At 45.9% G+C, this 57,671-nt stretch carries 52 protein-coding genes and 1 riboswitch (1 of these 53 cut by a window edge); of the genes, 6 read left to right on the top strand and 46 right to left on the bottom strand.

What is annotated here, in order from left to right; genetic code table 11:
* Positions 1-802 precede the first annotated feature (802 nt).
* The 11 genes from ACESTK_RS05685 to ACESTK_RS05635 form a co-directional block, all read right to left on the bottom strand.
* On the bottom strand, positions 803-1,498 hold the full coding sequence (locus tag ACESTK_RS05685; protein WP_226854472.1) for a TetR/AcrR family transcriptional regulator: 696 nt from the start codon (positions 1,496-1,498) through the stop codon (positions 803-805).
* A 258-nt stretch (positions 1,499-1,756) separates the two neighbouring features.
* The gene (locus ACESTK_RS05680) at positions 1,757-2,551 is read right to left on the bottom strand and encodes a S8 family serine peptidase (protein ID WP_373119082.1); all 795 of its coding nucleotides are present in this window, start codon (positions 2,549-2,551) and stop codon (positions 1,757-1,759) included.
* 51 nt (positions 2,552-2,602) lie between these two features.
* Positions 2,603-10,126 (bottom strand): InlB B-repeat-containing protein, encoded by a 7,524-nt coding sequence (locus ACESTK_RS05675; protein WP_373119079.1) that lies wholly within the window; start codon positions 10,124-10,126, stop codon positions 2,603-2,605.
* Between the two features lie 288 nt (positions 10,127-10,414).
* Complete coding sequence (locus ACESTK_RS05670; RefSeq protein ID WP_227202132.1) at positions 10,415-10,633, bottom strand: phosphatase PAP2 family protein; 219 nt, start codon at positions 10,631-10,633, stop codon at positions 10,415-10,417.
* 116 nt (positions 10,634-10,749) lie between these two features.
* A complete protein-coding gene (locus tag ACESTK_RS05665) occupies positions 10,750-10,923 on the bottom strand; it encodes a hypothetical protein (RefSeq protein ID WP_173717811.1) in 174 nt (57 codons plus the stop codon).
* Positions 10,924-11,212: 289 nt separating this feature from the next.
* Positions 11,213-11,398 (bottom strand): hypothetical protein, encoded by a 186-nt coding sequence (locus tag ACESTK_RS05660; protein WP_173717810.1) that lies wholly within the window; start codon positions 11,396-11,398, stop codon positions 11,213-11,215.
* A 68-nt stretch (positions 11,399-11,466) separates the two neighbouring features.
* Positions 11,467-11,922 carry a hypothetical protein gene (locus ACESTK_RS05655; protein WP_118584190.1) on the bottom strand — a complete coding sequence of 152 codons (456 nt, stop codon included), beginning with the start codon at positions 11,920-11,922 and terminating at the stop codon, positions 11,467-11,469.
* Positions 11,923-12,029: 107 nt separating this feature from the next.
* On the bottom strand, positions 12,030-12,980 hold the full coding sequence (locus tag ACESTK_RS05650) for a PD-(D/E)XK nuclease family transposase (protein ID WP_202017067.1): 951 nt from the start codon (positions 12,978-12,980) through the stop codon (positions 12,030-12,032).
* A gap of 462 nt (positions 12,981-13,442) precedes the next feature.
* Entirely contained in the window at positions 13,443-13,856 is a 414-nt protein-coding gene (locus tag ACESTK_RS05645) for a tyrosine-type recombinase/integrase (protein WP_195991006.1), read from the bottom strand.
* A gap of 17 nt (positions 13,857-13,873) precedes the next feature.
* Complete coding sequence (locus ACESTK_RS05640; protein ID WP_195991007.1) at positions 13,874-14,035, bottom strand: hypothetical protein; 162 nt, start codon at positions 14,033-14,035, stop codon at positions 13,874-13,876.
* 232 nt (positions 14,036-14,267) lie between these two features.
* Positions 14,268-16,532: a leucine-rich repeat protein gene (locus ACESTK_RS05635; RefSeq protein WP_373119075.1), complete on the bottom strand. Its 2,265-nt coding sequence runs from the start codon at positions 16,530-16,532 to the stop codon at positions 14,268-14,270.
* A 439-nt stretch (positions 16,533-16,971) separates the two neighbouring features.
* Here ACESTK_RS05635 and eutJ point away from each other — a divergent pair, with 439 nt between their 5' ends.
* The 4 genes from eutJ to ACESTK_RS05615 all read left to right on the top strand — a co-directional run bounded on the left by eutJ (position 16,972) and on the right by ACESTK_RS05615 (position 20,284).
* A complete protein-coding gene (gene eutJ, locus ACESTK_RS05630; RefSeq protein ID WP_118584025.1) occupies positions 16,972-17,802 on the top strand; it encodes an ethanolamine utilization protein EutJ in 831 nt (276 codons plus the stop codon).
* Between the two features lie 357 nt (positions 17,803-18,159).
* Positions 18,160-18,453: an autorepressor SdpR family transcription factor gene (locus ACESTK_RS05625; protein ID WP_187564839.1), complete on the top strand. Its 294-nt coding sequence runs from the start codon at positions 18,160-18,162 to the stop codon at positions 18,451-18,453.
* Positions 18,428-19,462, top strand: coding sequence for an SdpI family protein (locus tag ACESTK_RS05620; protein ID WP_373119071.1), 1,035 nt, complete (start codon positions 18,428-18,430; stop codon positions 19,460-19,462). The genes ACESTK_RS05625 and ACESTK_RS05620 overlap by 26 nt, the downstream gene beginning before the upstream one ends.
* A 228-nt stretch (positions 19,463-19,690) precedes the next feature.
* Positions 19,691-20,284 carry a DUF3786 domain-containing protein gene (locus ACESTK_RS05615; RefSeq protein WP_373119068.1) on the top strand — a complete coding sequence of 198 codons (594 nt, stop codon included), beginning with the start codon at positions 19,691-19,693 and terminating at the stop codon, positions 20,282-20,284.
* A 34-nt stretch (positions 20,285-20,318) separates the two neighbouring features.
* Here ACESTK_RS05615 and ACESTK_RS05610 read toward each other — a convergent pair whose 3' ends face one another.
* The 10 genes from ACESTK_RS05610 to ACESTK_RS05565 form a co-directional block, all read right to left on the bottom strand.
* Positions 20,319-22,001, bottom strand: a complete 1,683-nt coding sequence (locus ACESTK_RS05610; RefSeq protein WP_117804795.1) for a recombinase family protein — start codon at positions 21,999-22,001, stop codon at positions 20,319-20,321.
* 118 nt (positions 22,002-22,119) lie between these two features.
* Complete coding sequence (locus tag ACESTK_RS05605; protein WP_007884026.1) at positions 22,120-22,386, bottom strand: DUF6870 family protein; 267 nt, start codon at positions 22,384-22,386, stop codon at positions 22,120-22,122.
* Positions 22,387-22,855: 469 nt separating this feature from the next.
* Positions 22,856-23,266, bottom strand: coding sequence for a sigma-70 family RNA polymerase sigma factor (locus ACESTK_RS05600; RefSeq protein WP_014080198.1), 411 nt, complete (start codon positions 23,264-23,266; stop codon positions 22,856-22,858).
* Positions 23,267-23,701: 435 nt separating this feature from the next.
* Positions 23,702-24,163 carry a hypothetical protein gene (locus ACESTK_RS05595; protein WP_029732360.1) on the bottom strand — a complete coding sequence of 154 codons (462 nt, stop codon included), beginning with the start codon at positions 24,161-24,163 and terminating at the stop codon, positions 23,702-23,704.
* A 7-nt stretch (positions 24,164-24,170) separates the two neighbouring features.
* A complete protein-coding gene (locus tag ACESTK_RS05590; protein ID WP_002594767.1) occupies positions 24,171-24,950 on the bottom strand; it encodes an ABC transporter permease in 780 nt (259 codons plus the stop codon).
* A 2-nt stretch (positions 24,951-24,952) separates the two neighbouring features.
* Positions 24,953-25,738: an ABC transporter permease gene (locus ACESTK_RS05585; protein ID WP_110441872.1), complete on the bottom strand. Its 786-nt coding sequence runs from the start codon at positions 25,736-25,738 to the stop codon at positions 24,953-24,955.
* On the bottom strand, positions 25,731-26,657 hold the full coding sequence (locus ACESTK_RS05580) for an ABC transporter ATP-binding protein (protein WP_270514041.1): 927 nt from the start codon (positions 26,655-26,657) through the stop codon (positions 25,731-25,733). The genes ACESTK_RS05585 and ACESTK_RS05580 overlap by 8 nt, the downstream gene beginning before the upstream one ends.
* Positions 26,658-26,791: 134 nt before the next feature.
* Positions 26,792-27,709, bottom strand: coding sequence for a sensor histidine kinase KdpD (locus ACESTK_RS05575; protein ID WP_270514040.1), 918 nt, complete (start codon positions 27,707-27,709; stop codon positions 26,792-26,794).
* A gap of 5 nt (positions 27,710-27,714) precedes the next feature.
* Positions 27,715-28,407, bottom strand: coding sequence for a response regulator transcription factor (locus ACESTK_RS05570; RefSeq protein WP_119195385.1), 693 nt, complete (start codon positions 28,405-28,407; stop codon positions 27,715-27,717).
* Positions 28,400-28,588, bottom strand: coding sequence for a helix-turn-helix domain-containing protein (locus ACESTK_RS05565; protein ID WP_117485106.1), 189 nt, complete (start codon positions 28,586-28,588; stop codon positions 28,400-28,402). The genes ACESTK_RS05570 and ACESTK_RS05565 overlap by 8 nt, the downstream gene beginning before the upstream one ends.
* A 150-nt stretch (positions 28,589-28,738) precedes the next feature.
* On the opposite strand from ACESTK_RS05565, the gene ACESTK_RS05560 reads away from it, so the two are divergent.
* Entirely contained in the window at positions 28,739-29,098 is a 360-nt protein-coding gene (locus ACESTK_RS05560) for a helix-turn-helix domain-containing protein (protein ID WP_054754179.1), read from the top strand.
* Positions 29,099-29,299: 201 nt separating this feature from the next.
* Here the strand turns inward: ACESTK_RS05560 and ACESTK_RS05555 are convergent, their stop codons facing one another.
* The 21 genes from ACESTK_RS05555 to ACESTK_RS05455 all read right to left on the bottom strand — a co-directional run bounded on the left by ACESTK_RS05555 (position 29,300) and on the right by ACESTK_RS05455 (position 47,426).
* Positions 29,300-30,646, bottom strand: a complete 1,347-nt coding sequence (locus ACESTK_RS05555; protein ID WP_373119097.1) for a relaxase/mobilization nuclease domain-containing protein — start codon at positions 30,644-30,646, stop codon at positions 29,300-29,302.
* Positions 30,647-30,804: 158 nt separating this feature from the next.
* The gene (gene mobC / locus ACESTK_RS05550; protein WP_003020363.1) at positions 30,805-31,152 is read right to left on the bottom strand and encodes a plasmid mobilization relaxosome protein MobC; all 348 of its coding nucleotides are present in this window, start codon (positions 31,150-31,152) and stop codon (positions 30,805-30,807) included.
* On the bottom strand, positions 31,149-31,313 hold the full coding sequence (locus ACESTK_RS05545) for a hypothetical protein (protein WP_014080207.1): 165 nt from the start codon (positions 31,311-31,313) through the stop codon (positions 31,149-31,151). The genes mobC and ACESTK_RS05545 overlap by 4 nt, the downstream gene beginning before the upstream one ends.
* A gap of 12 nt (positions 31,314-31,325) precedes the next feature.
* On the bottom strand, positions 31,326-31,910 hold the full coding sequence (locus ACESTK_RS05540; protein ID WP_003020359.1) for a hypothetical protein: 585 nt from the start codon (positions 31,908-31,910) through the stop codon (positions 31,326-31,328).
* Between the two features lie 13 nt (positions 31,911-31,923).
* On the bottom strand, positions 31,924-32,883 hold the full coding sequence (locus ACESTK_RS05535; protein ID WP_373119062.1) for a hypothetical protein: 960 nt from the start codon (positions 32,881-32,883) through the stop codon (positions 31,924-31,926).
* A gap of 179 nt (positions 32,884-33,062) precedes the next feature.
* A complete protein-coding gene (locus ACESTK_RS05530) occupies positions 33,063-33,416 on the bottom strand; it encodes a cysteine-rich VLP domain-containing protein (protein ID WP_118533131.1) in 354 nt (117 codons plus the stop codon).
* Positions 33,417-33,593: 177 nt separating this feature from the next.
* Positions 33,594-34,343: a DUF4366 domain-containing protein gene (locus ACESTK_RS05525; RefSeq protein ID WP_118557519.1), complete on the bottom strand. Its 750-nt coding sequence runs from the start codon at positions 34,341-34,343 to the stop codon at positions 33,594-33,596.
* 2 nt (positions 34,344-34,345) lie between these two features.
* Positions 34,346-34,597: a DUF4315 family protein gene (locus ACESTK_RS05520; protein WP_015563850.1), complete on the bottom strand. Its 252-nt coding sequence runs from the start codon at positions 34,595-34,597 to the stop codon at positions 34,346-34,348.
* A 14-nt stretch (positions 34,598-34,611) separates the two neighbouring features.
* Complete coding sequence (locus tag ACESTK_RS05515) at positions 34,612-36,330, bottom strand: C40 family peptidase (protein WP_373119058.1); 1,719 nt, start codon at positions 36,328-36,330, stop codon at positions 34,612-34,614.
* Positions 36,311-38,671, bottom strand: coding sequence for a VirB4-like conjugal transfer ATPase, CD1110 family (locus ACESTK_RS05510; RefSeq protein ID WP_373119055.1), 2,361 nt, complete (start codon positions 38,669-38,671; stop codon positions 36,311-36,313). The genes ACESTK_RS05515 and ACESTK_RS05510 overlap by 20 nt, the downstream gene beginning before the upstream one ends.
* Positions 38,628-39,017, bottom strand: a complete 390-nt coding sequence (locus ACESTK_RS05505; RefSeq protein ID WP_015563852.1) for a PrgI family protein — start codon at positions 39,015-39,017, stop codon at positions 38,628-38,630. Before ACESTK_RS05505 ends, ACESTK_RS05510 begins: the two co-directional genes overlap by 44 nt.
* Before the next feature lie 3 nt (positions 39,018-39,020).
* Positions 39,021-39,590 carry an MT-A70 family methyltransferase gene (locus tag ACESTK_RS05500; RefSeq protein ID WP_257319276.1) on the bottom strand — a complete coding sequence of 190 codons (570 nt, stop codon included), beginning with the start codon at positions 39,588-39,590 and terminating at the stop codon, positions 39,021-39,023.
* Positions 39,591-39,592: 2 nt separating this feature from the next.
* Positions 39,593-40,372, bottom strand: coding sequence for a site-specific DNA-methyltransferase (locus ACESTK_RS05495; RefSeq protein ID WP_120041463.1), 780 nt, complete (start codon positions 40,370-40,372; stop codon positions 39,593-39,595).
* Positions 40,362-41,093, bottom strand: coding sequence for a septation protein SpoVG family protein (locus ACESTK_RS05490; protein ID WP_186867751.1), 732 nt, complete (start codon positions 41,091-41,093; stop codon positions 40,362-40,364). Before ACESTK_RS05490 ends, ACESTK_RS05495 begins: the two co-directional genes overlap by 11 nt.
* 15 nt (positions 41,094-41,108) lie before the next feature.
* Positions 41,109-41,975: a VirB6/TrbL-like conjugal transfer protein, CD1112 family gene (locus ACESTK_RS05485; protein WP_373119050.1), complete on the bottom strand. Its 867-nt coding sequence runs from the start codon at positions 41,973-41,975 to the stop codon at positions 41,109-41,111.
* Positions 41,976-41,986: 11 nt separating this feature from the next.
* Positions 41,987-42,199 carry a Maff2 family mobile element protein gene (locus tag ACESTK_RS05480; protein WP_044963257.1) on the bottom strand — a complete coding sequence of 71 codons (213 nt, stop codon included), beginning with the start codon at positions 42,197-42,199 and terminating at the stop codon, positions 41,987-41,989.
* Between the two features lie 95 nt (positions 42,200-42,294).
* The gene (locus ACESTK_RS05475; RefSeq protein WP_110104290.1) at positions 42,295-44,130 is read right to left on the bottom strand and encodes a VirD4-like conjugal transfer protein, CD1115 family; all 1,836 of its coding nucleotides are present in this window, start codon (positions 44,128-44,130) and stop codon (positions 42,295-42,297) included.
* Positions 44,117-44,539 (bottom strand): PcfB family protein, encoded by a 423-nt coding sequence (locus ACESTK_RS05470; RefSeq protein ID WP_333563004.1) that lies wholly within the window; start codon positions 44,537-44,539, stop codon positions 44,117-44,119. Before ACESTK_RS05470 ends, ACESTK_RS05475 begins: the two co-directional genes overlap by 14 nt.
* Before the next feature lie 100 nt (positions 44,540-44,639).
* Positions 44,640-45,353 carry an antirestriction protein ArdA gene (locus ACESTK_RS05465; protein WP_117820152.1) on the bottom strand — a complete coding sequence of 238 codons (714 nt, stop codon included), beginning with the start codon at positions 45,351-45,353 and terminating at the stop codon, positions 44,640-44,642.
* On the bottom strand, positions 45,353-45,694 hold the full coding sequence (locus tag ACESTK_RS05460; RefSeq protein WP_003020223.1) for a hypothetical protein: 342 nt from the start codon (positions 45,692-45,694) through the stop codon (positions 45,353-45,355). The genes ACESTK_RS05465 and ACESTK_RS05460 overlap by 1 nt, the downstream gene beginning before the upstream one ends.
* A gap of 283 nt (positions 45,695-45,977) precedes the next feature.
* On the bottom strand, positions 45,978-47,426 hold the full coding sequence (locus tag ACESTK_RS05455; protein WP_373119047.1) for a ParB/RepB/Spo0J family partition protein: 1,449 nt from the start codon (positions 47,424-47,426) through the stop codon (positions 45,978-45,980).
* A gap of 264 nt (positions 47,427-47,690) precedes the next feature.
* On the opposite strand from ACESTK_RS05455, the gene ACESTK_RS05450 reads away from it, so the two are divergent.
* Positions 47,691-47,864: a hypothetical protein gene (locus ACESTK_RS05450; protein WP_173717288.1), complete on the top strand. Its 174-nt coding sequence runs from the start codon at positions 47,691-47,693 to the stop codon at positions 47,862-47,864.
* A gap of 158 nt (positions 47,865-48,022) precedes the next feature.
* On the opposite strand, the gene ACESTK_RS05445 is transcribed toward ACESTK_RS05450, so the two are convergent.
* The 4 genes from ACESTK_RS05445 to ACESTK_RS05430 form a co-directional block, all read right to left on the bottom strand.
* A complete protein-coding gene (locus ACESTK_RS05445; RefSeq protein WP_373119044.1) occupies positions 48,023-50,890 on the bottom strand; it encodes an ATP-binding protein in 2,868 nt (955 codons plus the stop codon).
* Positions 50,891-51,090: 200 nt separating this feature from the next.
* A riboswitch (cyclic di-GMP riboswitch) is annotated at positions 51,091-51,166 on the bottom strand.
* A gap of 151 nt (positions 51,167-51,317) precedes the next feature.
* Positions 51,318-54,269, bottom strand: a complete 2,952-nt coding sequence (locus ACESTK_RS05440) for a response regulator (RefSeq protein ID WP_173717290.1) — start codon at positions 54,267-54,269, stop codon at positions 51,318-51,320.
* A 5-nt stretch (positions 54,270-54,274) separates the two neighbouring features.
* The gene (locus tag ACESTK_RS05435) at positions 54,275-56,125 is read right to left on the bottom strand and encodes an ABC transporter substrate-binding protein (protein ID WP_173717291.1); all 1,851 of its coding nucleotides are present in this window, start codon (positions 56,123-56,125) and stop codon (positions 54,275-54,277) included.
* Positions 56,103-57,671 carry the 3' portion of an ATP-binding protein gene (locus ACESTK_RS05430; protein WP_187564833.1) on the bottom strand. It continues 636 nt past the right edge of the window, so only the last 1,569 of its 2,205 coding nucleotides appear in the window; its start codon lies beyond the right edge, outside the window; it ends in the stop codon at positions 56,103-56,105. Before ACESTK_RS05430 ends, ACESTK_RS05435 begins: the two co-directional genes overlap by 23 nt.

The following is a 57,671-nucleotide window of genomic DNA, read 5'->3' as shown; positions in this document are numbered from 1 at the left end:
GATTACCAGACAATTCAATTGGAAAGAATCACATTCAGAGCAGTTCCAGTTTTTCTCAGAATTGCTCTTTTTGTTTGCTCTGAATCTGATACTTTCCTAATGAATTGTACCATATGCAAATAGAATTTACAAACATTTGTTCTACTTATTTTCAAAAAATAGTGCGCCTAGCTCATCACTGAAGTAACGAGAATGCGACGCACAGTTTTTCAAAACTTTATCCATATGTTTTCCCTGTAACTTTCCAAAAGTATTTGAAAAGGGACTGTTTCCAGCCCCTTACTTCCTGTAAATTTCCTTACAGATATGAACAACATGACAATTTGTGCCCCGGATATCTTTAATCTGCATACCATGATGGTTCATTTATATACCGAATAGTTCTTCTCCAGGAGCATGCCTCGCACTTAAAGCATCCCATTTCGGTTCTTCCATCGCTATATTCAACACGTCGCTCCTCATGTGGTTCAATTGTTCTATGAGTGAAGCAGAAATGCTCTTTATTATTTATTGATTGTCCGTCACATTGGATAATTATATCTAAAAAGTTTACAGCTTCTGTAATGTCTTTAAAACCATTAATTTCCTCAGGTTCAGGATCCTTAAAGGGTAAAATACGTGGCATTTATTTCTTTGTCTATTACTTCTTTATGGCCTGTTGCCTTCACTGCTTTCTGTGCTGCAAATACTGCACCACAGGTTTCACAGTATCTTCCTTCCGTTAATCCATCTTCTGTGCAGGTCGCTGCTACTTTTGACAGGTTTTGTCAGTCCTTTTATACTTATATAATTTTCAAAATATTTACTTTTCTGCCAAAACTGATTCAAATCCTTCTTCTGCTTTTCTTACTGTGTCTTCTATGATTTTCTCTGCAATTGGTTTCAGATCCATTTTTAAGATCTGACCGATTACTTCCTCTTGTTTGGCTTCCGGTACTTTATATAAGGTAAAGCAGCATTTCAGTAATCTTCTTAATTTGTTTTCCATGGTAAAATAGAGGTCGCATTTTTTTGCCATAAATCCTCTGGTGATTCCGGCAGAGGCAATGTCCATTTCATAAAAATCTTTCAATTCTGCTTCTTTTATATATTGTGAAAAAATATGCTGAATCTTCTGCGCCGTGCGCATATAAATATATTCTGAGGTAGTAGGAAGAGAATATCCTACCACATATAATTCCCTCAACGGTTCTGACAATTCGGCTATGTACATCTGTATCGAAACTTCTACTCCATAGACAAGCAACGGATCCGGGGTTTCCCCTAATAATTTCTCAGCCTTATCAAACTGGCTTCCAAACATTGTTTTGACCAGGGTAAGCAGCAAGGCTTCTTTATTATCAAATGCTGCAAAAAAGGAAGAGGGGGACATCCCGGCAGCCTTTGCAATAGAGGCTGTTGTGGTCTTCTCGTATCCATTTTCCAGAAATAATTTTACTGCTGCATAGATCATTTTGTTTCTTCTGACGATTCCTTTATGTTGTAATCCTTTTGGCATTTTTACATCAATCCATCCTTGTAATTATAATTTTGCATATACTTTTGATTATAATCAATTATATATTGCTTTAAAGTTTTTCGCAACTATTATTTGGATAATTTGTACAAAATTTCCACATTATATTTATGAAAAAAGGCCTATGAAAAATGATTGCTCTTTTTTGCAGGCTTTATAAAACAAAAAGAATGCAACACATGAGCTGCATTCTTTTGTTTTGTATCTACATTCCGCATTATTCTAACTACTTATCAATTTTCATTCGATATACCCCCACCCAAACTGAAGGTCATATCCCTTGTCTCCGGCATCAACAGCTTTATTTTTCAGATAGTCCAGTACTTTTTCCTGCGTTACACCTGGATTCTCCAGCAGGTACCCTGCTACAGCTGCACTTACTCTGGGGACCGCATAGGAGGATCCTTTCTGATCTTCATAACTTCCGTTTGCGCTTACATATACTGCTTCACCGCCAAGATACCACAGCGAACTTATGGGATTCCCGTTTTCATCAAGATCAGCTCCTGCCACGCCGATTACTTCTTCCCAGGCAGCCGGATATACCTGGCTTCCAGAAGGTGTCTGGAAGCTCAGGTTTCCGGCTGTAGCCAGTATCAGGACTCCGTTTTCGCTGGCATACTGAATTGCTTCATGGAGGAGGTTCGAATCTCTATTCAGTGTCCAACTCATATTAAGGATATCTGCATGGTATTTATCTACGCTGTCATAGATGGCCTGGATGATGGTATTATCGTCTGTCTGATTTTCAGATTCCCCATCAAAACACTTTAGCATGACCAGATTTGCATCCGGTGCCTTTTCCAGCAGGATTTCACAGACGCCTGTTCCATGTCCGCTGTTGTCAGAAAGGTTATTGTTGCCTTCCAGATAATTCCACCCTGTAATGTCTTCCATGTTGCAGCCTGAATCCAGAATACACACAGTTACCTGGGATTCACTGTCTGCAAGAACCGGAGTATATACTCCGATTGCAGACATAAGGTACAAAGCAATTAATGGAAGTTTTGAAAAAATTTTTAGTTTGTGTTTCATAGCATCTTTTTTTGTCAAATTCAATTGATCAGTCAGTTTTTTGTAGCTAATTTATTCTGTCGGAGCCAGAGGTTCTGTTGGCGCCGGGGCGTCCGTTGGAGCCAGAGCTTCCGTCGGAGCAGGTGCTTCTGTCGGAGCTGGTGCGTCCGTTGGAGCTGGTGCGTCCGTTGGAGCTGGGGATTCCGTCGGAGCAGGGGCTTCTGTCGGAGCTGGTGCGTCCGTTGGAGCTGGTGCGTCCGTTGGAGCTGGGGATTCCGTCGGAGCTGGTGCGTCCGTTGGAGCTGGTGCGTCTGTCGGAGCTGGTGCGTCTGTTGGAGCTGGAGCTTCTGTTGGAGCTGGAGTTTCTGTTGGAGCCGGAGCTTCTATCGGAGCTGGAGTTTCTGTTGGAGCAGGGGCGTCCGTTGGAACTACAGGCTTATAGTCGACATGAATATAAATCATCAAGTTTTCAACAACAGCTTCTGAATAGTTTACTGTATCTTCCGGAGTAAAGGTAAGCTTATATGCAAATCCTCCACCCTCTTTAGTGATGACTTTGTCCTCAACAGGTGTTGCCTTCCAGGTTCCCACAATAGTTTCGCCAGTAATTGGATTTTTCGCTTCAACCCAGCCATTAATCTCTGCATTTGAAAGATAACTTCCAACCACATTTCCTTCATTATCTATTGAATTAAATAGTTTTCCGCTGAAATCTTTACACGTCAATGCAGGTACCGCCTTCTTTACTTTTACGGTAAATATCTCTTCAATCGGTTCTACATTTTTTGCCACGCTTTCATCAGCAGGTTGAAAAACTGCTTGAAGCTTATAAGCGTTTTCAGTAACTGCCAGCTGCTTTTTCTCGGATTCTTCAAGCTTCCACTGCCATTCTCCGGCTGTTTCCATCTCTGCGACCTTCACCTTGATTCCGGATATCATATCTTTTGCAATCAGAGTTTTCTTTTTCGCTCTGTCCGGTTCTGTTTCTGACGTCAATCCATCTGAAAGCATCTGCCCATAAATTAGGGTCAGTTTTTCCGGGTCCGGAGTTCCTGTAATGTCTGCTTTGGCTTTTTGAATCTTATAGGGCAGGATCGTAATTTTTTCTTCACTTTCCGACCATCTGTACAGTGCAGGATTCTTAAGTTCCATCGTTACATTGTACTCTCCAGCATCTAAATGCTTTTCATTTTGAACTGTTTTATAGAATTCCGTTTCTGGAATAACCGGAGCCTGTTCCTGCCCATTATAGACCATTTCCGGGATCTCAGGAGGCGTCACCACTGCTTTTATTGTGGATACGGTTACTTCTGCCTGGATTGTTTTAAATCCAGCTGTATTTTCTGGAATAAACAGCATTGTGTATCGGATTTCACCCACCTGGTCAAGTACTGTCTCAGGATTTTGCCATTGCCAGGTTCCTGGAATTTCTTTCTGATTGTATGTAGCTTTTCCATCGGTTAAGACCGGATCCTTTTCTGGTGAATTTTGGATATCCTTTAATCTGGTACCGATTTCAAATTCCTGTGCTACGGTTGGCACAGTTTCGATCACTGGCGTGATCCAGTAGATAGAGGCTGTTGTTTCAGCTGTAGTATCCAGAAGCACATACAGGTTATCTGCATTTTGGTCTTCCCGGATCTTATAACCGCTGAAGGTAACTTTTAGGTTTTCACCAGGTGTTTCCTGTTCAAACTTAAAGACACCGTCTGTCAGTTCCAGATTTTCCAGTTTCATACCATCGCCTGCACGTGTCAGTTCATAGGTTCCGGTGGTGGTAACATTACCTTTTTCGTAATCACGGCTGTTGGCTTTACAGCTTACGTGGACACCAATCTGCGTTCTTACTGGAAGGTCAAATTCTACAGGAAGATAAATGTTGGCTTCAGAAGGTGTAAATACAACTGTATAGTTTGCCTTTTCAGTTCCGTTATCTTCTCCGACTGGTTTTGCTTCTGGAGTTTTCCAGCTGAACGTACCTTCTATTATTTCTCCCTTCCAGATTGCCTTTCCGCCTGTAATTGTACAGTCACTTAAAGTCTTGCCATAACCCAGCAGTGCTGTCGTCGGAACTTCCTCGATTTTTGGAGTGACCATTCCAATAGAGGCTGTTGTCTCAGCTGTTTCATCCAGAAGCACATACAGGTTATCCGTGTTCTGGTCGTCCCGGATCTTATAACCGCTGAAGGTAACTTTAAGGTTTTCACCAGGTGTTTCCTGTTCAAACTTAAAGATACCGTCTGTCAGTTCCAGATCCGTTAGTTTCATACCGTCACCGGCACGTGTCAGTTCATAGGTTCCGGTGGTGGTAACATTACCTTTTTCATAATCTCGGCTGTCAGCTTTACAGCTTACGCGGACACCGATCTGTGTTTTCACTGGTAATTCAAATTCTACAGGGGTATAAAGCTTTGCGCTGTCACCATCCGGTATAAATGTCGCTTTGTATTTTGCGGTTCCGTTATCTTCTCCTGCAGGCACAAGCTCCGGTTCATTCCAGCGGAAGCTTCCGGTCACCTTGTTTTCTTTGTAGGTCACTTCGCCTCCCGTAAACGGACTGAGCGCCAGTTTTTCCTGATATTTCAGGTTTCCAGCCAGTGGCAGTACCGAAACCTCAGGTTTCATTTTTCCCAGTACAAAACTGCCCTTGGCAGTACCTTCCCATTCTTTTCCAGCCAGATCTTTATAAAGGATATCTGCCTGGTAAGTATAGATATACTGGTTTTCTGTCTCTTCTACTTTGTCAGCGAGCACCACATGGAAAGAAATCCGGTTCCCATACAGCTGATACACATTTTCCTTTTCCAGGATTTCTGTCAGTCTTCCAGTAATTTCTGCCTGAAGCTTTTTGGGAGTATTTTCCAGTGGAAGATACTTTTCCAGGGAGTCCGTATAATGATTGGATAAAACTCCTGTTATGGATTCCAGTATCTGCTCCGGTGAAACTAATGGTTCCCACTGTGCATAAAGTGTACTGTCTTCTTTTAACTTACGGTCAAATTCATACGGTTCCCCGCTTCCATCTGCTGTCAGATACCAGCCTTTAAATACGTAACCAGGCACAGACGGATCCTCTGGTACTGTTACATCCTGCTTTTCTGTGGAGTAAATGGTCTTATAAACCCCGTAATCGTCTAAATTATAATCAAATGTGATCTTATGGCGTTTATAGGCCCGAAGGACCAGCGTGATATTTCTCTGTGGCATGGTAAAGGTGATTTTATTCTCACCAGTAACGCTGTATTTAAAGTTATCATATGTACTGACGACTTCCAGGTCACTGTAATCCGGGTCCAGCACAGTCCTTATTTCCACTTTCGTTCCGGAACGGATCTCCTCAGAACGGATCAGCACATTTCTAAAAAATGATTTCCGATATGCCTTAAAAGTCCTGATTCCGTCTCCAGCCTGTATGACAAGCTGTACCTGACGGAGATCAAGTTTCAGGTAGACGTCTTTCTGGCTCTCCCTGCCGGTTATGGACAGGCTGGTCTTCTGATCCGGTTCGTTATTTACGGACATCATCACCGCCTGCTGTTCCCCGTTAAAATCCCGTTTGTTTATGGTGAGGTCATAGCTGCCGTTCTTCTGCTTCTTAAATTCCTTCACGGTACCGTCCGCAGCAGTTACCCACAGCTTATAAGTGGTATCTGCTTCTTTCCCGTTCAGGCTTATGTGATAATTTACCTGGCTGCTTTCACCCGGGAATCTGTGCACATAAAGATAATAAGTTGTTTCATAATTTTGGTCATCCGCAAAAACTTTATATCTTAAGGTTCCATTTTGCGCATCCAGTGAACAGTCCTTCACGGAACCAATTCCGGATTGTAGGGAACCGCTTCCATTTATCCACTTACATTCCATACCTGCCAGTTCCGGATAAGCATCTTTTGCTTTCTGGATGATCTGGTTTAAATTCAGGCTGACGGTTTTCCACTCTGCTGTTTTCTGGCCTGTACTTAGATAACTGGTAAAAGTGTTCTGATAAACCAGGGCATTGTCCCAGCCGGCAGGATCCAGTCCCCATTCGTCTGCGCACCAGTCCCTGAGCACGACTTTTATCGTGTGGTTTGTGGTTGCAACATAAATTTTTTTACTAAGATGGAACCTGCTGACCTGCTTTTTCACGATAGCAGATTTGCTGTTGTTGGTATAAGTTACAACAAGGTCCAGTTCTGCCTTTTTACAGTTATATTTTGCCGCTAGGCCCTGATCCAGATAAATAAATCCGGGGCTGGTGTTGTTCTTTCCGTTTCCTACATAAAAGAGTTTTGCCAGGGGATCTTTGTCCGATACTGCTTTCCCATCAACTTTCAGATTCTGGATCTGAAGGGAAATACCTGCATCCTTCTGGGTCGCCAGAACGAAGCTTTCTTTGCATGTGCCTTTCGCCATATCCCAGTTTTTCATCGGAATGGAAGAAAAACCGAAGGAATCTTTTTGGTCTGCATTTTTGGACACAACCTTCCACATGTCAGCCAACGTGGTCTGGTTCATATAGGAAAAACCGCTGGAATAGCTTTTCGACCACAACGGCCATCTGCCGCTGTATACGGTCCAGCTCTTTTTCTTGGTCTTAAAGATAAGCTTGACTTTCAGCTGAAGCTTGACAACCACATCAATACCGACCTCAAATTTCAATGCGCCCAGCTCTGTGCTTGCACCGCTTACCAGATTCGCGGTGTTATAATAGAAGCCAGACAATTCTGCGTAAGCGTAGACGCTGCCTTCTATGCTGGTGGAGATGAAGCCGCAGAAGGTAATGGAAATCGTAACACGGATTCCCACCCTTGCCCCTACTTTACCAATCAGGTAAACACTGCTGGTCACGCTGCTTTCCAGCTTCTGTGTATAGGAGCTTCCTTCAAACTTCAGGAACTTATACTCAAATCCAATGCGTTCTCCGCTTTTTACCTCAATTTCCACGCCAAAGGTTGCCAGCACACCGACCTGGCCCACAAGGTCAATATCCACACCCAAGGTAATGATTCCGTAAAAAGAGAACCGCAGCTTCAAAAGAACGACGTTGAAAATATCATTGTAGACCAGGGAGGAATTTACAATGGAACCAACTGTCTTCATTAGTTCGGAAACATTTTTGTCATACTGGCTGTAGTCGTTGGAATCCTTTAACCCTTCTGGTTTTACGATCTCGGAAAGTGTTTTCTTCGCATCATTGAACAGCTTTACAGAGCCGCCGGAGGATGCGGTAACCGTAAGGGAAATCTTGGATGTGGAACGCAAAGTTACGGACATATCGATCCAGAATTTTCCACCTTTTACATTAGTCTGTACGGACAGGCTCTGGGTAAAGGACAGCTTAGGTGAAATGGTAAGAATCGTCTTCGAACCGTTCTTAATGGCTGCACTTGCCGAGATGCTGATCGTCGCAGTTACATTGCTGCCGGATGCAGAGATCTTTACGGATGGTTTGCCCGGCTTCAGGGTGGCATTCATTCCTGCCAGGGAATAAACTCCTTCCCCGTATTTTTCATTGATCATCTTCTGGGTTTCCTCAGAAGTCATAACCGCCATCAGCATCTGGGCTTTTAATTCCTCGTTTTCCTCTACCTGGCTGACGATTTTGGATTCCACTACCTGGAGTTCTTCTTCGGACAGCTGGCTCTCCAGATCTACATCATCTGTAGTGTTTACATCAAAATCTGCCAGGTAATCCTGTGGATTGGCATATCCGAACCAGATCCTTGTCTGATCCCCTTCGCTCTGGACATCCACAACCTGAGCAAAAAGCACATATCCGTCAAAAGAGCCTTCGGTATAGGAATCCATGCTCTTTTCATCCCGGCCGATTTCGCCGTCATAAAAGGCTACGATTTCCCCGGGCTCATAGTTAAGCGTCCCATTTACAAGAAGTTCCCCAGGCTCATATGCCGGAGTTTCGGTTTCCGGTACATCCTCTTCTGTTTCAATTTCCGGTTTTTCCTCGGAAGGAAGTTCTTCATTTTCTTCTGTTGTTGCGGAAGGCTCATCCGCTTCCTGCCGGGAAAGAATTTCCTTTTCTTCCTCCTGAAGGAGTTCAGTTGTTTCTTTTTCTGTTTGTCCTGCTGTTTCTTCTGAATTTTCTTTCTCAACAGCAGGGGTGTAGGATATTACCTGGTCCCAGAGAATATAATCGATATCTTCTGAAAAACCAACAATCTCCACCTTCTCTTTATAAACAGAAACTGTAACTGAGCGAACATCTTTGGAATAATCTGCAAAATTAATTTCTTTAGGAAGCCTTACTGTAAATGTGGCTCCCGGCTCAAATCCTTTTTTTCCATCTTTTTCGTAATATTCACCGAAAATGGAGAAACCGTTCGGTGTCTTTTTTACAGACAGGATCGGATCCAGATCACCGGCTCCCGGCTCTAAGGAGACAGCGGACAGAACCTCGTCTTCTGTCATTTTGGTATCTGTAATCAGCGGGATCTCTCCCTGCCAGTCGAAATCATTTAACTCCGCACAGCTTCCATCCTTTTCCTGGCTTATGGCTTCATTGGAAGTAAAAAGCGCATACAGAGTCATATCTTCCTGAATCGGCTCTGTATATGCAAATAATTCGGTACACGCTTCATCACGGCACCATCCGCCGAAGGTATAGCCCTCCTTATTTGTAGAAATTTTGGATACTGGTTTGGAAAGAAGTGTTTCCCCTTTTGCAAAGGTAAGAGGTGCTGCTGGTGTACCATCAAATGTTTCAAAGGTAACGGTCACAGCTTCAGCAGCATCTGTAAAACCTGCATATAAGGTCAGAGGTCCGTTCACACAGTCAAACTGGGAATACGCTTCTGTACAGGCCGCATCCTGATACCAGGTGGTAAATATGTATCCTTCTTTTTCTGGCGTGATCCCGGTAACATCCACCGGAGTTCCGGGAACTGTCTGACGGACAGCCACTTCACTGCCATCAGCTACAAATGTAACGGAGTAAGTTTCCAGTTTCAGAGAGCTTGCTGCACCACTTGGAAGGGTTTCACTGCTTCCGTCTGGTTTTTCCAGTTCCAGTGCTTTTCCGGACTGGTTTGTTACTTTACAGGTGGCGTAAACCGCCAGGGAACTTACCGGTTCTTTTACTTCCACATCTCCGATGGTTCCGCTTCCTTCCAGTGTTACTGCCTGGCCGCCGTTTAATTCCAGTTTGGAAATATTCGTTTCAGAATCAATCTGCAGGGAAGACTCTTCTGTCTTTTCCCCGGCTATCAACAGCTGGTCTGCTTTCACACCAGTGAAGCTGATCGCAGTACCCTGGCTGATGTCCAGTGCTTTCGCAGTAACATTAGATAGCTGGATCTTTGTTGTATTGCGGATTGTGATGGTTCCTGCTGTGATGCCGGAAAGATAAACTGACCCACATGCAACCAAAATGGATTTGGAATCATCCGACACCCTTAGTTCATCGGCCTGTTCCTGGGATGTGATCACATAATCGTAACCAGCTGTATCAATTCCATCCAGAAACCTGCTATCCACGGTCGTTTCTGCTTGATCCGAAAATCCCTGATTTTCAGTTCCTGCAAGCACAGTACTTCCCATTGTGGTTGTCAGCATAACTACCACCAGAAAGAGTGCAATTGTTTTTCTGAAATGCTTCATACATTTCCTCCTCCCTTTTGGCAATGCTTTTGCCTTTTCTTGTAATTACAATGATATTTTAACTATTGATTATAGTCAATTATATATTATTTGGTACCTTTAAGCAACTGTTATTTGACAATTTATGGCAAATTTCCAATAGAAAAAGGAATGTTCACTCTGAACAATCCCTTTTTATAAAACTTTATTCGTTTTTCACACGATACAAAGGATGATTCTTTTTATTATCAGAAACAGCACCCCTACTGCTATTGCATATGTTTCTCTACCCGTTTTTTCTCCAATCTGTCACTGATTCCTACAGCAAAGTAAAGTGGCTCCCCGATATATTCCAAACAATCCGAAGCTCAATAGAACACCTCCGATGATGTCTGTACACCAGTGTACACCATATAATAATCTTCCACATATCATAAACAAGGAAAAAAGAACAGAAAAAATATTAGTTTCTTTTCGTAACCAGTAATTCGAACTCCTATGATTTGCCTGATACATAAGCGAAAGCATGACACTTACCTGATTGATCTTAATCTGCATTTGCCAGTTTACTACTCGGTAAATCTTAAAAAGTTTTATGATGTCATGAAATTCTGTATTCTCTTCCCCTTTGTATTCTTTCGATATTACTCCTGCTCGTCCTCTTGACATTTTTCTGCCTCATCCTTTCGTAATTTCATCTTTTGTTGAAACGCCTTCTCCATTTCGTCGTCCACCACACTAGCTCTGATAAGGCAGCAATACATAAGCGTAATCACCACTGCCATCAGAACGAAGAACACAAGCCAAAATACCCACATTCTTTTATCCCTCCGTTTTCATAATATGGAGTGGTTCTTTACTCTCCTACTTATAAATAATAAAAATTTTCGACGAAAAGTGTAAAAATTTGAAAATAAATTGCGATTTTTTTAAGATTTTCTCGATTTATAAAAGAAATGGAATTGAAATGTGATTACCACTTTAGATTTGCAGGGTTTGATGATATAAAATGATTTCTGTATCGATATAGGGAAATAGTTGAATTTCTATAATAAAATTGCCATCCGATCAGATATTTATCCAACCAGATGGCGACAACTTCTTCATTTATGCTGGCAGCAAGTCCGCATTTTTAATAATTTCTTCAATCTGTTTTTCTTCCATTCCCGCTACATCAGCGATCTGAGCGATTGTATAACCCTTGCTGTGCATTTTTACAATCATTTCTTTTTTACCAATCTCAATTCCTGTCTCAATTCCAGTTTCTTTAATTTTCTGACTTAAATTACACATAACACTCACATCCTCTCTAAAGTCTTATTCCATTGGAATATCATATTCGTTTCCGATGATATTGCATTTTATCTGCCAGCCCTAATATAAAACAATGGAACCCATAATTTTGTTTTTATTTTCTTACCTTCCACACTATAGGCTGTCACATCACAAGTTTCAAATTTTTCTTGATTGCAATGGTGTTGTAGAGCATCTGCCTCTTGTTCCATAAGTGTATATGTGAAACTTTCAGAGGGCATAAGAACCTTGGCATTTTCTACTATGTGACAATCTACAAGCAATTTGTTTTTATAGCACAATTCAAAGCTCTCTAGTATAAATGGATTTTTACCTGTATTATAAATTTCAATTCCATGTTCTGATAAACTTGTTTTAGTACGGTATTCTTTATCTATCAGTTCCGTTTCTGGTGTAGAAACCATTTTAAAAGTAAGCTTTGGTCTTTCACGAAAAAACATCGTAATCTCATTGAAAATCCAGCCAACAATTACGCCTGCCAGAGTCGCTACTAATTCACGCATTTATAATCTCCTTTTGTTCAAGGAAAAGCTGTTCTCCTTTTATCTGGGAATTGATAAAAAGCCATTCAAATGAACATCCATTTGAATGACTTTTCCTTCACACAACATTATGCTGGTAGCAATTCCTCATTTTTAATAATTTCTTCAATCCGTTTTTCTTCCATTCCCGCTACATCGGCGATCTGAGCGATTGTATAACCCTTGCTGTGCATTTTTACAATCATTTCTTTTTTACCAATCTCAATTCCAGTTTCTTTAATTTTCTGACTTAAATTACACATAACACTCACATCCTCTCTGAAGTCTTCTTCCATTGGAATATCATATTCGTTTCCGATGATATTCAATTTTTCATTTACAGACAGATTCTGGGATAACAATGCTCCAAGTAATCTATGTAACTCGTATTTTTCTTCATGTTCAGGAAGCTCTTCTGCCAGTCCGATCATGACAATATTAATCAGATCCAACTTTCCCTTCCAGGCATGCGAATTGACAAGACTATCCTTTACCAGATGAATATGCTCCAAACTATTTTCCGGCATGTTCATACACACCCAGATGGAATAAACACGTTTGATATCATTATAATTTGAATTTGAAAAATCTTTTTCTTTCTGTGAAGAAATCATGCGACTCACATAAAAGATAGCTCGGTTTAAAATCTCATATTTCTCAGGCTCATCCTTTTGTGCTTCCACGTTCACAATAATCTGTGATAATCCATCTCTCATCCGTACATAAAAGATAATATCAAACCTTATAGTTCCTTCATGAATCTCCTGGTTTTCAGAATTAAAACCTACGACTCGCTGACTATCTTTTTCAACAACAGTATTCGTAAGCCCAGGTTCAACCGGAACAGTATTAATAAATGGCTCTCCTTCAATGTAAGATATTACATCTTTTGGATTCATTCCCATGAATTCATCTACTGTTTTTACCAGTATATGTGCCAGAATGCTTTTCTGACCAAGCAGTCTTTTCGCTCTCTCATCATACTGTGCATCTTTATCAGTTATGAGAATTGCATTCTTCGTTTCTGTATTCACTGGCATTACTCCTTTTCGGGTATATTCAAAAATCCTTTTCCGAATATAGTTATATTATACTCTAATTCGGCATTTGTAACAACTGCTAATTTATATACGTGATCTTGTATTATCACAGCCCAAATGAAACAGACCGAACCCTGCATAATCAATTATACTTGGTTCGGTCTTACTTTATAATAAAGCATATTGTACTTGAGATATGATCTATTAAAAAATTTTTTTCTGGTTGTTTTACTGCACGGTTTTTGCAATAATCCCATGCCATGAACCGCCATTTAATGCTACTCATAAAAATCTCCTAGCACCTTCGAAAAGCCTTAAAAGATCGCATTTAACGGACATTTTAATAGCGAAACAAATCACCGTTCCCATATGGGTGACATCTTAATAGTATCTGCGGAAGCCCTTGTTTTATGCGGGTTTGTGGCATCTTCCAAACTGTTTTGACCACTTTTTGACCACCTTTTAGTATTTTTTTATTATCAGTGTTATTTTCCATAATTTTCCTTTGTTATTTTTTTCTGGTATAGCCGGAACTTTTTCCTCTTCATATTTCTCGGAGAATTTATTAAATTCATCTGAAATATACTCCTGTTCCAAGTGTGTATAATATTCCGTCATGTTAACATGTGCGTGACCTACAATCTTGCGAACGGTAAATGGTGACATACCAGATTGATTCATTCTCGTGACAAAAGTATGCCGAAACTTATGTGGATGTACACTAAACAAATGTGGTTCCCGATTCGGCGTAGCAATCTGCTTCTTTGAGTATGTTTCCTCCAGGCGGTTCTTACTATCATCATAAAATACCGTCGTCTCATTTAAAGTTTTACAGACACGAATACGATGCTTTTCAAAATCAATATCAGACCACAAAAGTGCTGAAATTTCTCCTATGACAGCCTTACAGATCCAATAAAGTCGGTTGCTCTTTCAAAGCCGTCTACATATCCTCGGACTGTATTCGTCTTAATGCGTCCAATTTTATAAAGTTTCATCCATTCATCAAACCATTCCGAAACTTTATATTTTTTTGCTTTATCGCTGTAACCCATAATATATTTTCCAGGCCAGATTTTAAGTACATCAGCATATTAACACGTTCAAAAAAAATATTCAAGTCTCCTGTTCCTCCAGCCACTGCTCAATTTTTTTCTATGTGTAAGACTTGATTTGCAAAGTGCTGTTCATAGCGCGTACAATTTTTTTGTGTTTGCTATTATAGTAGGGAGACAGTACAAAACTGTACTGCCTCCCATAAATTTTAAATAATACGTTTCAAAGCTGTTACTTCACGGATTTCTTTCCTGATTTCACTGTAATGGTGGCAGTTCCTTTCTTCTTTGCAGCAATTACCCCCTTTGCGGATACGGTTGCTACTTTTTTGTTGCTGCTCTTGTAGGTGATTTTTTCGGTACTTGTTAACGGAAGAATCACAGGTTTTAAGGTGGCTTTCTTTTTCACCTTCAAAACAAGCTTTTTCGGGATGCCTGTAATTTTCTGCGTCCGAACGGTCGTTTTCTGGACACGGACAGGTATTTTTTTGGTGAGGCCACTGTTTAGTGTAATTGTGAGCGTGGTTTTTCCACTTTTTGTACCTGCTTTTAACTTACAGGTTCCATTTGGATTTCCGGTTACCGTGACGATTTTTGTGTTCCCCGATTTCCAGGATTTTACGAAATCGCCAGGCGCCAAACCAGTTACTTTCAGGGCACTGCTACGTTGTCTGGTTTTTAAAACAAGGCTGGACATATTTACCTTCATAGTTGGCTTTGATGATGGTGCTTGTGGTGATGGAGCCTTGGATGGCGTTGGGATTGTGGTTGGTTTTGGCGCAGTGGTCGGTTTTGGCACAGCAGTTGGCTTTGGTGTATCAGTTGGAGCTGGCGTTGCTGTGGGCGATGGCGTAATGGTCGGCGTCAATTTGTCGCGTGTAATGATAAATGATTGGGGCTGAGACCATTCACCGTAGCTGGTTTCTACATAATGGTTATATGCTCTCATGCGTACATAATACGTACAGTCTGGTTCGGCCTCAAACCAGTAAGTGAAATCTTGAGTATTATCAAGTTTTCGGTATACAGATGTATCTGCCCACTGCGAAAAATATGATGAGCTACTAATCTCCATCTCATACCCAGATACATCAGGGCATTTTTTCCAGAAAATTTTTACAGCATCAGTTTCAGAATATTTTCCTAGTTCTATGGAAAAAGATGGGATAACATCTGGTGTTTTGTCAAGTGCAATAAATTCAGCACCTATTTTTTTTGCGTCATAATCCAGTCCCCAGCCATTGTAACCATAAATAGTTTTTAAGTTTACACATCCTTCAACTGCGGAAGGATCAATAAACGGCCATTCATCCCGTGCTGCATTTTGTTCATCATATAAAAAGGTTATGGATTCCAGATTTGAACAACCGACAAATGCTTCATTTTCCAATGCATAAAAGGTGTGTGGAAGTATAATTTCACGCAAACTCGAACAGTTATAAAACGCTTTTTTTCGTATTTCAAATAAATAACCATCCAGGCTAATATTTTTTAGACTGGTGCAGCCACTGAACACTTCTTCATCAATCCAACCAAGATTCTCAGGTAAAGTTATCTCAGTTAGGTTAATACAATCTTTAAAAGCTCTACCCCAAATATATCCATCGGATATATGAGCAGTTTTTAAATTTGTGCAACTATTAAATGCATCAGCTCCAATATCTCCTACAATATTGATACTTTCCAAGCTGCTACAATACTGGAATGCTGCTTCCCCTATTCTGCAGGGTTGGGTATTAGTAAAGTGAACATTTTTTAAACTTGTGCATTCTTTAAATGCTTCCATTCCGAGCTCAATAAGCTCTTTGGGTAAAGTTATTTCTGACAAACTAACACATCCAGAAAATGCATTGTTTCCAATATCTGAAGTATTATCAGAAAACGTTACTGATGTCAGACTGATACAATTCTCAAATGCATAATTTGGAATTTTGCTTAATTCAGGATCAGCTTCAAAGATAACTGTTTTTAAAGCGGTACAACTGCAAAAAACACCTTTCCCAAGGACTATAGAATGGGGAATTGTTATTTCATCTAAGCTGACACATTCCTCAAATGCTGAATCCCCAATTTCTTTTACATTTCCAGGAATATTGATTGCTTTAAGTACGCTGCATCCTTTAAATGCATTCTCACCAATAGAACTTAATGTATCAGGCAAAAGAATTTCTTTTAAATTCTTACAATTTTCGAAAGTGCTCGTACCAATATGATTTAAATTAGATGGCATTGTTACTTTCTGTAATGAATAACAATTTTTAAAAACGTCATATGCAATTGTTTGCAAATTGGATGGAAGTGTTACTTCCTGCAATGAAGTACATTCTGCAAAACACCCGGATCCGACTTTTGTAACACTTTCGGAAAGGAATACACTCTTCAAATATGGCAGATTATAGCAAAGTAAACCACCAATACCTGTAACTCCTTCATTTACTATAAGTTTCTTAATTTCTGTTCCATGATATTCAATTACAGATCCATCTTTTTTTAACACACCCTGCCCATATGCCACCACAGTTCCATCTTCAAACAATGCTGTAGAAACAGAAGAATTTCCTGACTATCTGTCTATTTCTGTCAGTGCGCAAAACAAAATTAATATTTACCCGACAAACGCTTTTTTATTTGGCACATATTGTTGTAATATTCATATTTCAGACGAATCATTTTGCCGGATCTTTCAGGATTTCGTTCAGTCACTGCCAGGAAGTCCTATGGTATATTCAAAGGAGGACTGTTTAAAGCTACTGGATCAGCTTACTTTGCCATTTTAATTTACGCCGGCAATGAGCCATATTCCGGGCAAAATTATTGTTTTTTCGCCTTTTTTCATATATAATAAATACATTATCGCTGCGAATCACTGCAAAATATGAATGTATCAGTACACTGATTCACAGCTTCCAGATTTATTAGAAATGGAGTGTTCGGATATGGAACTAAAAAACAGAACTTTATCAAATTTTGCAGAACTGGTACGCACTGGTGAATGTAAAAAATTCAGAGGGCGTTTGAAGGTAGGCGTGGATCTTGGTACTGCGAACACGGTTCTTGCAGTTGTAGATAGTACGAATCGTCCTATTGCCGGTGTCTCTGCACCCTCCCATGCAATCCGTGACGGTGTTATTGTGAATTATTACGAATCTGTTCAGCTGGTTACAAAATTAAAAGAAGAACTGGAAGAAAAGCTGGGCACGGAGCTTCTCTATGCCGCTGCTGCCATTCCTCCGGGAGTTTCAGAAGGCAGTGTGAAGAGCATTGGATATGTATTGGAAGGTGCCGGTTTCGAAGTAACCAACATTGTTGACGAACCTACTGCGGCCGCTGCTGTATTAAAGATTACCGACGGTGCAGTTGTAGATGTGGGCGGCGGCACAACCGGCATCAGCATCCTCAAGGATGGCAAGGTAATCTATACGGATGACGAGGCAACTGGGGGCAGCCATATGACAATGACAGTTGCCGGTCATTACCGGATTCCCTACGAAGAGGCAGAGGTTCTGAAGACCACTCCGGAAAAAGAGAAGGAAATTTTTCCGGTTATTAAGGCAACGGTTGAAAAAATGGCATCCATTACCGAGAAATTTCTAAAAGGCTATGAGATACCTGCAGTTTATGTGGTAGGCGGCTCTGCAAGCTTTCAGGAATTTACCAGCGTGTTTGAGAAGAAGCTGAACCTTCCAGTTTACCGGCCGGTTCATCCCCTTTTGGTCACACCGCTTGGAATCGCTTATAACTGCCAGCTTCCACAAAAAGCTCGCTGATTCTAATAACAAAAAGCTCTATCGTATTTTGATCTGTCCAAAAGTTAGATTTTTGGTGCTTCAAAATACGATAGAGCTTTTATGTTGCAAATAAGTGAATTTCAGTTTTCTAGTATGGCTCACGCCCTGCCAGGCATTCACTTTTCAGGAGACGTTTGACAATAATCTTCTCCGGATGGGCAAGGATGGCGGCATCAAACAGATCTGTTTCTGCAGAACAGGGAAAACCATGCTTCTGTCTTTATTTGCTACCCAGGCAGTTTTTTGAAGTAACTGGTTCTTGACACATGATATCCCTTGCATTATAATACGTTTAACAATTAGGTTAAATGTTAAATAAAGGGGTGTGATGAATTTTTGGGTATACAGGATACATTAAAAGCACTGGCAGATCCAATACGACGTGAGATTTTGAACTTATTGAAGAATGGGCGGCTTTCAGCCGGAGAAATATGCGCACATTTTTCAGTAACGGGAGCATCCATATCAAGACATCTGGCAATATTGAAGGAAGCTGATTTGATCCGAAACCAAAGAGAAGGAAAGTTTATTTATTATGAATTAAACACTTCCGTATTGGAAGATGTCATGCTGTGGATCACAAATTTGAAAGGAGCATCAGACGATGAAGGAAATGATAAAAAAATATAGAGGTTCATTAATCAGCTCTATACTGGTAATTTTTGTAGGAGTCCTGGTCGGTTTTACGAGTACACACGGTAAATGGATAAATGTATTTTTTTTAGTAACGCACTGTATATTTGTAGCAATCATATTTTATGATAACAGAAGCCGACAACAGAGCCCTAAAGTTATAGGAATGGCTATATGGATGATACCTGTTATTACATTGCTCTATAATGGCATTGCCAGATTGGTAAATACCGGGGCAGATATGGAGAACCTGTTTATGGCATTCATGTATTATGGAACAGGCTTACTGTTCATGGTTATAGGAAATTATCTGCCAAAGGTAAAACAGAACAATACGATAGGGATCCGGGTTATATGGACATTGCAGGATGAAGAAAATTGGAATGCAACTCATAGATTCAGTGGAAAACTATGGATGGCATCAGGTATTCTGTGTATGCTTTGTGGTCTTTTTGAGGAAAGTATGGCTGCTCTTGTTTTGTATATCGTAAGCATTATGGCAGCTGCAATCATCAGCATTCTCTATTCTTATCTCTTTTATAAGAAAAAGATAGCGACCGGAGAAAAATTAAAAATTCAGTATAACAAAAAAACAATTGGAGTATCAGGTATCATAGCCATTTTAACCATTATATTCGGTATATGGACGTTGTTTTTGGGAAGTATTGAGATTCGTTTCGAGGATAAAGATTTTACTATTGAGGCACAAGGCTGGAGCGATTATACAGTAGACTATACGCAGATTGACAGTATCTCATATGAAGAAAATTCATCTCAGAGCTGGAATGATTATAGAACCAATGGTTTAGGAAATCTTAAATATGCTATGGGAAATTTTAGAAATGATGTCTATGGAGATTATATCCGGTATACCCATTCATCCTGTCATTCATATGTAGTCATGAGTATAAATGGAAAAATATTGGTCGTAAATGGTGCAAATGATTCAGCGACAAAGGAAATCTATCATACTATTAGCGAAAAGATGTCAAATGAATTAGAATAACATCAGTTACAAAAAAGCTTGACCACAACAATTCTGCAAATAAAAAAGAAACTGTCGGATAATTCCAGGCAGTTTCCTTTTTTACGTTACTACTATTATCCCTCTGATCCTCATTACAGCCATTGTTCCTTTGACCTGCTATAACAAAATGGCACAAAAAGCATTGATTTTATAGACCAATTAGTCTATTCTAAAATAACTACAACAAAAATATTCTTGGAGGGGTATATGACGAAAGCTCTGACTAATTATGATAAAATAAAAATTTCTACAGCACATGTTTTCCTGCAATATAATCAGGCTACAATGATACATAAATATTCATTAGATTACAATTCTGACTGGTTATATATTACTTTTATTAACCGTACCTATCGTATTAATCGAAAAACGGGAAGTGTTCAGTGGTCAGATAATGATTTTGAAATAATTCATGAAGCCAATCACAATGAAGCAATGACTATTTATGATGTTTTATGTTATTCAAAGGATAGATGCCATCTGTCACATGAATTTATAAACATAAACAGCCTTTCCTCTGTCCGAACAGGAAATCTCTCAACGAGCAGCGGATTTTTTCAGAATACCGCTGACTTTTTTAACGGAAAAACCGTTGAATTGCGTAATGCCTGTATAGCACTTTCCGGAAAGGAACTGGAAAAAGGAGATGTTGCTTTTAAATTAAATCTTTTTCCTTTTTTGCCGATTATCATTCGTTTCTGGGAAGCTGATGATGAGTTCCCGGCAAGTCTTCAAATTCTTGCAGACAGGAATACTTTAGATTACATGCATTATGAAACGCTTATGATTAGCGCCTATTAGGAAAACACACTGTCAAAGGGGTTTGTAGCGGGGGTTAGCCCGCTACTGCGGTATCTTCCGTAGTGTTAATTTCAATGTACTCTGCAATCTTGCGGAGCTCGTCAGCAAATTTGAATTTCACGCTGATATTGCCGTTTTCATAGACCTTGATATAGTCCACAAGCTCAACCAAGATTTCCCGATTGAGGGCTTCAATGTTTTGATACTTCATAAAGGCTACCAGTGCAGGATGCTCGTTGTCTACACCGTTTGCCAGTTCTGCGCGTTCAGCGTTCAGCCGGGTAAGCACCGCGGAAATATCAGAAGTCTGCCGTTCATAGTCAGCCTTCATATCCCGGTATTCCTGCTGGGTGATTTCACCGTCTTTCCAGTCCTGATAAAGAGATTGCTTGTAGCGTGTTATCTTTGTCAGTTCCCGCTCTTTTGCAGCTATCAGATCGTCCAGTCGGTAAGACTGGCTTTTTTTGATTGGAGCGGAATTGATCTGCGTGACGATTTCCGAGTAGGAAACAGCCAAATGTACCTGATGCTGTACAGCGAACAAAACAGCAGCCTCCAGCCGTTCATGCTTGATTGAGTGCATGGTGCAGGCTGTCCGGGAACGGTTCTTGTAGGTTGAGCAAGAATAATATACATTGTTGTTCTTGCCAACGCATCGGGTAATGGCCCGCCCGCAATCGGCACATTTCAGAAAGCCGCTGAATAAATGTACCTCACGGCCTTTCGGGGAAGTACGGGTATCACGCTGTAAGAGAGCCTGTACCTTATCGAAAGTTTCATAGTCGATAATGGCCTCATGCGTTCCAGCGACTTCTACCCATTCCTCACGGGGAACCGCTTCAATCTGGTGTACCTTGTAGCTTTTCACCCGGCTCCGGCCTTGGGCCAAGTCCCCGGTGTAGGTCGGATTGGTAAGAATGGAGTGGATCATGCGGGCTCCCCACATAGGATCGTCATACCCTCTTGTCGAAACAGGCAAGCCCTTTTGTACCTTGTAAGCCGAGGGGCTCGGTACGCCGTGTTCGTTCAGGTACAACGCGATAGCACGTTTTGATGACCCTTGAATAAGCATTGTGAAAATGAGTTTGACATTTTCAGCAGCATCGGGATCAACAATCAGCCTGTGCTTGTCCTTTGGGTGCTTTACATAGCCGTAAGGAGCAAATGCTCCGATATACTGGCCGTTGCGCCGTTTGTAATCAAATACCTGCCGGATCTTTTTGGAAGTCTGATAGCAGTAATTATCGTTCATCACATTTGTAATGGGAACGATGATATTTGAAACGCTGTCGGGGTTCTTGTAGCTGTCCACATTCTCAGCAAGGCTGATAAAGCGAACACCCATTTGAACAAACAGGTTGTCGATCAAACTTCCGGCATCGCTATAATTTCGTGCGAAGCGGGACAGGTCTTTTACTATAACGCAGTTGATTTTACCACTCATGACATCCGCCAAGAGCCGTTGAAAATCTTCACGGTTGGCGTCCGTTCCAGTATGACCATCATCCACATATTCCGTGATGCTTTCAAACTCGTCAATGTTGCGTCGGTAAAAATCGTTCAGTAGGTCACGCTGGTTCTTTACGCTGTTGCTATCGTCTTTTCCTTTTTTCAAATCTTCCTTTGAAAGCCGGATATAGATGCCCAGCCGCCAGCGGCGGATTGTGTAAGAGGGAGAGAAACTCTGCTGATACCCTCTGTTTTTTGCTCGTGCCATTGTTCCTCCTTCCCTATCACATTACACTTATATTATAACTCTGTCCGGGGAGGACAACAAGGATGCCTCCGCTTCGGGACACTTTGTCTCGAAGAAGCAAAACGAGCTGTAACCGAAGTTACAGCCCGCTTCTTTGCCGCAGCAGGAAATCAGTCAGCTTGTCTTGGAGAGATGGCCCGCTTTCAGCAAATTCAATTTTCACGCCAACACCACCGATGCAAAAGCAGTATGGATTTTTGACAGTCTGCAAAAATCGAGAGATGCGCTCCTTTCGGGAAAGCGCATTGTCAAAGGTCATACCGCTCACATCAGGCAGGGACTCGGCAGCCACCGCGCCAATGTCAACGCTTCTCATTTGTTCAAGTTCCTGTGTAGTTAATTTCACGGTAAACCTCCTTCGCAGATTGATAGAACGCCTCCCGCTGTTTGGTGGGGAAACGCAACAGGCCAGCACCACCGGGATGCTGGCCTGTTGCCTTACTCCACCTTGGGACACTTTGTCTCGAGGTTTATTATAGTTTTTGAATATTAGAGAGCGCCGCACATATTTACTTGGCCTGTCCAAAGACAATCGTTATTTTCTGTGCGGCGCTCTCAACGCAAGTAAAGCGACAAGCCCGGAGGAACAGGCAGCCAACCTGTTCAGCGCCGGATCATGGCCTTGGGATGGCCGGGCCCATTTACAGTGTTGGTGTTGTTCGCTCAATCTCTTTTGGGAAATGTCACCGCGCACCCACCGTCTGGCTCCACGTACTTACTCAGGGTTGCCGTTATTCCCTCGCGTTAGGAAGAAAACCTCCTCTCATAAACCGAGACATTTTTTCATCAATTCCAAGTGGGTTAAGAAGAAAAAATCAAAAAGTTTTTTTCATGCGTTCAAGGCCACGCTTGATCGACTGGCGAATAGACTCCTCATGTACGCCCTCGGCCTCGGCAATTTCCTTAATCGACTTGCCAAGAATGATATGTGCGTCAATTCTGCGGCCCTGGATCTCCGGCAGAGAATTGAGAGCGTTCCACAGACGAAGAAAGGTTTCCATCCGTTCAAGGAGCTCCTGCGGGGTCGGCTCATGCAGGCAAGCGGAATATTCAATCCCGTCATCGCAGTCCAGAGAATACTGCGCCTTGTGCCGGGAGAGCCGCCGCTGGTAGGCCATTTCATAGCGGGCATCGGCCTTGAATACCTCGGCCACCTCGTCAGAAACTTCGATAAGCTGATCCTGCGTGTACCAATAATAAAAATCTTTCAAATTGATAGTAGTCATCGTAAAATCCTCCATTTCAGTTTGTTCGGGGTTGGTCGGAAACGAAATGGAGCAACGGCGGAGAACGGCACCGCACCTCGGGACACTTTGTCTCGAAGTCTGGAAAGCAAAATGCGCCTGCGCGACACGAAGCCGCACAAGCGCACGAAAATATATTATCGGTTATGTACTGTTTAATTTCACATTCAAAGCCGGACTGCTCCGATGGAGGAGCTACGCTTTTTTTAACTGGTGCAGATCATGGATACTGCGAAAAAGAGAAAAGGACACGGCAAAATAACCTCCAATCGGCTACCGTGTCCCTGCAAGTCGTCATAGGATTGTGTAAACGCAAAGAAACGGCGGCTCTGAAATCAAAGCCGCCGTTTCAAATGGGCGTGTCAAATTGTCTGCTCTACGACGGCTTTTTTTCTTTTGCCGTCGTCCGGCAGAGTATTATTCAATATTTAATTCAATGTTTCCAGTGAAATTCTCACATTCAATGCCAATATAATTTCCACCATCAGGAAGTGTAATTGTGTCACTATAAGTTCCGGTTGCCTCAATCAACGTGACTGCTTCATCAGATCCAGAAATCCAAAATACTTTTGCAGTACCTTCCGTAATCTCCAAGGTGCAATCAATGGACAGCTCCTTACCGGCTTCTCTCTTTATGGAAGTTCCTCCGAACAAATACTCTGTACCTGAAAAGTTCGCATAATCAGCCGTATAAGTCCCTGTATAATCATCAATTCCTTTTTCTTTTTCCCCTTGCAGTGACGATTTCCCTGTCAGTTCTATGGAGCCCGCAGATTGAACAATGTTATTGTAATGATTGAGAATTTCATCTTTTGAACAGCCAGCAAGCATAAAACTTCCCACAAGGACGAATGTTAATGCTAAAACTATTTTCTTCATAAAATCATCACCAGCCTTTCTTTGGAGCTACCTTTTTGGCCTTTTTCTTTGTTTGGGTTGCTTCTCGTTCTTTCATGCACAAAATCAAGATGGCAGAAATAACGACAGCAAGCGCAAGACTGCAAGAACAGGTTCCGATATTCCAGTTGACTGCGGTATCATAGCTGCGGTAGCCTACCATTCCAAGACTTGCGGTAATCGGATAGAGGTTTGCTAATGTCATATTTCCTGCGGCAAACATCCCTCCATATCCATAGACAAAAGCAATGATTACACCGACTAAAAAGCTGCCTGCCCTCCGACAAGTAAGAGCGATAATCGGCAGAACCGCAAGATATAAAAAGAAATTAACCGCAGTAATCTGCAAAGCTGCTTTTAGAGCTAAGGAAATCTCAAAGCCGGGAAATCCCACAATCATTTCTGCTATGATTGTAAACAGACTGCATATCAGCCCGAAAATAATAGACAATACGCCGCACACAATCAATTTTCCGGTCAACAGTTTCTTAAAAGAGATCGGCACAGTCAGAATATTTTTCAATGTGTCATCCGTCTGCTCACGAGAAATCATATATCCAGCAATTAGGCTGATACACATCGGAAAAATCATGGACATATTGTTTTTGATGACCTGTTCTGTAAGATAGGCAAAATCCCAAACGGAACCATCATTCGCCATAGAGGTAAACAAGGTCAGCAGGACGGATAGGAGCATGAGTGCAACGCCCGCCCAAAGGATATGATACCTTTTCAATTTATAAAATTCTGTTTTTACAATGCGAACCATGTTTATTCCCCCCTCTGCTTATATAATCTGTCAATCAGTAAGAACGAAACGAATGCCATGATACCAAGAATGAATACAACTTGAAATGTTGAGGGAATTAGCCCTGTCATTTGCTCCAAGTCCATTTTTATTCCATGAGCCGCCATATCTCCCGCACTCCAAAATGTAGTCAGTGGCGTGGGCAGAAGCCATAACATAGTTTTAGGCAGTGTGTCAAACAATGCCGTAGCACTCATGTTCAGAACGCTGTAAAAGACACACAACAAAATGGAAAAAACATAGGTCTTACTGAAAAAGACAACAAGAACAATCAACGGGAGTGTTCCTGCCGTAATGAAAATTCCTGTTTCAACCGCTAAAAACAATTTATAGCCTATTCCATAAACTTCTAATGTTCCAAATCCGCAAAGAATTGTTGCAATGGTAGAAGCCACACAAAAAACAATTCCAAAAAGAAAGAGGACAATAATCTTTGCAAGCACCATTTGCGTGCTGGTTACGGGAATTGTACGCAGATTTTTGAATGTATCGTTGTCGCGTTCCATAAAGAACAGGATAGCGGCAATCACTCCAATAATGCAGGGCAGTAAAAACTGGATACCATATCCCAACACCATGTTAAATAGTCCGTCAAAAGCATCTGCCCGATCTGTATATCGCTCCATCATAGAGGGCGTTGTCATCAGATAAGTCAGCGGGATTGGAAACAGGAAAGCAGCCAGAATAATAAGCGGAATAAATTTCTTCCGTTTCAATTTCAAAAATTCGCATTTGATTAGTTTAAGCAATTCCTTCGCCCCCTGTCACACGCTTGAAGTAATCTTCAAGACTTTCTTCACAAGTATGCGCCTCCGATACCTCCAATCCGTTTTCTACAAAGGCAGTTACAATTTTCCCCACAGGCAGATCAAGGTTGTGCAGGCGCAGATTGTGGTCGTCCTGTATGGAGAAATGGTTTTCATGGAAATTGCGTTCCAAAATTCTTGCCGCCTGTGCAGTATCAGAGAGCGTAAAACGGATATGCTTACTGCTTTTTTGCTCCAGCTCAGCAAGGCTTTCTTCTTCCAGCAACGCGCCGTGGTCGATAATTCCAATATCGTCAGCCAGCAAAGAAATCTCCGAAAGAATGTGACTGGAAATCAAAATAGTTTTTCCTCTTGCGTCGCAAAGCTCCCGAATAAAGGAGCGTACTTCTGCAATACCGATGGGATCGAGGCCGTTGATCGGCTCATCCAAAATCAAAAGCTCCGGATCGTGCATAACGGCAAGGGCGATGGCAAGCCGCTGCTTCATACCAAGAGAATACTGTGAAAAGAGCTTTTTATCTTTGTAGGGCAGTCCTACCAGATCCAGAGCATCTTTGATAGCATGATTGTTTGGTACACCCCGCAGAGTAGCAAAGATACGCAGGTTCTCTGTGCCGGTCAGATTGGGATAAAAACCAGGGGACTCAATCAAACTGCCAATGCGGGGGAGCAACTTCTTTTCATTCCCTTGCAAAGACGTTCCCCAGATTTTGACCTCACCGGAAGTAGGCTTCGTTAAACCCAACAGCATTTTCATGGTAGTGGTTTTTCCGGCTCCGTTTCTGCCCAGCAGACCATAAATTCTCCCACGCTTGACATGGATATTTAAGTCAGCCACACTCTTTTGTGAGCCGTATTGCTTCGTCAGATTTTTTGTTTCAATGATATAATTTGTATCCATATTCAAAACCTCCTGTTCTGTAAGGTATTCTATCATGCCAACCTTGCATTAACCTTGCCGCAACCTTGCATTAACCTTGCAATTTGAAATCCAGTAAAATGACAAAGGCTCCCGCCATAAAGACGGGAACCCGCTTAACTCTCCAAAGGAAAAAGCAACATAAATTCAGTTCCTTTTCCCGGCAAACTTTCAACTGTTATACTCCCACCCATCTTTTCTACAAGCTGATGGACAATAGAAAGACCAAGTCCGCTGCCTTTTTCGGAGCGTCCTTTATCACACTTATAAAGCCGTTCAAATATGTGTTTCAAATCTTCCTTCTCAATTCCCACTCCATTATCCGCCAGCAGCAGCTCCATGTTATTTTCCTTCTTTGACAGGACAATTTTGATTTTGTCTGCATGGCTGTGAGCAATTACATTTTGAATGAGATTGTTGACGATCCTCATATAGCTGTCCATATCCAATCTTACCCGGACAGGCTGTTCGGGAATATCAATGTCATACTCAACCTGTTTATCCTCAAAAATCGGTATCCAGTCAATCAGGATATTTCTTGTCAGCTCTGCGGCCTCAACGCTCTGGATTTCTAAAGCAAACTCGTTGGAATTTAACTTGAACCAGTCAAAGAGCACATCAATATATTCTTTCAGATCATGGGCTTTCCGGCGGGCGGTTTCAATATAATCATCCCGGTCTTTTCCTGTGACCAGTCCTTTGTGTGCAGCGTCAAGATACCCAATCAGAGTAGTAAGGGGCGTTCGCACATCATGGGAAAGGCTCGTCATAAGCTGGCGGTTGGTTTCTTCTGTCTGCCGTACAGTTGAAAGTCTGCTTTCATAGGCCACAACGATCTCGTTGATTTCATAGGCAAGAGGTGCTGTCAGTTCATTTGTTGCAGATAAAATACGCCGGTTGCCATTTCCGTTTTTCACATCAACCAGCACATCGGTCATTTCTGCTATTTGTTTTTTTACACGCCGAACGAGAACGATGGAAGTCAATACAACCACAACAGCAATCACAATGGACAAGAATACGATAATTTCCATGTTGACTACACCTCCTTATTAAACCGGTAGCCAATCCCTTTGACCGTTTGTATATACTTTGGGCTTGAAGGATTGACTTCTAATTTTTTACGAAGTCGGCTGATAATCGCCATAATGTTACTGTCATCATAGAAATATTCTTCGCCCCATACTTCCTCATAAATCTGCTGTTTGGTCAAAATTTTCCCTTGATGTTTTGCACAGTACAGGAGCAAATCAAATTCCTTTGGGGGCAGTTCAAAAGTGCCGTTTGATGTAGTAGCAGAACGATTTTCAAGGTCAATCTGCAATCCGTCAAAATTTAGCTTTTGTATGGCTCCAGCTTGCTGATTAAAGCGAGTGTAGCGGCGAATGAGGGACGCAATACGGGCAATCAGTTCGTCCATATCAAACGGTTTTGTCAGATAATCGTCCGCCCCGGCTCGTAAGCCCCGTACTTTAGAAATGCTGTCATTTTTAGATGTGAACATCAAAATCGGCAGACTGTTCTCTTTGCGGATTTCTTCCAGCGTTTCAAAGCCATCCATACCAGGCATCATCACATCCAGCACCACAAGCTGATACTCCTGCTCTCTTAATTTTTGTAAGCCCTCTTTTCCGGTATTACAAAAATCAGCTTCTATGTTTTCTGCTTGTACGCTACGTTTAATCAAAGCGCACAGTTCTCTGTCATCATCTATAATCAGGATTTTATTCATGGTGCAACCCCTTCCCTTGTTTTGTCCTTCCGTCAATCGGCTTTTCCGCATCTTTTGGAATTAGCCAGATAGTTGCCATCTTTACAGCACCAGGAATACGCCCGGCAGCACAATAGTAATTTACTCTACGAGGTGTCACGCCCCATTTTTCGGCGGCCTCTTTTAGTGTCATATAATCCATTCTGCACCTCCATAGAGTATATTATAGTTCTTCGACTCGAACAATACAAGTTTTGGAAGAAAAGAATGTGAAATCAAATAGTCAGTAGTATGAAATATACAGTCGTTCAAATAATATCACATGAAATGTAAAATCATATCAGGTGATGTTATGAAGATAGAACGAGATGAAAGACGCTTTGATTTTCACGATATAGGGCTCGCCATCAAGCGGGCAAGAGAAGCCAGCGGCATGACGCAGGAGCAACTGGCCTATATTGTCGACCGCGCTCCGCGTACCATTATGTATAATGAAAATGATGGTCAGCATCCAAGCTTCAACACCTTTTATCAGATGGTCACAATGTTTGATATATCGGTGGATCAATACTTTTACCCGTCCCAGAATAGCGGGAGCGAGTGCAGGAAGCGGATTGATGCCATGTTGAACGCCTTGGACGAAAGAGAATTGAAAATCGTTGAAGCTACAATCCAAGCGATGAAAGCATCGAAAGAAACGGAGGAAACGTAAAAGAAAGCGTAACCTCCGTTTTTTGCGCCATGTTGCGGGTTGCGCGTTTTGGCAAGCAATTCGGGTGTGGCCACACTCCGAAATTTTTGCAGGGCGCAGGGCCCGCAAAAATGCTTGTTGGGGAGCTCCCCAAACCCGCTGTACTTCGGGACAAATTGTCCCAAAGTCCCGGTGCGCTGCACCGTAGTCTGCGGCCCGTCACTATCGTTCATGGGCCTTATTTTCACGCTCGTCTGTTATGCCGAGCAGATGATCAATGTTCGCTTTTACCGCCACGGCCTCCCGCATTTGCCGCTGGGCCTCCCGGTATTCTGCATAAAGCTCTTTTTTCTGTTCTGCCAGCTCACGGCGGGATTTTTTTAGTGCTTCAATCTTAGGGAGCTTTGCGCCGTTCAGTATGGTGTTCATGGTATCTTTTGCCGCCCGGTAAGTGGCAAGCTCCGCTTCATGCTGGGCCAGATACTTTTTGCTGTACCGTGCAGCCTTGTACCCGTCGAACACCGGGCGGGTCTTGGCATAGTCCACCGTGGCAGCCATCAACTCCGAGGTTTTGGAAAGAGCCTCCTCCGTTGTGCGGAGCTCGTCAGACAGCTTGTGAAAGTGATCCACCGCAGCCTCGGTGCTGGCCGTCAGCGCCGCATAGTCTGTCAGATGATGCTCCTGCAAATATTGGAGCGCGGCGGCCATCTGTTTTAAGTTGTAGACCTTGGCCCATCGCTCATAGGCTGGGCCCTTGCCCTGGGCCATACGCTCTTGAATGTCGATGATGAGATCAACTCGCCGTGGCGGAACCGTGGGCTCCTCTGGCAGCTCAGGGAGTGGACGTTTCCCGGCAATTACTGCCTTGATGTCCTCCGGGTCAAATCCGGCTCCCAGTGTAGAAGCCCGGAGCCGAGTCGGTTTTTCCTGCCCGGGCGCAAGGAATGAGATGACACCGCCGCGTCCCTGTTTCACCGAAAAGCCGGACTCCTCCATGAGACGAAGAAAGTCGGCAAAGTCTGTGGGCTTTTTCTCCAAAGCCGCGAGAATAGCCAGCCGTACCCGCTGCTTGGCAGAGGGCGGCTTTTCTCCGATCCACTGTCCATAGTGGAGAAAACGGCCCTTGCTGTGCTGGCACGGATTTTGGATAACAGACAATTCATGTTCGATGCACACGCGGTCAGAGAGCCGCCGCAGGGCAAAGGACGAACCAATGAAATTATGAAATTTCCGGGAGCGGTCAAAGGCCGTCGCATTGAAATAAATGTGATTGTGGATATGGGCCTTGTCGGTATGCGTACAGACGAAGAACTGATACTTTCCCTTTGTCCAGCGCATCGCCGTTTCATAACCAATACGGTTTGCTTCTTCCGCTGTAACCTCCCCGGGCAGAAACGCCTGCCGGATCTGAAAGAACAGGGCCCCGCGAGATACGGCTCGGCCTGTCTCTGCAAGGTATTGACTTTTTACCAGAAGAAACTCGGCGGGAGCCGTGTTCGGATCGCAGAGATAGGAAGATACGGCTCCCAGCTTTTCCGGGTTCAGGCCATAGGTGAAACGATCCTCCATCGTTTGAATTGCACTTTTTCCCGCCGCTGTTTTATAAGGGCGGATGTAGGTGGTCGCCGTAGAAATTCCTCCTTCCGGCAAACAGTATTTTTACTTTGGGACACTTTGTCCCGAAGTAGAAAAAGCCGGGGAGCGGTATCAACCACTCCCCGGACGGGTCAGAGCTCTACCAGCGCGGAGAGCTGTTTCAAGAGATCAGACAGCGGCCCCCACAAAGCGGCATAGTCCCGCTGCAAGGCCGCGAGTTCTTCGGGATAAATCGCGCCGTAGGTGTTGGCTTGAATTGCCACTTGGTTCAGATTGTTGGAGCAGCGCCGCTGGAGCGAAACCAGCTCACGAACAGGCGAAAGGTCAACATGAAGCACATACCCACTCAGGGCCATTTTCCGCATATAGGCTCCCATATTACGGATGCCAGCCTCCGCCATACGTTCTTGAATCAGAGCCTGCTCCGCCTCCGACACCATCACATGAAGATGGATCGGACGGCGGCGTTTCTTTGTCATCGCTCCTCACGCTCCCGGCTGCGGCAGGCGCGGGGCGGCTCCTTTACCTTATCCAGCGGCTTTTCCTGTTCGTCTGCCGGAACAGGGTGCGGCAAATGAAATTCACGGTGCAGGCGCAGCACCTCCAGTACAGACAATTCCTGTTCACGTTTCTTTTCCATATACGCACCTCCTTATCTATCGCCACGGTCAGGCTGCCTCCGTTGGGGAGCCGGAGCCTCCGAGCCGCGATCTGCCTCCGCCAACTTTGCCGCATTTTTCATCTGCTCGGCAATCGGACGGGGCCTGTCGGGATTATCAGGCGCAGGACGCAGCTCATAGTCGGATGCCTGTTTTTCCGTTAGCGGGCGGGTATAGGTAAGATAGCCCCAAGCCAAGAACGAGCCATTTTCCACCGGGATGCGCTGATCGTAATTGAAGATTTCATCCGGCTTGTTATAAGGTGGCTTCGGGAATGTCCCGATGTCCACAGGCCGCTGGGTCGAATAATACTTGTAAAGGCCGGGAGCCTCGGTCTGCCTGATCCCCACGTTATAAATACGCTGATAGTCCTGCACCCGGTCTGTGAAATCCTGTTCCATCGCGGTGCGGTCATTTCCATAGTGACCCCATTCATACTGCCGCTGGCCGTCCTTGTCATCATAGCAGGCCCATGTGACATAGCGGGATGGCGCGGTGGGATGTTCGCCCAATGCAAATCCCCGTCCATTTTCCAGCATGACCGCCTTCAAAATAGCATAACCTTGATTTTTGTCCATAGTACACCTCCCATCATCGAGACATTTCTTTGTTTTCTCTTTTCGCAAACGGCTGGAGCTGATAGGGGCTTGTACCGTCCTCGGGCCGCAGAAAGTCTATCCGGGCTGCAGCACGGATGGCGTTCTGGTTAAGCTGCCGCTGCCATGCCCCTTGGCTGGGAGCCCACTTAAAGCCGTTGCTTTTCAGTTCCTGCCTCTGATCGGCATCGGGCTTTTCCTCGAAAATGAGCTGCAAACGGTTTTCAGCCTCGTTGATTTTTGCCTCGCCTCCGGGGAATGTCCAGCCTGCAAACTCGGAGCGGTTGCTCAGTTCCTCAATGCGCTGGCGCACACGGCGGATGTTGGCGTTGTTGTTGGAAAGCAGATAGGCGGGGTATGGCTTGCTTTTGTCCAAGTGCCATGACTGCGCCATATCTGCTTTGAGCTTTTCTGCCTGCTCCGGCGTAAGCTCCGGGCAGCCGTCCAGCGTTTTGTGTTTCCGAAAATACGCATTGACCGCCTTCATGGTGGTCTGCTGGGACTCCAGCCCCTCCAGCTTTTTTGTCAGCTTTTCCACGGCCAGATCGTCATCCGCGCTGATCCCACCCATTCCAACAGAGCGGATTTTATCAAGCAGCTTTGAAATCTCCGCATACTCTCCATAGTTGCGATCCCGGGCGGCGTTCTGCTTGTGCTTTTTTGCCACAGGGAAATTACCGCCCCCGGAGATCAGAATAGAGGGCACCCGGGCATCAATCACATTGCGTTCATTCAGATTTTCCGCAAGTTTCCGGGCATAGCGATCCACCAGCGCGTCAATCTTATCATGGTACATGGGATCGACACGGGCTTTCTGGCGTTCCGCCGCTGCATACGCTTCATCGACCATTGCCCGGTAGCCCGCCGTAGCGGAGCCCGGCTGATAGTCGGAAAAGCTGTTCATATCTTTTGCCCGCTTTGCGGCTTCTTCGTTGATCGGATAATATTTCGGCATAGTACCTCCTTCCACAAAAGCCGGAACTTTGGGACAAATTGTCCCAAAGCCCCGGCAGCTAAAATGTTGACAGCATCTCACAGAAACAGGGCTGGACGTAGAAACATACGCCTCCCGCAGAAAAGGGCCTTAAAAAGCCTTGTCACAAGCGGGTTTTGGGTGTCCTAATTGTCAACACATCAGCCCCGTTTTTTCCGCATATATTCCCGCTGCTGTCTGCGGTGTGCCGCCTTTGCACAGGCCGCCGAACAATAGGTTTGCCGTCCATCAGGAGCCACGGCTCTGCCGCATACCGGGCAAGCCTTGAAATCCGGCCTTGGCCCTTCTGCCAGCAGCGCAACCTCCAGCGCCGGATCAAGGGGCAGAACTGCCTCGCGGAAGTAGCGGCAATAAGCCCCTGTCCAGCATTTCCCAAACATATAGCACTCGCAATCCAGCGGCAGGCAGCCGCAGTCCCGGTCATAGTTGGCACACCATTTTGACACCAGCCTGCGGATTGCCGCTTTTTCTGTCCGGGTCAGTTCTCGGCCCACAGCATCACCTCCCGTTGCCCGGTGGTTTGAGCTGCTCCCGGTAGCAGAACACGCAGCCGATCCCGCGCCAGTAAGGGCAGCCGTCACAACGGGAGCCCTTCGGCGGCAGGCTGGGCGGCACACCCTTAAAGTAGCTTTTTTCTTTCATAAATCCCTCATAGGGGTTGTTGGTAAATCTCATTCATTATCCTCGCTTTCGGTATCGTCCTCGTCCCAAGGCGGCCCATCGTCCTCGGGATCGTCATAATCAGCCAGTTCCTCACTGTAATCCTCTTCGGGTACAGCAGCTTTTTCATGCTTCGGGCGGTAAATTTTCAAGTACCAGCCTGCACCGCCGCCCAGAACAGCCACTGCCAAAATCAGCAGAAGCGTCCCGGTATTACTTTTCTGCTGGGGCTCGGGTTCCGGCTCCTCCGCAGGTTCCGTCACCGGAGCGGGTTCGGGAGCTGTGCCAGCACACTCGGTCATGTTGACCGCGCAGACCTCGCAATCCGTATGGATGGCTCCGGGCGCACATTTTTCTGTGCAGGAGCAGGCCGGAAGTTCTCCGCCAGCGGCCTCCAGTGCCGCCAGCAGATCGGCTTCATCCACCATGTTCAAAAAGTAGGTGTGATACTGTTCGCCGTCCTCGTCCACAGGCTTGTCATAGTCAATGACAATGTAAAAGGTGTTGCCGCCGCTGGTTTCCACCGTGATGAACTGTTTGTTGGTTGCGGCATCGTAGAGCAGATCGCGGGTCACAAGGTTTCCATCCTCCGAAAAGCCCTCGCCCGGGGTAATGGTAGGCGCTGGCTCCGGGGCCGGAGTTTCTTCCACAACAGGCGGTTCCTCATTTCCGCCGTCCGAATAGGCATAGGCCGGGATTGCAAAGCCGCATAAAAGAACGGCGGAGCAAAGCCCCGCCGCCAACATACGAAAGTGTTTCATATTCAGTTTTCCTCCTTTTCTTCTTCGGACTTCGGGACACTTTGTCCCAAAGTGCCGCCGTCCTTCAGCTTTTCAAACAGCAGCGGGAGCTCCGTAAGGGAAATGCTCATACCGCGCACAATGTCCACGATCTCGCTGTTTTCTGCCTCCAGCTTTTTCTGCTCCAGCTCCTTGAGCCGGGCCTGCTGTTCACTGATTTTGGCCTTGACCTTATCAATCTCGGCCTGAATTTTCATGCTTTTGGTAGTTGCCATTTCAAAACCTCCTGTCACGGTAAACGCCCGTAGGCGTAAAAATGAGATTGCCAGTAGCTTGTATTCAAATTTGCGTAGCCAATGGGATCTCCGCAATGCAGCATTTTCCCGTCACCGACATAAATCCCGCAATGGCTCACGCCCGGCGTGTCATAGGTGCCTTTGAAGAACACCAGATCACCGGGTTTGGGAGAGCTGGTCGGCGTACAGATGTTATAGAGCCCCTGGGCTCCCAGCCTGCCCACATTCCAGCCGGAGTGATTGATGACCCACGAAACGTACCCCGAGCAATCAAAGGAAGTGGCGGGAGAACTGCCGCCCCACACATAGGGATAGCCGATGTATTTCTGCGCTTCAGCAAGCATCGCAGCAAAGGTTTCATCGTCCAGATATTCTCCGGGCACTTCGTAGTCACCGGGTTTCCCGGTAATGTACTTGTTCACATAGGGAGAATCCGGGAACAGATCGGGGCGGTTTCCCAGCGTTGCCATATAGATGGCATACCGGGAAAGCTGATCCTCACCCATAACGTATACAGGCACATGGGACAAATCAAAATTTTCCAGCGTGACCGTACAGATGTAATAATCGTAAGGCACCTGATAGGTGTCCGTATGGGAGTTGCCATCCTCGTCCGTCCATGTGTCGGTTTCCGTGCGATACCGGGTTTCCACCACCACATCCTCGGTCAAAATGTACTGGCGGTCAAAGAGCATTTGCAGCGTTCCCTGTACCTCGCCTATTGTCCATTGTCCCTCATGGAGCGCACACAAAAGAGAAAGCAGCACATAGGGATCATGTTCGATTTCGTCCAGATCGAAGTGGTATTCGTCATAGTCATGGGTGCTTTCATAGGTGTCCAGATAATGCTGTAAATCATCTTCCAGCGCACAATAGGCGGCTTCGGCGGCCAGCATATCACGATCCTCGCAAGGATAGGTGCTGGCTCCTAATGCACCGGCCCCGGCGTTCCCCAGCATAAGCATGGTAGAGGAACAGGACTGCATAGCAAACAGGAGTAACACACAGAGCACCGCAATCACGGCACCTGCGGGATGACTTTTGACAAATTCCACTGCCCGGGCAGTCAGGCGTTCTGTGGCTGTGGCAGTTTTCCCAGCCGCAGCCGCGCTCTGCTTTGCAGCCTCCTTTGCCTGCTTGCGGTATTGCCTGCGGTGCCGTTGCTTCTGCCAGTAGCGGGTAAGGGCATTTTTCGTCAGCTCCGGGTGCTCCTGTGCGGCGGTGTGAAAATGGTAGTCCGCCGTGTACTTGGTATAGCGGGCCTCGGCCTTGCGTACCACTTTTGCCGGATGTTCCCGGACTTTACGGCGCACAAAGCGAGAGCCATGCCGCAGCGCGGTTTCTCCCACAAGCTCAGAACGGTGTGCGCCTTCCGTGCCGACATTTTCCTGTTCCACTTCAAAAATCTTGCCATGCACGAAGCTGTGAACGGAACCGCTGGCAACACGGCCTATGCGTTTTACCGGGCCGGGCTTTTTCGGCGGCTTTTGCTTCGCCAGCTTCTCCCGGGCCTGTTCCAGCTTTTCGCCTTGGGACTCCATGCGGAGCTTTGCCGCCGCAGCCTGTTCCTGCTGGCTCTTTTTGCGGAACTTGGACTTCGGGACACTTTGTCCCGAAGTGCCGGAAGCCTCCGGCCCGGGCTGTTCCCCGTCAGGGGCGTGGGCGGTCTGCGACCAAGCCTCCTCCTTGGTCTTATTCGTTTTTCGTTTCATTCTTCATATCCTCCGGGCGGGTAGTCAGCAGGTCATAGATTTCTCCGCGAGGGAACCGATCCACAAACGGAATGGTCACATTTCCATAGAACAACAGCCCCTCGCCGGAATTGCTGTGTGTGATATAGGAAAGCTGATGCTCGGAAATACCGAGCTGTTTTGCCAGAATGGTACGGTCACTCTGCGCCTGCGAAAGCAGAATCATAAAATCCGTGTTGTCCAGAATGTTCTCGATTTCCCGGCTGGCCAAAAGGTCTTTGACGTTCTGCGTCAAAGCAGACGGCACACATCCTTTTTTACGCAGCATTTTCCAGACTGCCACAAAGTAGCTGGCTGTCAGCGGATCGCGGAGCAGGATATGAAACTCGTCAAAGTAGCACCAAGTCGCCGCACCCTCGTGGAAGTTCTGATCCACCGCCTGCGAAACAAACTCATTTGTGATGTGCATTGCAATCTTTCTAAGGTTTTCGCCCATGTTTTTCAGAACGATGCACACCACACGGCTGTCCGTCTTGACGTTGGTAGGATGGTTAAAGAGATTGAGGGAGCCTGTGCAATAAAGCTCTAAGGCAGTTGCCACGCGCCGGGCTTCGGGCTCCGGCTGGCGTAAGAGCTCTTCGTACAAATCCTGCAACAGCGGTGTTTTTGCGGTTTCCAGTCCGAGCGCCTGTTCCCGGTACACCAAACGCACACAGCGGTCAATGACCGTCTTTTCAATGGGCTGCAAGCCTTCCTTGCCGCCGACCACCAGCTCGCACAGGGATAAAAGAAAATCCGCCTTCATGGAAAGCGGGCTTTCTCCGGCGGCCATATTGAGCTCCACATCCATCGGATTGAGGTGGTGCGGGCTGTCCGGGGCAATCTCGATCACCTGGCCGCCCAGCCTTCGCACCAGCGGAGCGTATTCGCCCATCGGGTCAACCACGATGATCCGATCCTGCGGGATGGTGAGAAACACATTCAAGAGCTCGCGCTTTGCGGCAAAGCTCTTTCCGGAGCCCGTAGAGCCCAAATACATCCCGTTTGCTGATTTCAGCTTTTTGCGGTCAGCCATGATGACATTGTGAGAAAGTGCGTTCATGCCATAGTAGAGGGCCTGCCCCGCCATGCGGAGCTCTCTTGTCATAAAAGGGATAAAGATGGCTGTGGAGCTGGTTGTCATACCGCGCTGGATTTCTACCTCGTTGTAACCAAGGGTCAGCGAAGAAACAAATCCCTGTTCCTGTTGCCAGTCCAGACGGCGTAGAGCGCAGTTGTATTTCTGCGCGATGCCGCCCACGGTAAACACATCGTTTTCCAGCCGCTGGCGAGTAGGGGCAAGGTTTACCACCGTAAAGGTCAGCAGAAACATTCGCTCATTGCGGGATTGCAAATCAGCCAAAAGCTCCGCTGCGTCCTTGCTGAATGTGATCAGGTCAGGGGGAAGAATATCCGGGTCATAGCCGGAGCGCACAGCCTTTCTCTGTTCCTCTACTTTCATTTTTCCGATGTCCGAGATTTTCCCCTTGATGGTCTTGATTGCCTTGAGCTGATCCACGGTCTGAATGTGCATGGTCACAGTCATTTCTGCATCCAGCTCCAAGATTTCCGCCAGCAGCTTATCCGAAAGCTCTGATGCCATAATCTGCAAGTAGGACACCGCGCCCCAATACTGGCCGATACGGAATGTTCGGGACTGGCGGAAGTCGAGACTGTCCGGGGCAATAAAGTCTTTTGTGCCGAGCCCGGTCTGCGGGATGTCTTTCCACGAAAAGCGGAACGCCTCGCGGCTCCCCGGATGCATCTGGCTATGAAGCAGCGCAAGGCGGGCCCGCCCGTCCATAGGCTCCGAGGGAACGCCCAGCCGCTTAAAGTTTCCCATGACATCAGCCTCCACACGCTCCAGACGGGGCCGTGCCTCCGCAATCCCCTCGGCGGGTATGCCAAAGGTGATGTATTTTGAGCGTTCAATGCCGTTATTGCTTTTGGCAATCTGATTTTTCAGCATCCCGGTAAACTCGTCCCGGACGCTATTATAGTTGTCAGCCGCTTTCGGGATATTGACCTGATAGCGGCTGCGGGAATGAGAACGGCGGTTGATAAAGGAAAGCTGGAACGGCAGCGAACTGTCAAAGTAGTTGAGAAATGAGCTCCATCCGCTGAATATGGCAGTCTGATCCTCGGTGGATGCCACGGAGTAATTGATGTCCTCATATTCCACGGTTTTTGTATAGAGCCCGCCCGGGAGCTTGCACACACCGTCCGGGTGCATGGACAGATACGGGATTGTCTGCTGAGCAGACAGGGTCGCCCGGCCTTTACCCTTGGCGACGGCTCCGTTTTTCTTCTTTGTGTTTTTCAATCACATCCTCCTTTCCAGCGCCCGGCCCGGCAAAGGGCGCATAAATGTTTTCGGTTCGGTAGGCCCTGATTCCCGGCCTTAGAAACTTGGCCCGGATGATGTTTCGCACAACCTTTTCAAAGGGCAAGCCGTCCTTTTCATACATGGCCAGCAGGAACGCCGGGAGCATAATTCCCAGCATGAGAAACATCGCCCCGGTATTGCCGAGAGTGCCACGGGTCAGCAGATAGGCCGGAATCCCCACTGCGCCCGCGCTGCCGAAGCAGACAAGCTGGCGTTTGGTGAGGTTGAAAGCCATCTTTGTTTTGATTTTGGATAAATCGTTTGGTACGTTTACATAGGGCATAGATCACACTCCTTTCTGCACTTCGGGACAATGTGTCCCAAAGTCCGGGATGGTTGGTGTTACTTCATTCCCCCATACAGCCCAACCGGGCGGGGTCTGCCTGGCAAAGAGCTCCACGCGGGGCAGATCGCCCATCAGGGAAATGATTTTGGCGCGGGCCTCGTCCGGCTTTTTGCTATGGGCTTCAATCGGGGAAATGATGAATTGATGAATGTTGGCAGCCTGCCGCTTTGGATGTCCCTTGGTTGCCAGCAGGCAGATTTCTGCATTGCCCCTTGTCCAGAAGCCAAGGCCGTAAAACCAGCTATCCGCCTTCTTGTTCTTTTTCAGCCAGACGAAAGCAACGCTTTTGTAGGTGAAGCCCCAAGCCTCGATCAGCCGGAGCGCCTCCGGGAGCTGCGGGAAAGTAGCCCATAAAAAGAGTGCGCTGTCCGGGGCTGCAAGATCAGCCACAGGCAACGCACATAAATCCTCAATGCTCATAGTTGGATAATGATTTTCCGCCGCGCCCTGTACTTTCTTAGCCGAGTAGCGCCAAGGGGGATCGGCGTAAATGATAGAATACTGTTGGATAATTACACTCCTTTCTCGCCGGAGCTTTTTACTGCCTGCGCCGCACGGATGCGCTCACTGGCGGCGGCATAAAAGGACGGGGCCGTTTCAAAGCATACAAAGCGGCGTTCTGTGTTGATGGCTGCAATCGCGGTTGTGCCGGAGCCAACGCAAATGTCCGCGACCAGTTCTCCGGGGTGGGTATAGGTGCGGATCAGATACTCGCAGAGCTCCACGGGCTTCTGCGTGGGGTGGATGCCGCCGGACACCGTAGGCACAAAAAGTACATTTCCGGGATAGCGGCGGCCATCGTTGGACTCCGATCCCTGCCGTTCAAATTTCCCATAGTTGGAGCTTGTACCGCTTCGGGAATGAACGCGGGCATAAGGCTTGCCATAAGTAAACTGCGGATTGTAGACCGGGGACTTCTGGTAAAACACCAAGATATTCTCGGACTTTTTCAGTGGAGCCCGGTTTGCATTGAGAAAGCCCGTTCCGCGCTCCTTGTACCAAATCCACTCATAGCGGAGCATGGCGAGGTTGGATGCGCCCAGCACCTTGTCAAAGGGGCACTGTGCGAAAAACAGCACTGCGCCATTCGGCTTGACTGCCCATTTCACCGCCTCCCACAGCTCCGGGAGCGGCAGGGGCACATCCCAATAATTCCGGGTTGTGCCGTAGGGCGGATCAGTCAGCAGCATATCCACGCTATGTTTTGGCAAAGAACGCAAGCCCTCGATGCCGTCCATGAGAAACAAGCCCTCTTTCGGGACACGTTGTCCCAAAGTGCGGCTATCGGTCATTGCGGGCCTCCTTTGCTTTGGCAGGTGCAGGCCGGGCGGCATTTTCTTTTCCAGCTTGTTTCGCGGCCTCGGCCATCTGCTCCTTGATCGGGGCAGGCCGTACCGCCTGGGCCCGTGCAACAAGCTGTTCCACCGCCGCATGATACGCCTTCACACCAGCCGCGTTAATCCGCTCCTGTGTGGCGCGGTCAGGAATCCGAACCGTAGCCCGGTATCCCGTCCGGCTGGCAGGATCGGGTTTAGAGGGAGCTCCGAGAAAAATTCCGTTTTTCCCGTCCACAACCTTAAAATCGTCGATGACCACACCGCCAAAATTGACGCTGGCGAAGCCGATCAGTTTACCCTGCGGCTCAATCGGACGGACAGATACCGTGATCGGAACAACCGCCTCCTGCAAGACAGCATCTGTCCGCATTTTTACTGCCTCATCAATGCTAACGCCCTTGACTTCTGCAAGCTCCGCGATGGGAGCATCAAACAGCCAGCGCCGCTCCTCCGCAGCAATCTGCTCCGGGGTCAGCAATACATCATCTTTCTTACTCAGATAAAATTCCTCCTTTCCGCTTGCCGGAGCAGGCTGGGCGGGGTCGTCCATCAGCTCTTTTCTTTGCAGGACGGCCTCCGTTTCCGCCATAAAGCGGTAAGCGTCCGCTTCAGTAAACTCCTCCGGCGTTTTTCCATTCCATAAGCGCGTTCCATCCGCCCCGTATCTTCTCGGCATAAGCACCTCCTCCTGTTAATGAGCGCCAAAGATACGCTGGGCAATGCTCCCGGTCTTAAAGAGCATGAAGCAAAGCAAAACCGTGTAGCCCACAGTTCCCCAAATCGCCCCGATGGGATCGCCGCTTGTTGCGATGCCTTGAATGAGCACCGCGTAAATTGCAACACATACAAGAATCAGCAGCCCTTGAAAGCCCACGGCAAACAGGGACTTGATGTAGTTTTGCCCGGTGCTGCCAAGCTCCCGGTTGGAAAGCGTAGCAACGGGGATGGGGGCCAGACTGGTCAGCAGATAGATTTCCAGCATCCTGCCATACACCAAAACGAAAAAGATAATCCCCATCGCCTTCATCGTAAATCCAATGAGCGCAGACTGCAGCCACAGCCCCAACAGCGGCCCTAAGTCCATCGTCTCCAGCGAGGTTTCCAGTTCAGCAAGCATATCCGCCGAAACATCGGTAGAGCCTTGAATGAGCCCGCCTGCCTGCGCGATGACGCTCTGCGAGACATCGAACACGGCCATAACGATATTGAATGTGTTTGACAGGATCAGGATTGCACAGGCTGTTTTGAACATCCATTTATAGAGGTTCGCAACGTCAACCTCGTGCATATTGTTCTTTTCCAAAAGCATCTGTATGAGCTCATAAGTGGCAACAAAGGTCAGCACCATTCCGGCAATCGGCAGGATCACCGTTTCGGAAAGCTGTCGGATCAGGGAGAAAACCCCGGCGTGCCACGCCGCCGGGGTAGTCCCTACCTGTGCCGCAATCTCTCCGACTTGGGTATTGACGGTATCAAAAAGCCCTTCGAGGTTTCCCATGATCCCGCCAATCAGAAGCTCTTTGAGCCAGTTTGTGAGCCAGTCGGTGAGAAAATCCATAAGCGCCTACCTTAAAACAGGCCAGACAGCAGAGGGATCAGTGTGGTGCCAATGACGATGATGCCGCCGCCCGCCATGAGCTGCTTCATGCCCTGGGACTTGGAGCCCGGGTTATCCGAGCCGTAGCCCTCCAGCAGATTGACCACGCCCCATACGCCAAGGCCAGCGCCGAGAGCGATAACGAGGGTCTGTAAAGTGTCGATTGCAGATGAGAAAAATGCCATATAAGCCTCCATTTCTCCGGGATTTTCCCGGTAACAAAAAAGCCGCCCATGCAGGCGGCAGGTTACAAACTTCGGGACACTTTGTCTCGAAGCATTTATGCAAAGGCGTCTGGATCGTCGATGTCATCATAGTTGAGGATGTCCTCGTCCTCTTCCGTGAGTGCATCGTCCGGCACAGTCACCTCATACATCGTACACGCCTCGTTCAGACCGGGCCGCCTGCGGCGGTTAATGAGCCTGTCGAGGTCAAAAGCGTTTTTCTGTTTATCGGCCTCCGCCGTATAGCGGTAGTTCGGATGCCGTTTCAGATCATACTTGGGAGAAAAGAACGGGGGCAGGCCCCGAAGCTGCAAAATACATTTATCTCCCGGCATGGTTGCAAGTTCGGCTGGGGTCATCAGTTCCCGGCCCAGCCGCTGGGTATTTTGACTGTAGCTTTCCGACTGACCACGGGAGCGGCTGTCGGTCTGCATACTGATTGTGGCTTTTCCCAGCCAGTTCTCGGATATTTCCTTGATGGTGCTGGCTTCGCGGCCACCAAGGAACACCACGCTGTCCATGTTGCCGAGGATTGTCTCGGCGTGCTTATCGTAAATGGCCTTGCATTGTGCCAACTGCTGATACAACAAGCACAAACTCACCTCACGGGAGCGGATGACCGCGACCAGCTTTTCGAGCTGGGGCACCTGTCCCGTGTTGGCTGCCTCGTCCCACAGCACCCGTACATGGTGCGGCAGGCGGCCACCGTGAACATTGTCCGCCCGTTCACACAGGAGGTTGAACATCTGCGAAAATGCAAGTGCCACTAAAAAGTTGTAGGTCTGCGTGGTATCGGAAATGATGAAGAATACCGCCGTTTTCCGATCTCCGATGCGGTCAAGCTCCAATTCGTCATAGGCCATAACTTCACGAAGCTGCGGGATGTCAAAGGGAGCCAGCCGCGCACCGCAGGAAATTAAAATGCTTTTTGCCGTCTTGCCGCTGGCCAATTTGTACTTTTTATACTGTTTGACCGCGAAGCAATCCGGCTTGCGCTTTTCAAGCCCGGCAAACATATAGTCCACCGCGTTCATAAAGTCCTCGTCATCCTCCTTGACCTCCATGCCGGAAATCATATCCACAAGAGTATTCATGTTCCGATCCTCGGCAGGCCCCTCGAAAATGATGTAGGCAATCAGGGCGCAGTATAAAAGCGTTTCCGATTTCGTCCAGAATGGATCGCCTTCCTTGCCTTCGCCCTTTGTGTTGGAAATCAGGGCATCCACGAATTTCAGAATATCGGCCTCATTGCGGATATACGCCAGCGGGTTATAGTGCATGGATTTTGAAAAATCTATGCTGTTGAATACCTTGATTTTGTATCCGCGTTTTTGCAGGAAAGCTCCGACCTGTCCCAGCACACCGCCTTTGGGATCGACCACCACATAAGAGGAATGAGCCTGTAAAAGCTGGGGCGTGAGCCAGAAGCGAGTTTTGCCGGAGCCGGATGAGCCGATAATGCAGCAATTCAGGTTTCGGGCATTTGCGGGGATTTTCGGGCGGGTGTTCATCGTGAGAAACTCCGTCCCGGTCAAAATCACGTTGTTTTCAAACCTTGGATCAACAAACGGTTTGATGTCTTTTTCCGTTCCCCACCGGGCGCTGCCGTATTCTGCATCCCGCCGAAACTTCTTAGCGTTCTTGCTTTTGAAATAGATCAGCAGCCGGAAACCAACTGCGCCTACAATACCAACAAGCCAATCCAGCGGGGCAAGACCGGGTGCAAAGTCAGCAAAGGCCGGGCCAATCGTCTGGCCCAGTCCGATGAGCTTATGTGCAAAATCGTTACCCGCTGCCAGCCGGTAGGCCGTTCCCAGCTTGAGGAACGCCCACAGGATGAACAGATAGGGAATGTTCGGAATGAGATATTTTCTGATCTTATCTGTCCTCATGGGCCACCTCCTTTGCACGTTCTTTCTGCTTCGGCTTTTCTTTGGAAAGCTGATCTGCCGCCTGTTGCAGTTGTTCCCGGATGGGAACACGGTTCGATTTTGCTTTGCTTAACACCTTCCGGGAATACTCAGAAAAGCAGGCGGTCATTGCGTCTGCCTGTCCAGCCTTGAAAAACAGCAGGTATTTGTCCGGCCCGGTTTTATAGAACGCATAGTCTACATTCCATTTCCGGGCCACGCGGTCAAAGGACTTGGCATCCCCGGATAGCTCAATGCTGTTGGTGGCTGTACCGTGGGCCATGAGCTTTCGCACACTTTGTTTTCCATGCGGTACTTGCCGCCCACGGTATGCCTTGCGGATCTTCCGGCCCACCATGCCCAGCACATACGCCAGTCCCCGCGCCGTCAGCTTGGTTGTTTTTACGGATATGGCTATCGTGCGCCGGGAAATATCTTCATCAATCAGTTACACCGCCTCCTTCCTTGGGACAATTTGTCTCGAAGTGCCATCACCGATCCCCACGGTCTTTTTTCTGCATTTGACGGTAGCCCTCCAAAGAAGAACCGTCTATGATTTCCTGATAAGCGGCCATTTGCTCCCGGATAGAGAGCTTCGGGAAAGAGAATACCTTATGCTCCTTGGGAATATCCTGCAAGCCGTGATACACTTCCACGAAATGACCGCTTTCTTTGACAACATAGCCGCCCGGGGCAAAATGGCCGTTTTCGTGGATGCAGGCATCCCGGCCATACGCCTCATAATCGAAATACGGTTTTACCTGATCCGGCACATCCAACATTTCCAGATCGTCCACATAAATACGCCCCAGCGTTTCCTCATCGGATACGCCGGGGTAAAAGCCGTAACAGTCCAGATTTTGTGTCAGATTGATGATGTCCCGCACCGAAGAACAGTGATCGCCGCTGTCGAGGACGGCCTCCAGTGTTTCCAGCTCCGATGGGGTAAGCTCGGAAAGCAGGCAGGCCAGATGATTAAGCTCGTCCAGATTTTCATACTCGCTCAAATGGTCATAGAGCCCCAGCACATCCCCATCGAAAGAGGTAATAAAAATTTCCTGATAGCGGACTCCATCCACGCCGATCCGTTTCAAGAGAGCCTCCACCTCCTGGGCGGTTGTGGGAAATTTCAGTGTTTCACCCACAAGCTGGCCCTCGCTGTACTTTCCGGCGTTGGTAACGTAGGCTTCAAACAGGGTTGCCATCAGCGGCGGCCCTGTCCCTTGACGGTCAGGATGCCCTCAAGGGTTGTTGCCGTAATTCCCAGCCGCTGGGCCACGGCAATATCATTTTTCATGGCTTCGGTCATACTGTGCCCGCAGACAACCAGCACATGAGAACGGCGGAGCAGGTCACGGCTCATGTCGATGCCGCTTTTATGCTCCTCGGGAACAGCATCATTGAGAAACAGGGGCAAGTACAGGGGCGGGCAAATAGGAGAAAAGCCTGCCTCATACACGGTGCGGCAATACTGCGCCGCCAGTTCTGCGTTTTCGCTATCGCCGCCGAGCCATGCAGCGGTGATATAAGCAAGGGGTCGTTTCATCGTTCATACCTCCGATATTTTAATAAGAAAGTTCAACCCAAACCCCACGCCCTTTCCCAGTCTTGGGAAAGGGGGCGGCTCTGGAGGATATACCCCCGCCGCTTACCGGGGAAATAGCACAGCCGGGGCAGACCGTCAAGGGCGAGCCGCCGAAAACGGCGGTGCGCTGCACCCTTGACGGCCCACTCCCGGCTGTACTAAAAAACAGGCGGCGACGGGGGATATATACCACCAGAGCCTCTGCGCGAGGGCGGGGCCCTCGGGACAAAGTGTCTCGAAGTTGTTACTTGTCAAGTTCCTGCTTTTTCGGGGCTTTTGCCAGCTCCGGCGGCTGTTTTTCTTTCCAGTCATCCAGCAAGGACATAATCTGTTCTTTCATTTTGGCGGGAGTGACCTCCTTGCCAAAATACTTTTCCAGTTCCGCAGTAGAAATAATCACACCTCGATCCTCCTTTTTCTGTTCTGATAAGATACCGTCAATGACATCGCCGTTAAGCTTGCCTTCCTTATCCAGCTCCCGGAGCCGTTTAGCCTGGGCCAGCGAGGGCGAAGCCTGCTCCCCGTCAATGGAAACAGCGATAAGCCTCTGATTTTTCGGTTTGATGTAGGACAGCTCCACGGCAGGCATGAAGCCCATCTTTTTATCGTCTACCTTGTCCAGAAGCTCCGGCACAAGGGAGTTGAGCCGCAAGTAGCGCATGACCTTTTTATAGTTCATTTCATGCGCCTCGCCTACAATCTCAACCGAGCGTTTCCCGACATCGCCTTCCGCAACACCTTTCAGCCGCCCGCCCTGATGCTTGATGTCCTCAACCTCGAGTTCCAGCAGCGCGGCCAATTCGCTGGGGAGCATCCCGTCACGCTGCTTGTTGCTGTCCTTCATGGCCTGTACCGCTTCGTGGTCGGTCATTTCACGGACGATAAAGGGCATTTCCTCCAGTCCAGCCAACTCACTGCCGTGGGTACGGCGATGGCCCGCTACAATTTCGTAGCCGTTTCCGTCTTTCTCCGGGCGGGCAAGACCGGGAACCATTACACCGTTTACGCGGATAGAAGCAACGATTTCCTGCATCTTCGCATCGTCCCGTACCTTAAAGGGGTGCGGACGGAATGTGTGAAACGGATGAACCTCGGAAAGTTTCAGATAAACCAGCTTGCCTTCCTCAATCGGGCGGGGCGGTGTAGTCGGCTCGGGAGCCGTCTGTTCCACAGCAGCAGTTTCCTTCAGTGCCATATCCTGTGCGGGCTTAATGGGCTCCTTGGCATCCGGGGCCTTTCCGTCACTTCGGGACACTTTGTCTCGTTTGGACGGCTTGGGCTTGTCAGGAGCCGCCTTATACGCCTTGGGTGGGCGGCCCTTGCGTGCCCCGGCCGATTTCTCCGCTTTCTGATTTTCAGTCGCGGCCTTTTCCGCTTTCGGCGGACGGCCACGGCGCGGCTTTTTCGGTTCCTCCGTATTGGCGGGCTGCGGTGTTCCTCCGGGGGCTGCCGCCTCTGGCGTTTCGGGGGTTTCCGCCTTTTCGACTTCGGCGCGGGCGTTCTGCCTCTTTTCCGCCATAAGCTCATTGATTTTGTCAAAGGACACAACCACATCGCCGGGCTCAGGTATGGTAGGCCCGGTATGTTCCTGCCGGGGCTCAGACGCTGCGGCCTGTTCAGGTGTGGTGATAGGCCCGGCGGCCTCCGGGGAAGTATTCTCCGCAGGGCCTGTGTTCAGTTTTTCATCGGCCATTTACGATCCTCCTTTTCGTTAAAGTTGCACAAATTTGAACGCTAAAATTTTGTAGTTATTTTTGTGCCTCCTTTCCGTCTATCCACGCAAAAAAGCCGCCCGTTTTTCATGCCGGACGGCTTTTTGCGTAATGTGATAGATCAAATATTATTTTTTCTGATTTGTAGGCTCCGAAAAGCCTTGTATTTACAGTGTTCCTAATAGGAAGTAATCATATGTTTGCACTTACACATCTGTTTTCCAGACTGAACGAGGAAATGCGAAATGAAAAAAGGTGAAGAATCCAGACAACTCCTGATTGAGTGTGCGGCTGAATTATTATGGAAAAATGGATATTCTGCTACTGGAATCAGCGAAATTCTCAAACAAACAGACCTTCCAGTAAGAAAAAATATGATTGAAATGTACCTGGAATACCGGTCATATCATGGCATCTGAAAGGAACTTATGTAAGTTCTGAAAAAATATTTTTGGGGAGGGAATCCTCCCCATTCTTATATCGTGGTACTTTCAAAGATTAAATTGTTAAAGCGCTCTTTAAAGAAAAAAGTCCTATGCAATTTTCCAGAGTGGCACTCCATTAGTATAACATGCAATTAATATTTTTCCTGCTGCCTTATTACTTCTGATAATATTGACAGCAGCTTATCAGCCTGGACTGGCTTTGCTATATGTTCATTCATTCCGGCTGCAATAGCCTCCCGCTTATCTTCCTCAAATGCATTTGCTGTCATTGCAATGATTGGTATACACGCCTTGTCCTTATCTGGTAAATTTCTGATTTCCTGTGTTGCCTTATAACCGTCCATTTTAGGCATCTGGATATCCATGAGGATCACATCATATGTTCCAACCGGCATTTGCATTATCCTGTTTACACACTGGATACCATCCTCCACACGTTCTGTTTTAAGACCTGCACGCTCAAGTATTGCTTCTGCAATCTCTGCATTCAGATCATTGTCCTCTGCCAAAAGGATATTCCTTCCCTCAAGTATTTCACTGCAGGATTCTGGATTTTCAGCATGTTTTTTTACATAATAGCTTTCATCCGCTATCCTGTGTTTCAGTGTTACAGTAAAAGTGCTGCCCTTTCCAAGCTCACTCTCCACATCGATTGTTCCACCGAGCAGATCAACATATTTCTTTACGATTGACATTCCAAGTCCGCTTCCTGTGATTTTGCTCTTCGTGGTGTTTCGTTCACGAGTGAATGCTTCGAAAATTTTTGACAGATAATCCTGGCTCATACCAATTCCGGTATCGCTCACCCTGGTCCTTACAATCATGTACCCAGGCTCCTCGCAGGGTAATTCATCTATATCTACCATAACAGAACCACCGGCTGGAGTATATTTTATGGCATTACTCAGGATGTTGACAAATATTTCTTTTACCTTGGTAGTATCTGTCAGTATATTTTCATGTTCTACATTTATTGTGTAATGAAGAGCAAGATTCTTTTTCTTTGCTTCATCCTCAAATATTTCAAACAGAGTCTGCCGGATATCCTCAATCCGTCCATAGTTCTCATCAATTTCCATCCTTCCGCTCTCAATCCGAGCCATATCAAGTACATTATTTATGATTGACAGAAGAAGGTTTCCTGACTGCTGAAGTTTTTTTAAATGTTCTGAAGTTTCAGGCAAATCCTTTCCTTTCAGTTCATTCTCCATAAGCTGTGCATAGCCCAGAATTGCATTCATAGGAGTACGGATGTCATGTGACATATTGTTAAGGAAACGAGTCTTTGCCAGATTAGCTTCTTCTGCTTTTTTCAGAGCGATTTCCAACTTGTCATTAAGCTTTTGTGTATCATTTGCAGCAAGCTTTGCGACAGCTTCTGCTTTCCTTGCCTTCCGTAAAAGTACGAGGATAATACTAATGATAGTGAGTACAAAAAATCCTGCCGTAGCAAAAAAAGCAAGCATATTGTCTTTTACAAAATCCAAAAATGTTACCTTATCTGCTGTACTGTCATAAATAGCAAGTGCACTTGTAAGCATGTCAGACGGCATAGCCTTTAAGGTTTTATTCAATATTGATAAGAGGGTTCCCTCTCCACTTCTAACTGCAAAGCATGCCTCCATTGTTTTTGTAAGTGGAATACTCTTGAAATTTTGACTGTTATCATATATTAGTGCCTGACTTGCGCCCATGAGGAAACAGTCTGCTTTTTCATGAATGACCATATCTGCTGCATCGTCAAGCGAATCACAATCTATAAGCTTCCATTGGGGATAACTGAATGCAATATGCTGTTTTAAGGCATATTTTTCCCTGGGCACAGCTACAGTATACACCTTATTCTCATCAAATTTTTCCTCATCTGTTACCGCCATCAGGCTGTAGGTCCAGGCTGTGTTTGTAAGTGTATATCCGTTTTTTTCTGCAAAATATGGATTCCTGCCAGCATAAAAAATCATGTCAATCTCTCGTTCTTGTAAAGCCTGAAGCATTTCATCATATTCATCATATTCCTGTATATTAAATTCCAGTATCTGATTTCCCAGACAGTCTTTGGCATAAGAGAAATATTCTGCCAGCATACCGGTAAATTTTCCAGTCTCTTCGTCCAGGGAAAATACTGCCGCATCATTACTCAGAAATCCGATCCGGATCCCATCATGTTCTTCCAACCAGGACTTTTCTCCGCCTGTAAGACTTTGACAATAATCAAGCGTAAAATACTTTTTATACAGATCCGCCTTGAAAAAAGGACTATCCTGATCCAGCTGACGCATAGCCCAGTCCAACTCTGTCTTGATATCGCTGCGCTCTTTATTTATTACAAAATATATGCCGGATTTACCAATCGTGGTAACGGATGATATTCCCTGTTCAGACCAGATGGATTCCTCCAGAGATACAAAACAATCGATTTCATGATTCGCTAATTTCTTTTCGACATCATCATCACTATTCACATTTACATGTTTTGTATGTATGCCATTCTTATTTTCCCATTCTGTCAGCATGATTTCAGGCTCAGTCCCCATGAGCACACCTACACGTTTCCCATCCATAGACTTGAAATCAGACGTCCCAATATCCGTATCCGATAAATCAGCATAAAGGATATATTTTTCCTCACCCATGGGTTCATCCGGGAAAAGCATCTTCTGTGCACGTTCATCGGTGTAAGAAATATCGCCCATGATATCAATCTCACCATTTTCAAGCTTATCAAAACAGTTGGACCAGTCACATTTCACATACTCAAATTTCCATCCGGTATAACCTGCCAGAGCCTGCATGAGCTCGTAGCCATAACCTCGTCTGACACCGTTTTTATCGACATAATTAAAGGTATCCTCAAATGAGCCGACACGGATGGTCTGTGGCTGTTTTTCATCATTATTCGTTTCAGCAGCCTGGCAGTGTACCGATAACATCATCCACATTCCCAGGACCACAAATATACATGCAAATAGTACGGCTGATTTTTTTCTACTTTTATCCATATTTTTTATTTCCTTCATCCGTTTGTGTTTTATGATGTTCCAAACACCAGGTCAAAAACAGCAAGTATTGTTTTTATATCAATCGGTTTTGCAATATGTGCATTCATCCCTGTTGCTGTGTACTGCTGCTGTGTAATTTCCATCATCTCTGCAATGCCCCGGGTGATAAAAACGCTGCCAAACAGGCAGCGCATCTCATTTCATGCAACTGGCTGCCATTTTACAGGCCCTGTAGCTTTGCGTCGCAGACTTTCATCTGTTTTGCCGATTTCCATATTAGAGCATTTAAAATTATACAAAAAAACTGATTTTATTATACTCCCTTGCTCCACTTTACACAAGAAAAACCTCACCGCTTTAACGCTTAAAAATAATTTGAAAACCTGCTAAAAAGTTGTTAACCGAACTTCTTAGCAGGTTTTTATTACTAATCTGTCAGATTATTTTGTAATGTACTGATCAATTCCTCTATAACGATTGGCTTGGATAAGAATCCATTCATACCGCATTCCAACGCTTTCTTTCTGTCCTCGTCAAAAGCATTGGCCGTCATGGCAAGGATGGTGATTCCTGCCAGTGCCGGATCCCTAAGGGCACGGATCTGCTTCGTGGCCTCATATCCGTTCATTACCGGCATCTGCACATCCATCAGCACCAAATCATAACCGCCCGGTTTCGACCTCTTGACCTTCTCTACTGCCTCTGCCCCATTTTCTGCAGTATCCACCAGGAAGCCATATTCATTAAGGATCTCCACCGCAATTTCACTGTTCAGCTCATTGTCTTCCACAAGCAGTATACATCTGCCTCTGAAATCTGAGCATGCCGCCGGAAGAACAGGCTTCTCCTGCTCAGCCTGATTCTGGCCAATGGCAGTCATCAGGGTATCTCTGATATCGGACATAAACAGAGGTTTCGCACAGAATGCAGTTACTCCTGCAGCCCTGGCTTCCACTTCGATGTCTGACCAGTCATAAGCAGTCAGAATAATGATCGGTGTATCGTCACCAAGACTGCGGATCTGTCTGGTGACCTCAATACCATTCATATCCGGCAGTCGCCAGTCGATGATATAAGCATGGAAGGCATCCCCAAGCTCCATAGACTGTCGTGCACGCAGAACAGCCTCCTTACCGGAAAGTGTCCATTCCGAACGCATTCCAACCCTCACAAGTATTTTTGTCACGCTGTCACAGGTATTAAAATCGTCATCTACAACCAGAGCCTTAAGACCTTCCAGCTCTATGATCTTCTCTATACGTTGGTGCTCAGGCTGAGTCCGGAATGGCAGTCGGACGATAAATTCGGTACCTTTCCCCTGCTCTGTCCGGACCTCAATGGTGCCGCCCATCATATCCACAATATTCTTGGTGATGGCCATACCAAGTCCTGTACCCTGAGTCCTGCTTACAGTGGAAGTCCGCTCCCTCTCAAAAGGAGAAAAGATCTTCTGTACAAATTCCTGACTCATACCGATTCCGTTATCCTTCACCCGGATCTCGTACAGTTCACTGCCTCTTTGGAGACCCGGATACTGTTTCAGCCGGACAGAAACGGTTCCGCCAGCAGGAGTAAACTTGATCGCATTGGACAAAAGATTCAGCAGCACCTGATTCAGTCGTGTCTTATCACAATAGACATCCTCATTTGTCACATCCATGGCATCCATATAAAGCTCCAGCTGTTTCGCATGGATCTGCCCGCTGATGATCGTCTTCAGATCATGAAGCACATCCGACAGACTGACCTCCGTTTCTTCCAGATGGATCTTTCCGCTCTCAATCCGGCTCATATCCAGGATATCATTGATCAGGGAAAGCAGATGGTTACTGGAGGAAAGGATCTTTCCCAGATAATCCCGAACCTTGTTTTTATCATCAATATTGCTTACAGCCAGTGTGGTAAAGCCGATGATCGCATTCATTGGTGTCCGGATATCGTGAGACATGTTGGAAAGGAAGGTACTCTTGGCCCTGTTTGCTGTCTCCGCCGCACGGACTGCCTCAGAAAGTGCCTGGTTCATTTTCCAGTCCGAGGTACGGTCCGACAGAACCAGGATGTATTTCTTTTTTCCATTTACCTCACTACCCATTGCAATATTATGGAACCAGCGTTTTTCCCCTGTTTTCTGATGAACATATTCAAAATCCCATTCTCGCTGTTCATGAACCTTGATTTCTTCCAGATAATTTTTCTCCGGATCTTCATGTTCCGCCGGATGCAATTTTCCCAGAACACGAATATCTCTACGAATCTGTTCTACCGTAATACCCAGCAGATTTTCCGCATTTGGGCTGACGTAATCTGCCTGATATGTTTTTGCATCCAGCATCAGAAAGACATCATCCACGTTCATTGAAAGCTTTTGAAACAGCTCATCCCGGTACCGGATCTCCGTATCCTTTCTTCTGAGATTTGTCCTGCTTTTTTGAATAATAAGACTGATAAGAAAAGCAGCAATACAGAACACGACCGCACCAACAAGAAGCATTGTACTGCTCTGCAGGCTGTTCATACTGGCATTGACAATATCTGCCTGTACAAGTCCCAGAAATACCCAGTCCTGAATATCTGATTTTTCATAGACCAGATAATAGTTCCTTCCATCCAGATTTACCAGCATCGCACCAGTATGTCCTGCTTTAAACTTCTCCGAAAGCTCATTGACCTCTTTTTCAGACATATCAGAATGCTCTCTCAGAACACCGAAGAAATTATATACATTCCCCCATAACTCAGAAGAATGATCGATCACAACACGGCCATCCGGATGAACAATAAAACTCTGTGCATTTCCATTGAAAGCAGAAATATCCAGTACATCTACGATATTAGAGTTTTCATAAGCAATGGCGATGGCATCATATTCAAATCCCTGATAGTTTCCATGAGCCTTGGGAGTGGCAAAAACAAGCAACTGGGATTTTCCCGGAACTGCTGCATTTGATATCACATCATTTCCCTGCCGGATGTCCTCTTCAATATTTTCCTGTAATCCAAGGTACCCGGTTTCCCCTGTCACCATCTTATAGTTCCCGTCGGCTGACAGAAAAAAGAAATCCAAAAATCCGGCATCTTCCTGCGCATTCTTTATATAATTACGGATTTCATCTTCGCTTGAGGTATTCTGCAGATTCTCACCCCAAATATGGAGATAAGTCAGGTTCTTATCTGTCAATTCCCTTAACATATTATCAGACTGATGAAAAACCTCCGTCAGATGGGAAACACTTTCCTCATAAATAGTTTTCGACACAAAGTCAAAATATCGGAAAACCATCAGAACAATTCCCAGTAAAACAGCTGTAAAGACAGCGATCCGGAATCGTTTTCTCCTAACAGTCTTTTCTCTGCCTTTGTTATGCTTCTTAATATCCATTCTTCTCACCTCAGAGTCACGTAGTCTTCAGGTTCTGCAAGAATGGCATCACCATCTGAAATATATCCTGTCCAGGTATCTTTCACAAAGGTGTCTTCTCCCTCAAACGCAATATTCTCATCTGTGGGATAGGCTTCCATGTGTTTTGGTATCGCAAGGCAGGTTACCGTGAATGTATCCTTGTCCTGAACTTTTTTTCCGTCTTTTGTAACTTTACTCAATGTATAGCCATCATCCGTTTCTTTGACTTCCACGGAAATGCCGCTGACCACAGGCAGAGAACCACGGTTAAAGGGAATGAAACCTCCCTGATAGCCTTCTACAAAGTTTCTGACCAGTTCTGTCAGTTCTGCCCCGCTTATCCTGCAGCTATATGCCGAAAGACTGTTTGGCATGATCATGTCTCTTGCCATTTTTTCTGTATATCCAGCTTTCAGCACGTTTCCCGTAAAGCTGTTTCCGGTTGCGATTAGCACATCCGTCCCATAAATACCACGCAGAGTGTTTGCCATAACCGAATAAGCCGCATTTCCCCCACTGCTATGAAAACGGTTGGAATAGGATTTCTGTGAATCCAGCACGATATTCTCTGAAGCAGATTCTTCCGCAAGAAGCTGGGAATTAAATGACTGATAGGCCTGCTCTGCATCGTATTCTCCTGAAATCATCTTCGAAACCACATCCTTGGAAACGGAGAAAAAGTCATTTGACGCAATGCGGATATACATGTGGTTTTCCTCGATCACAGGTTTCACATCCTTCAGATATTCCGTAAGCTTAAGATCCACATCCTGGCTGTAGCTTAACAGATCCTGTCCATCACTAATGATCCGGTTCTGTGCATCCTCTGAAAGCATTGTATTCAGTACCTTCATTGCTTTCTTCCGGCGCGTCTCGTCCTGTGTCAGGTCACGGTTTAATGCCACCTGAAAATATGGGGTCGTCATCAGCCACTTTTCGCCATTCTCCTGAAAGAATGGCAAAAATGTTGTGTTAATGCCCTGATCCTGTAACATTTTTACACCAGCTGAGCTGCTGAAGTACATGGCAAGCTTACCACTTTGGTACATCTCAATTATATCATCATAATTCATATCCAGATCGTCCTGGTTCAGCCCGGTATCCTGGATAAACTGTTCCATGCGTTCAAAAGCCTCCGGCCAGACGGTATCATCCAGACCTTCTCTCTTTGTATTATCCGGGTCACTGTAGGTGGTGCGCCACTTGCGTCCGTCTACAGAAGACAATTCTGATGCAGACAGACCCTGCAGTGTTTCCATACAGGTATAATCGTAATAATAGTCTGCAGTAAAGCCACGGATTCCCACCTCGTCAAATGCCTGGCAGGCAGAGACAAAGCTTTCATAATCGGTTGGCAGCGGAATTTCATACTTTTCAAAAAGGTCCTTGTTCACTACAAAACCGTGGGCATCTGCACACACGGGAAGCCAGTTTACGCTGCCATCCTCGTTCATAAAACTGCTGAGGTAGGTATCATAGACAGCACCTGCCTCATTGGTTGTGGAAAGATCCATCAGACTGTCATTCAGCGGACTTGCGTCATGCAGGGAAAACCGGCAGCAGGTAATAATATCCGGCAATCCACCGTTTTCATCAAGAAATTTATAAAAATCCAGATCATTATTGCCGACTACAAATTCAACATTGATATCCGGAAGCTGTTCCTGGATGTATGGTGCATATTTATCATACAGGCTGGTGCTCCATAAATACACTGTGATGGTTTCTGCATCTTCTTTTTCTGCAATTTTTCTGCCGCAGCCTGACAAAAGTGATGTGCCTGTCGCCATCACCAGAAGTACAGCAAGTAACTTACTCCGTTTTTTCTTTTTCATTATGACTCCCCCTGAAACTGTGTTTCATTAGTTTATAAATTATATTTATTAATAATTTTCCATCAACAGGCTTTGCTATATGTTCATCCATTCCTGCTTCTTTAGCTCTCAGTCTGTCCTCCGTGAATGCATTTGCTGTCATTGCAATGATCGGAATCATCTTTGCATCCTCTCTGTCCAGAGAACGGATTTTCTTTGTAGCTTCATAACCATTCATAACTGGCATCATAATGTCCATAAGAATGACATCAAATTCACCAGGTTTACTTTTTCTGAATAGCTCAACAGCTTCCTGTCCATTCCATGCTTTCGTCACCTCAGCACCTTCATTCTGGAGCATAAATTCTGCAATTTCCATGTTCAGCTCATTATCTTCTGCCAGAAGAATATGCAGCCCCTTTATAGATTTTTCTGATACATCCTTCTGTTTTTCACGTTTATCCGCATTCATATCTATTTTGAACGGAACCCGGATCACAAATGTAGTTCCTGTTCCTTCTTCACTTTCAAAGGTAATGGCTCCGCCCATTTTCTCGACCAGATTCTTTGCAATCGGCATCCCAAGTCCTGTTCCGGCAAATTTTGTGCGGCTTCCTGTGTGTTCCTGTGCAAATGGTTCAAAAATATGTTTTTGGAACTCCTCAGTCATTCCGATTCCGGTATCCCGGCAGACAAATTCCATTGTGGTCATTCCTGGCTGTCCGGCTGGGATTTCCATGCAGCTGATATAGATATGTCCGTTTTCTCTGTTATATTTCACCGCATTGGACAGGATATTCATCATCACCCGTTTCACATACCCCGGACTTCCAATAAAATCCCGGTGTGTGATTTCTTTTTTCTCCCACACGATCCTGATATTCTGTTCTGCAGCCATCTGCTCGATTACAGCAAGTACTTCCCTTGAAATACTGCTCAGATTAAATGGAATCTCTTCCAGAACGATTTCGCCTGACTCCAGCTTACTCATATCCAGAATTTCATTTACCAGTTCCAGCAGCAGGTTAGATGCTTCTTTCACCTTTGTTCTGTATTCCGTCTGCTTTTCCATATCATCTGCATAATAGTCTGCCATATGTACCATGCCGCAGATTCCATTGATCGGAGTCCGGATATCATGGCTCATTCGCTGTAGAAACTCTGTTTTTGCCTCATTGGCTGCTTCTGCCTTTTTTGCTGCTATCAGAAGTTCTTCTTTATATTTTTCATCTTTTTCCTGTTCCTGTTTTCGGTGTGCCAGATTGGTTCTGTATGTCCAGAACCAGAATATACTAAACATCAGAAAATAAAGAAAAATAACGCTTATCACACTTAGTGGAAGGTTATGGAACACTTCTGTATCCGGAAGATACGCATAGATATAATAATCCCTCTGCTTCAGCATAATTCCGTAACATCCGATTCCTTCATTCTTCAAATGGTAAATGTGCTGACTATCTGTATGTCTCTTCATTGCCTGAATAACTTCGTTGTCAGCCGTATTCTGCCCCAGCAGGCTCTCATCATTGCTGGCAACAACAATCCCCTCGTCTGCGACAATAATCGT

Source organism: Ruminococcus sp. Marseille-P328 (genome assembly GCF_964249465.1).
GTDB lineage: Bacteria > Bacillota > Clostridia > Lachnospirales > Lachnospiraceae > Blautia_A > Blautia_A faecis.
This window is presented reverse-complemented; position numbering and strand designations above follow the sequence as displayed.

What these genes read in the sequence shown, in the direction of transcription:
- ACESTK_RS05685 (WP_226854472.1), bottom strand. Translation starts at nt 1,498, where the DNA reads ATGCCAAAAGGATTACAACATAAAGGAATCGTCAGAAGAAACAAAATG.
- ACESTK_RS05680 (WP_373119082.1), bottom strand. Translation starts at nt 2,551, where the DNA reads ATGAAACACAAACTAAAAATTTTTTCAAAACTTCCATTAATTGCTTTG.
- ACESTK_RS05675 (WP_373119079.1), bottom strand. Translation starts at nt 10,126, where the DNA reads ATGAAGCATTTCAGAAAAACAATTGCACTCTTTCTGGTGGTAGTTATG.
- ACESTK_RS05670 (WP_227202132.1), bottom strand. Translation starts at nt 10,633, where the DNA reads ATGCTTTCGCTTATGTATCAGGCAAATCATAGGAGTTCGAATTACTGG.
- ACESTK_RS05665 (WP_173717811.1), bottom strand. Translation starts at nt 10,923, where the DNA reads ATGTGGGTATTTTGGCTTGTGTTCTTCGTTCTGATGGCAGTGGTGATT.
- ACESTK_RS05660 (WP_173717810.1), bottom strand. Translation starts at nt 11,398, where the DNA reads ATGTGTAATTTAAGTCAGAAAATTAAAGAAACTGGAATTGAGACAGGA.
- ACESTK_RS05655 (WP_118584190.1), bottom strand. Translation starts at nt 11,922, where the DNA reads ATGCGTGAATTAGTAGCGACTCTGGCAGGCGTAATTGTTGGCTGGATT.
- ACESTK_RS05650 (WP_202017067.1), bottom strand. Translation starts at nt 12,980, where the DNA reads ATGCCAGTGAATACAGAAACGAAGAATGCAATTCTCATAACTGATAAA.
- ACESTK_RS05640 (WP_195991007.1), bottom strand. Translation starts at nt 14,035, where the DNA reads ATGGGTTACAGCGATAAAGCAAAAAAATATAAAGTTTCGGAATGGTTT.
- eutJ (WP_118584025.1), top strand. Translation starts at nt 16,972, where the DNA reads ATGGAACTAAAAAACAGAACTTTATCAAATTTTGCAGAACTGGTACGC.
- ACESTK_RS05620 (WP_373119071.1), top strand. Translation starts at nt 18,428, where the DNA reads ATGAAGGAAATGATAAAAAAATATAGAGGTTCATTAATCAGCTCTATA.
- ACESTK_RS05615 (WP_373119068.1), top strand. Translation starts at nt 19,691, where the DNA reads ATGACGAAAGCTCTGACTAATTATGATAAAATAAAAATTTCTACAGCA.
- ACESTK_RS05610 (WP_117804795.1), bottom strand. Translation starts at nt 22,001, where the DNA reads ATGGCACGAGCAAAAAACAGAGGGTATCAGCAGAGTTTCTCTCCCTCT.
- ACESTK_RS05600 (WP_014080198.1), bottom strand. Translation starts at nt 23,266, where the DNA reads ATGACTACTATCAATTTGAAAGATTTTTATTATTGGTACACGCAGGAT.
- ACESTK_RS05595 (WP_029732360.1), bottom strand. Translation starts at nt 24,163, where the DNA reads ATGAAGAAAATAGTTTTAGCATTAACATTCGTCCTTGTGGGAAGTTTT.
- ACESTK_RS05590 (WP_002594767.1), bottom strand. Translation starts at nt 24,950, where the DNA reads ATGGTTCGCATTGTAAAAACAGAATTTTATAAATTGAAAAGGTATCAT.
- ACESTK_RS05580 (WP_270514041.1), bottom strand. Translation starts at nt 26,657, where the DNA reads ATGGATACAAATTATATCATTGAAACAAAAAATCTGACGAAGCAATAC.
- ACESTK_RS05575 (WP_270514040.1), bottom strand. Translation starts at nt 27,709, where the DNA reads ATGGAAATTATCGTATTCTTGTCCATTGTGATTGCTGTTGTGGTTGTA.
- ACESTK_RS05570 (WP_119195385.1), bottom strand. Translation starts at nt 28,407, where the DNA reads ATGAATAAAATCCTGATTATAGATGATGACAGAGAACTGTGCGCTTTG.
- ACESTK_RS05565 (WP_117485106.1), bottom strand. Translation starts at nt 28,588, where the DNA reads ATGGATTATATGACACTAAAAGAGGCCGCCGAAAAATGGGGCGTGACA.
- ACESTK_RS05560 (WP_054754179.1), top strand. Translation starts at nt 28,739, where the DNA reads ATGAAGATAGAACGAGATGAAAGACGCTTTGATTTTCACGATATAGGG.
- ACESTK_RS05555 (WP_373119097.1), bottom strand. Translation starts at nt 30,646, where the DNA reads ATGGAGGATCGTTTCACCTATGGCCTGAACCCGGAAAAGCTGGGAGCC.
- mobC (WP_003020363.1), bottom strand. Translation starts at nt 31,152, where the DNA reads ATGACAAAGAAACGCCGCCGTCCGATCCATCTTCATGTGATGGTGTCG.
- ACESTK_RS05545 (WP_014080207.1), bottom strand. Translation starts at nt 31,313, where the DNA reads ATGGAAAAGAAACGTGAACAGGAATTGTCTGTACTGGAGGTGCTGCGC.
- ACESTK_RS05540 (WP_003020359.1), bottom strand. Translation starts at nt 31,910, where the DNA reads ATGGACAAAAATCAAGGTTATGCTATTTTGAAGGCGGTCATGCTGGAA.
- ACESTK_RS05535 (WP_373119062.1), bottom strand. Translation starts at nt 32,883, where the DNA reads ATGCCGAAATATTATCCGATCAACGAAGAAGCCGCAAAGCGGGCAAAA.
- ACESTK_RS05525 (WP_118557519.1), bottom strand. Translation starts at nt 34,343, where the DNA reads ATGAAACACTTTCGTATGTTGGCGGCGGGGCTTTGCTCCGCCGTTCTT.
- ACESTK_RS05520 (WP_015563850.1), bottom strand. Translation starts at nt 34,597, where the DNA reads ATGGCAACTACCAAAAGCATGAAAATTCAGGCCGAGATTGATAAGGTC.
- ACESTK_RS05515 (WP_373119058.1), bottom strand. Translation starts at nt 36,330, where the DNA reads ATGAAACGAAAAACGAATAAGACCAAGGAGGAGGCTTGGTCGCAGACC.
- ACESTK_RS05505 (WP_015563852.1), bottom strand. Translation starts at nt 39,017, where the DNA reads ATGCCCTATGTAAACGTACCAAACGATTTATCCAAAATCAAAACAAAG.
- ACESTK_RS05495 (WP_120041463.1), bottom strand. Translation starts at nt 40,372, where the DNA reads ATGACCGATAGCCGCACTTTGGGACAACGTGTCCCGAAAGAGGGCTTG.
- ACESTK_RS05490 (WP_186867751.1), bottom strand. Translation starts at nt 41,093, where the DNA reads ATGCCGAGAAGATACGGGGCGGATGGAACGCGCTTATGGAATGGAAAA.
- ACESTK_RS05485 (WP_373119050.1), bottom strand. Translation starts at nt 41,975, where the DNA reads ATGGATTTTCTCACCGACTGGCTCACAAACTGGCTCAAAGAGCTTCTG.
- ACESTK_RS05480 (WP_044963257.1), bottom strand. Translation starts at nt 42,199, where the DNA reads ATGGCATTTTTCTCATCTGCAATCGACACTTTACAGACCCTCGTTATC.
- ACESTK_RS05475 (WP_110104290.1), bottom strand. Translation starts at nt 44,130, where the DNA reads ATGAGGACAGATAAGATCAGAAAATATCTCATTCCGAACATTCCCTAT.
- ACESTK_RS05465 (WP_117820152.1), bottom strand. Translation starts at nt 45,353, where the DNA reads ATGGCAACCCTGTTTGAAGCCTACGTTACCAACGCCGGAAAGTACAGC.
- ACESTK_RS05460 (WP_003020223.1), bottom strand. Translation starts at nt 45,694, where the DNA reads ATGAAACGACCCCTTGCTTATATCACCGCTGCATGGCTCGGCGGCGAT.
- ACESTK_RS05455 (WP_373119047.1), bottom strand. Translation starts at nt 47,426, where the DNA reads ATGGCCGATGAAAAACTGAACACAGGCCCTGCGGAGAATACTTCCCCG.
- ACESTK_RS05450 (WP_173717288.1), top strand. Translation starts at nt 47,691, where the DNA reads ATGAAAAAAGGTGAAGAATCCAGACAACTCCTGATTGAGTGTGCGGCT.
- ACESTK_RS05445 (WP_373119044.1), bottom strand. Translation starts at nt 50,890, where the DNA reads ATGGATAAAAGTAGAAAAAAATCAGCCGTACTATTTGCATGTATATTT.
- ACESTK_RS05440 (WP_173717290.1), bottom strand. Translation starts at nt 54,269, where the DNA reads ATGGATATTAAGAAGCATAACAAAGGCAGAGAAAAGACTGTTAGGAGA.
- ACESTK_RS05435 (WP_173717291.1), bottom strand. Translation starts at nt 56,125, where the DNA reads ATGAAAAAGAAAAAACGGAGTAAGTTACTTGCTGTACTTCTGGTGATG.